We start from the raw sequence: 56227 nt of genomic DNA on the forward strand, positions 1-56227 counted from the left end.
CGTCACGGGTTGTCCTGCTCGGCGCCGGGAGCCCTTCGGCGGCGGCTTTCCGGAGGGTCAGGGCATCGGCGGAGCGCAGGTGCGCACCGACCGGCCTTGGTGGAAGCCGTGGGCTTCCTCGTGCGCGGCAGCGCGTCCAGGACGTGCTCCCGGACCCGCCGCCGAGTTCGGCCAAGCGCGTTTTCGGGCGCTTGATCGACCTGGTCCCGCCGGACTCGGTGGGGATCCAGCGGTAGCTGGTGTGCCGCGGCGCTGGCGTGGACGGTGATCCCAGCCGCGCTTATCGGCGAACTAGGCGGGTTCGCCCGAGGAGCGGTCGAGCCCGGCGCACCTGTCGTACGTCGTCCAGCGCGCGAGCTGCCGTGCGACACCGGCAGGCCGTCCAGCACACGACCTGCCAGCGCCGAACCAACCGCGGGCCAGGCAGGGACGCGGAGGTGAGCCGGTGGAGCGCCACCCCCCCCCGGGAAGCGGCGCGAGACTCGCCTAATCGAGATCGCCGACAAAACGGACAGCCGGCCCGTCTCAGTGACTGAGCGCACCTTGACGGAAAGCGTTGCTTATAGAAACTTTTGCACTATGCAAGCTCTGCCGGACGAAGTAGCCGACCTTGAGCGGCTGACCCGCGTGTTGGTGGCGGTGGCCTGGGACAGCGCGCACGCCGCCCCGCGCGGTGTCACGTTCCCGCAGGTGCGGCTGCTCGTGGTGCTCGACAGCCTGGGTTGCACGCCGTGTTCGCGGCTGGCCGAAGCCATGGGCGTGAACGCGTCGTCGGTCACGAGGCTGGCCGACAAGCTCGAAGCGCACGGATACGTCGCGCGCGGGGTGGACGAGCACCGGCGCACCGTTGTGACGGTGGAGGTGACGCCAGCCGGACGCGAGGTCGTCGCTGGCGTCGTCGACCGTCGGCACCGCGCGCTCGCTGAACTGCTGGCGGAGCTGCCGGCGGAACGTCGGGCGACGGTCTCCACTGCGGTCGGCGACCTGCTCTCAGCCGCCGAAGCAGCACCAGGCGTTCCGACGGCCGGGCCGGGGCGGCTGTGAAGACTCCAGCGCGGGCCACGCATCTTGGCGACTTCTCGATTCATCCGCGGATGCTGCTGATCGCCGCGATCGCACTGCCGGTTGGCGGCGCGGCGGCGCTGGCGGCTTTCGCGCTGCTCAGACTCATCGGCCTGATCACCAATCTCGTCTTCTACCAACGCGTCGCCACGGACCTCGTCGCGCCAGGCGCGCAGCAGCACCCGTGGTGGCTCGTGCTGCTCGCGCCGGTGGCCGGCGGGCTGGTCATCGGCCTGATGGCGCGCTACGGCTCGGAGAAGATCCGCGGCCACGGGATGCCGGAGGCGATCGAAGCGATCTTGACCGGCGGCAGCCGGGTGGCTCCGCGCGTCGCGGTGCTGAAACCGGTGTCCGCGGCGGTCAGCATCGGCACCGGCGGCCCGTTCGGCGCGGAGGGGCCGATCATCATGACCGGCGGCGCGGTCGGGTCGATTCTGGCTCAGCTGCTGAAACTGAGTGCGGACGAACGGAAGACGCTGCTCGTCGCGGGCGCCGCGGGCGGCATGGCAGCGACGTTCAACGCGCCGCTCGCGTCGATCCTGCTGGCGGTTGAGCTGCTGCTGTTCGAGTGGCGGCCGCGCAGTCTCGTCCCGGTCGCCGCCGCGGTCGCGGTGGCGACGATCTGCCGGGGCTTCCTGCTCGGCACCGGGCCGGTTTTCGGCGTTCCGCTGACCGGTGCCGATCCCGGGCCGCTCGCGGACGGTCTCGCGCTCGTCCCCGGTCTTACCGGCGGCCTGCTGGCGATCGGCGCGACCGCGCTGGTCTACTTCGCCGAGGACCTGTTCGGCCGGTTGCCGGTGCATTGGATGTGGTGGCCGGCGATCGGCGGCATCGTGATCGGCATCGGCGGGCTGATCGAGCCGCACGCGCTCGGCGTCGGCTACGACGTGATCGACACGCTGCTCACCGGACGTGCCACCGCGTCGCTGATCGTCGGAATTCTCGTGGTGAAGACGCTGATCTGGGCGCTGTCGCTGGGCTCCGGGACCTCCGGCGGCGTGCTGGCACCGGTGTTCATGATCGGAGCCGCGCTCGGAGCGGCGGAAGGCGGGCTGCTGCCGCACGTGGCGGCTGGGTTCTGGGCGACCTGCGGACTGGCTGCTGTGGTCGGCGGGGTGATGCGGTCGCCGTTCACCGGGATCGTGTTCACTTTGGAGCTGACGCACGCGTGGAGCTATCTGCTGCCGCTCGTCGTCGCGTCCTTCTCGGCGTACGCGCTTTCGGTGTTGCTGCTCAAGCGATCCGTGCTCACAGAGAAGATCGCGCGGCGTCGGCTGCATCTCACCCGGGAGTACACGACTGATCCGCTCGAGACGTTCTTCGTGCACGAGGTCATGACACATCAGCCGGATATTCGCTGCTCCAGCGAGGTAGTCGTGTATGCGGACGACACTCTGCGCGATGTCGCCAACGAACTGGCACTGGGACACACGACGCAAGCGCTCGTGGTGGACCGGCACGACCCTTCGAGCGTGCTCGGCAAAGTCACCTTGGCGCAGCTGCTGCACGCGCGGCGGCGGGATCTGCACGAGGAACATCACCGGGAGCGCGTGCTGGGCCGTTCGGTCAACGCCTGAGTCGCTGTTTGTCCACTTTGCCCACTGGGGTCAGCGGCAGCTCGGCTCGGAACTCCACAGTGGACGGCACGAAATGCTTGCCGCCCAGTCCGGCGCGCACCTGGTCGCGAAGTTCGTCGGCGAGCACCGGTTCGCTGGTGACCACCACCGCGCGCAGAAGGGTCCCGTCGGGTCCGGATTCGGGGACAACGGCGGCGGCCTTCACCTTGGGGTGGCTGAGAAGCGCGTGTTCCACCGTGGTCGACGAGACCTTCGTGCCATGCTCGCCGGTGACGATCACGTCGTCGACGCGATCGTCGAGATAGAGGTAGCCGTCGGCGTCGAACCGGCCGAGATCGCCGGTGCGCAGCCAGCCGTCGCCGATCGGTGGCCGCCCGTGGTATCCGTCCATCATGGACAGCCCGCGCACGAGGACTTCGCCGTTCTCGATCCGGGCTTCCATGCCCGGCACGATGCGGCCGACCGAACCGAGCAGCTCCGGCCGGGCGAGTACCTCGGCGGCGGAAATGCTGGCGATCATCGGTGCTTCGGTGAGTCCGTATCCCTGCCCGACAACCGGTCCGAACACTCGCAGAGCTTCGGCCAGTCGCCGAGGCGGCAGCGGCGCCGCGCCGAGCGACAGCTGTTGCACGCTGGAAACGTCCGTTGTGGACAGTCGCGGATGGTCCAGCAGCGCGGCCAGCCGCGGCGGGGTGAGGGAAAGGGTGGTTACCCGATACCGCTCCAGATCTGCGAGCAGCTCGGCGGCGTTGAACTCCCGGCGCAGCACGACAGTATTGCCGCAGCAGATCGCGCCGAGAACGGCGGCGTTGCCGGTCATGTGCGTGAGTGGTGCGGTGACCAGCGCGGTTTTTGTTCCGTCCGGCTGGAAAATGTGCGCCACGCCGTCGTAGATGCCACTGTGCCGGATCAGTTTGGGCGTCCCGGTAGTGCCGCCACTGGGAAACACCGCGGTCACCCGGCTGGGCAAGGAGTCTGGAATGGACGGACGAGCGGTGGCGAGATCGTCGAGTTCCTTGTCAGTGAACAAGGTCGCTCCGGTCGTGGCGAGTGTCGCCGCCCGCGCCGGATGGCTCGCCGACGCCGCGATCAACACGACTTCCAGCCCGCGTACCTGCGCCGCCAGTTGCGCCAGCACCACTTCCGGCCGGTTCGCTGCGTCGATCGCCACCATGCCGCGCATGTCGCCGAGCCCGCCGGACAACCGCGACAGCGTGTCGAACGCCGCACGGTAGGTCATCGTGGTGCCGTCGTGGTGGAACAGCACGGTGTCGCCGCCGTCACGGAGCGCGGAAAGGACGCGGGACAGGAAAAAGCTCACCGGCACACCGTAGCGGCGTGCTGGCCGAGAACGTCGATCGCGGCTAGGTTCGCGGTATGACCGCTCCTCCCGCGATCGACGCGTCTCCGAAGAGCCTGCGCCGCGCTTTCGCTGATCTGCAGGCCGGAGTACGCGCGAGGGAACTGTGGGCGCTGCTCGCGTGGCAGGACATCAAGCAGCGCTACCGCCGATCCTCGCTGGGTCCGTTGTGGATCACGGTCGGGATGGCGGTCACCGCGCTCGCGCTGGGCGTGGTGAACTCGGCGCTGTTCGGCACGTCCATCTCGACGTTGCTGCCGAGCATCACCACCGGGCTGATCCTCTGGAACTTCATGAACGGCTGCATCGTCGAGGGCTCGGAAACGTTCATCTCGAACGAGGGGATGATCAAGCAGCTGCCGGCCCCGGTGTCGGTGTACGCGCTGCGCACGGTGTGGCGGCAGGCGTTGTACCTCGCGCACAACCTGGTCGTGTACGTGCTGGTGCTGGTGATCTTCTTCGGCAAGCTCTCGCAGCCCTACCACTTGGTGGACCGGCCGGGCGCGTTGCTGCATCCCGGGCTGGGCTGGGGAATGCTGCTCGCGGTGCCCGCGCTGGCGCTGGTGCTGCTGAACGGTGCCTGGGTGGTGCTGTTGTTCGGCGTGGTGTCGACGCGATTCCGGGACATTCCGCCGGTGATCCAGAGCTTCATCACGATGTTGTTCTACGCGACGCCGATCATGTGGTCGATGGACCAGGTGCGCGCGATGAACCAGGGTTCGCGCGAGGGATTCGGTTCGGTCGCGGTGAACCTGCTGCAGCTGAATCCGGTTTACCACTTTGTGGAGATCGTCCGCGCGCCGCTGGTGGGGCAGCAGCAGAGCTGGACGCACTGGCTGGTCGCCGGAGTGGTGACCGTGGTCGGCTGGACGCTGGCGATGCTCGTGCTGCGGAATTACCGGGCGCGCGTCGCTTATTGGGTGTGAGGCGATCCCCGCGGTCCGGTGCCTCTGCCGGCCGCGAGCTGGCGTTGTCCGTGCCGCCGTTTAGCGCTGGGGCGGTCGGGGAACGGAGCTCAGATGAAGCGTCGGAAGACTTGGCTCGCCCTCGTGACAGCGCTGCTGGCGATGACCACGCTCGCTGCCGCACCGGGCGAGCTCACGCCGCGGCAACTGGCCGGACAACGGGTGATCTATTCCTATCCCGGTCTGACCCCGCCCGCTCTGCTGCTGCAACGAATCCGCGCCGGCGAAGCGGCGGGTGTGATCTTCTTCGGCGAGAACATCTCTAGCACGCGGCAGATCGCGGGCGTCATCCGGCAACTGCGGGACGCGAACGCGCGAAGCCCAGTACACCGCCCGCTGCTGCTGATGACCGACCAGGAAGGCGGCAAAGTCCGCCGACTGCCCGGCGAGCCGACTCTCTCGGAGAAACAGGTCGGGCAGGCGGCTGATCCCTCCGCCGCGGCGAAGGCAGCCGGAACCGGGGCTGGCCAGAACCTTGCCGGGGTGGGCATGAACGTGAACCTCTCGCCGGTGCTGGACGTCTATCGCCAGCCTGGAAACTTCATCGACAAGTACGGCCGTTCGTACAGCGACGATCAGCGGACGGCCGGCACCCTGGGCCGCGATTTCGTGGCGGCGCAGCAGGCGACCGGGGTCGCCGCGACGGCCAAACATTTCCCTGGCCTGGGCGCGGCCCCGGCCGGAAGCAACACAGATGTCGGCCCGGTGACGCTGAATGTCCCGTTGGCTGAACTGCGCGATAAAGACGAAGCGCCGTACGACCCGGTTGTCAGCGCGGGAGTAAAGCTCATGATGCTGTCGTGGGCGATATACCCGGCATTGGACGGCGCTCGCCCAGCCGGTCTCTCCCCGGCTGCAGTGCAGGAATTGCGGAACGGCAAGCAGTTCGGCGGGGTGACGGTGACCGACGCGTTGGAAGCGGGCGCGCTGAAGTCCTTCGGCGGGACAGGGAATCGCGCGGTGCTGGCGGCGAAGGCGGGGATGGACCTGATCCTGGCCTCCGCTCGGGACGTCGGCCAGGGCGACGATGCCGCGGCCGCGCTGGCGGCGGGGTGGTCGGACGGGTCGCTGCCGGGTGCGGACTTCGAGGCGGCGGTGGGCCGGGTGGCCGCGTTACGGGACGCGCTTAAGTGAGGGCGGCACTGGCTGTCGGAGCGGTGACGGAAGGGTCGTGAAGGGAACTTTCAGGGCTCAGAGTCCCTCAAAGTTCCCTTCACGACTTTCCTGGGCGCATGGAAGCCCCCCTCGCCGGTCAGCCGGTCGACGGCCCGTCCTCGCTCGGCCACCCGAGTGATCATCTCGCGCACAATCCCCGTTACGGGTGACACCCGGCGGTGTGGACATCGCGCTGACTTCCGCCTGAACGGGCACCCTTGCCTGCGGACACCCCCACGACGGGAGGACGAATGCAAGCCTGGTGGCTCCTGGTCGCCGTCGCCGCGGTGTTCGTGGTGCTGGCTCTGGTGTTCCTGCGCCGTGCTGCCAGGCGTCGCTCGGCCGGCCCCCCGGTGCCTGCCCAGACGACCGCGGGAACGAACCCGGCGCGGCGATTGGTGTCCCCACTGGACGACGTGCCCCGGCGCGCGCGCCACCGGCTGGACGATGCGCATCCGCTGGCGCGGTATCCGGTGGCGCGCCAACGCCCGATGCCGCACCCCCGGCAGTCGGATCGCCAGGATGCCGCTCGGGAGCCGCGGGACTAGCGCGGTTGTGGCAGCAGGTCCTTCACCGGTGTGCTGAGCTGCGCGAAGACCCGCGGTGGACGGTGGTCCCGCCCGCAAGCCGGTCGACCGCGGAGCACCACCGTTGTGAGGGAACGCCGCGGGTCCGGTTTCTGTCGGTGCCCGCTGAGATGCTTCCGGCATGGTTCCCGTGCTGCTCCTGATCGACGTCCAGAACAACATGCTCCTTCCGCCCGCTCCCGTGCCCGATGCGGACCGAGTCGCTACCGCGATCTCTCGCCTCCTGCAGCGGGCGCGTGCCGCAGGCGCCCAGGTGGTGCACGTCCGGAACAACGGCTCGGGCGATGACCCGGACGTGCCCGGAACTCCCGGTTGGGAGCTGGTGCACGAGGTGCGCCCCGATGAGCACGTAGTCGACAAGCGGACTCCCGACTCGTTTGCCGGCACCTCGCTCGGCTCGCTGCTGCCGAAGTCGGCACCGCTCGTGGTGGCCGGGATGCAGAGCGATTTCTGCGTTCGTGCCACCGCATTGGCCGCGCTGGAGCGCGGTCACGAGGTCACCCTCGTTCAAGACGCCCACGCCACCTACGACGATGAGCTCCCTGCCGCGGAGGAGAGCGCGCGGGTGGACGAGGAGTTGGCCAAGGCTGGCGTGAAGCTATGGAAGAGCGAGGAGGTGGTCTTCGCCTGATCACGGACGAGAGGCCCGTCCGGCCGGAACGGCGATTTCGAAGATCGTCGCGGGACACGGCGGAGGTGCGGGCCGGTTGCCCAAAGGTCCGTGAAGGGCCCCTTGAGGGATCGAAGTCTCCTCAAGGAGCCCTTCACGGACGGCTGGGCACCGGAGCGGGGTCAGGCGAGTCCCTCAAGGGACCCTGCACGGACGGGCTGGGCCCCGGGAGCGGGTCAGGCGAGTCCCGCAAGGGCTGTCATGGACGTTGTCGGCGCCGATCGGGTCAGGCGAGCTCCGCCGAGACGACCGACTCCAGCTCGCGCAGCTCGGCCAGCAGCGTTTCCAGCGTCTCGGCGCCGACCAGGACAGTGCAGACCAGACTGCTCTCCCGGACGCCCTCGCGGACGTCGACGGACAGCTCGTGGACCTTCCCGTGCTGGGCGAGCTCGGCGACCAGGCCGGGGATCTGCTCGATACCGCCGACGAAGTAGGTGGCGATCCGGCGACGGATCAGCATCGCGGCGCCCGGGCGGTACGGGGCGGTGGAAAAAGTGCTCAAAGACATCGCGTTTCTCCGGGAAAATCGGGTGGGCCGGCGGGAAAAGGGCCAGGTCCCGAAGGGGAAATCCCCGGATTCGGCGTACGCCGACGTCGCACGCCGGCAGCCTGGATCAGCCGGCGCGCCGGGTTACGAGTCGCTTGGACGTCATCAGGCGCAGCACGGCGACAGGCTAACACGGCTCCGGCCGGAGTCCAACCTGTCCACAATGGACGGGCTGGGTCAGCCGGGCCCGCCCCACGGCAGCCGGTTGCGCAGCAAAGCGGCCGCACGCAGGGCGACTTCCACTTCCAGCCGGTTTTCGGCGAGCGGGCGGCCGCACAGTTCCTCGGCTTTCCGCACCCGGTAGTGAACGGTGTTCTTGTGCAGGTGCAGCCGCGCCGCGGCGTGCGTGTAGCTGCCGTCGGTGTCCAGGAAGACCCGCAGCGTCTCGCGCAGCTGTTCGGTGCCCGGCTCGTCCCCGACGAGGTCGCCGAGCACTCGCGCGATCCAGCGGTACACGTCCTCGGACTGTTCGGTGAGCAGCGCGGCGACCGCGACGTCGTCGAACAGGACGACGTTCTGGCTCTGGTCCCTGTCGGTCTCCGCTACCGCCCGGGCGCGCACGGCCTCGCGCAGCGATCCGCGGAACCCGGCCAGTCCGAGCCCGGGCGCGCCGAGCGCCAGCCGCAGGCCGCCGCCGATTTCCGCCACTCCGGCGCGGAGCCGCCCGACGTCGATCACGTCGCGTTCCGGCCGGACCGTCCAGCTCCACAGCGTGCGGTCGTCGGCCAGCATGGTCAGCGCCGGACCCCTCCCGCAGACCTCCTGCAGCAGCCGGGCCGCGGACTGCAGCTCGCCCGCGCGTTCGGCGGGCAGCCAGGCGACCGCCGCGCAGTGCCATTGCCGCATCGGGAACACGAGCAGCTGCTGTGCGGCCTCCTCGGTGAGCGTGTCCGAATCGAGCACCAGCCGGATCTGTGCGGCGCGGGCGGCGCCGGTGCGGCTGCTCCAGCGGCGCCGTTCGGTTTCGAAGATGTCGATCAGACCCTCGATGACCTGGTCGATGTAGCGGTTGGTGCGGCGGGACAGCTCGGCTACGGCGGCCAGCGCGAGCTGCGTGCTGATGTTCTGCTGCGCTTCGAGCGCGGCGATGGCCCACTGCTCGAACCGATGCTCGCCGAGCCGGTACGCGCGCAGCAGCGCTTCCAGTGACAGCTCGTGCTGTGCGAACCGGCGGGCGTATTCGGCGGCGGCCGGCGGGATGCTGATCCGGTCAAGCGGGATGGAATGCGACAGCATGTCGACGATCGCGACGAGGTTCGCGGACGTGCTGGCGATCATCAGCTTGCGCACGGTCTCGTCGTGCCGGAACTGCGGGATCACCTCGACGAACCAGTCGGTGAGCTCGGTGGTGCGGGCGGCGAGGTCGGCGTCGATGGCGTGCGCCACCTCGGCCACGACGGCGTCGACGGCGTCGGACATGCCGGTCAGGGTAGCGACCGCACCGGCCCGGGGACAGCTGAGCGGCGCGGTTGTGACCCCGGCACAACGACCCGCGTCGGCTTCGGTTCTGCGGCCTATGGCCTGCGTCACTCGGCGTACTTACCGTTTCTCCTCATTGACCAGCGTCCGGGAAAGGACTTCGACGATGCATCTCGCGGCAGTGCCGGAAGAACGGGCGCGGCGGAATCCGCACCAGCCGTGCGTCGCGGACGAGCGCACGGAACTCGGCAACGCTGGGTTCGCGGTCCGGGTCCGCAGCGCGGCTTCGGTGCTGCGGGCGCGCGGCGTCCGGGCTGGCGACGTGGTCGCGGTGCTGCTGCCGAACCGCGTCGAGTTCGTGGTGACGTTGTTCGCCGCGTGGCGGCTCGGCGCGGCGGTCACGCCGGTGAACCCGGAGCTGACCGACGGCGAGGCCGCGTTCCAGATCTCTGACGCCGGGGCGAAAGTCGTGGTGGGGCAGAGTGATTCGCCTCTGGTGACGGTACGAGTCGAGGAACTGGCCACCGCCGCGCCGGACGAGGGCCCGGTGGCCGACGACGAGCACGCGATCGCGTTGCTCATCTACACCAGTGGCACCACGGGCAAGCCGAAGGGCGTAATCCTCGACCACGCCAATGTCCGGGCGATGACGGAGATGATCGTCAGCGGGCTCGAACTCGGCCCCGCCGACCACAGTCTGCTGATCCTGCCTTTGTTCCACGTCAACGGAATCGTGGTGAGCGTGCTGTCGCCGCTGCTCGCCGGCGGCCGGTCGACCATCGCCGGGAGGTTCCGCGCGGGCACCTTCTTCGACCTGGTCGAGCGCGTCCGGCCGACGTATTTCTCCGCGGTCCCAGCGATTTACGCGTTGCTGGCGGGCTTGCCGGAGACGGTGCGGCCGGACACCTCGTCGCTGCGCCTCGTGGTGTGCGGCGCCGCGCCGATGCCCGCCGAGCTGATCCAGCGCGTCGAGGAGCGGTTCGGCGTGGTGGTGGTCGAGGGGTACGGACTGTCCGAGGGCAGTTGTGCCTCGACGCTGAATCCGCTGGCCGGGCCCCGTAAACCGGGGACGGTCGGGCGGCCGCTGCCCGGGCAGGAGGTCAGGTTGATGGACGCGCGGGGCCAGCTGGTCGCCGACGGCCCCGGCGAGGTCGTGGTCCGTGGCCCGAATGTGATGCGCGGCTACCTGAACCGCCCGGATGCCACCGCCGAGACGATCGTCGACGGCTGGCTGCACACCGGCGACGTCGGGCGGTTCGACGAGGACGGTTACCTCGTCCTGGTCGACCGCATCAAGGACATGATCATCCGGGGCGGGGAGAACCTCTACCCCAAGGAGATCGAGAACGTGCTGCACACGCATCCGGCGGTGCTGGAGGCCGCGGTGGTCGGCGCGCCGGATCCGGTGCTCGGCGAACTGCCGGTGGCGACGGTGACGTTGTATCCGTCCGCCCGAGCCAGCGAAGCGGAACTGCTCCAGCACTGCCGGGAGCGGTTGACCCGGGTGAAGGTGCCGGTCCGCGTCGACGTGGTCCCGGCGCTGCCGCGCAATCCGGTCGGCAAGATCGACAAACCCGCACTGCGGCGAGAACTCGCCAGCTGAATCGTCCGAAGCAACCGAGCCCGTATTCGCGGGCCGGTCGACGCTGCCCGAAGAAAGGCGGAGAACAATGGGGTTCAAGACAGGGGACTTTCCCCCGGTCGTTCCGGAAACGTTCCTGCGGAAGCCGTTGTTCGAACGGACCAAGGCGCTCGCGCTGCACTGGGTCCAGTTCGGTTTCGGTTCGCCGAAAATGATCCCGACCGTTTACGTGCTGAAGCTGGTCTTCCTGTACGTGCTGGCGGGAACGGCGATCGCCACCGCGACGTCCGGGGCCGCCCCGTTCTGGCAGGTCGCCGACTGGTGGAACCAGCCGGTGGTCTACCAAAAACTGGTTCTGTGGACGGTGTTCCTGGAAGCGTTCGGCCTCGCCGGTTCGTGGGGGCCGATCGCCGGGAAGTTCAAGCCGATGACCGGCGGCATCCTGTTCTGGGCTCGTCCCGGCACGATCCGGCTGCGGCCGTGGAAGCGGGTGCCGTTCACCGCGGGCGACCGGCGCACCGGTTTCGACGTGCTGCTTTACCTGGCTTTTCTCGCCACTGTGCTGACCGCGATCGTGCTGCCGGGCGTCCCGGACGCGGCGCTGTCGGCGGCCTTGCCCGGCAACACCACGGGTCTCGTCCGGCCGGCGCTGCTGATCGCGCCGATCGCGCTGTACGTGCTGAACGGCCTGCGGGACAAGACGATCTTCCTCGCGGCGCGCGGCGAACAGTACCTGCCCGCGTTGGTGTTCTTCGCGTTCCTGCCGTTCGTGAACATGATCATCGCGGCTAAACTGCTGATTTGCATCGTGTGGATCGGGGCCGGTGTTTCGAAGTTCGGCAAGCACTTCACGAACGTCGTGCCGCCGATGGTGTCGAACAGCCCGTGCATGCCGTTCCAGTGGCTGAAGCGCGCGCATTACCGCGATTTCCCGCGGGACCTCCGTCCGTCGAAGCTCGCGACGTTCATGGCGCACGTCGGCGGGACCACGGTGGAAATCATCACCCCGCTGGTGCTGCTCTTCTCGACCAACCACTGGGTCACCCTCGCCGGCGTCGCGCTGATGGTGGTGTTCCACCTGTTCATCACGTCGACCTTCCCGCTGGCCGTGCCGCTGGAGTGGAACATCCTGTTCGGCTACCTGTCGATCTTCCTGTTCCTCGGCTTCCCGGCGAGCGCCGGTTACGGCGTCGGAAACCTGACGCCGGGCTGGCTGGCCGTCGTGATCGCGGCCGCGCTGCTGTTCTTCCCGATCCTCGGCAACCTGCGGCCGGACCTCGTCTCATTCCTGCCGTCGATGCGGCAGTACGCGGGGAACTGGGCGTCGGCGCTGTGGGCGTTCGCGCCGGGCGCGGAGGAGAAGCTGAACACGCTGCCGCACCGGCCGACCAAGAACCAGGTCGACCAGTTGCAGGCGATGGGGTACCCGGCCGAAGTCGCCGAGATCACCATGCAGCAGACGATTGCCTGGCGGTCGATGCACAGTCAGGGCCGCGGGCTGTTCTCGGTGCTGGCGAAGAACCTGCCCGACCTCGAGACGCGGACCGTGCGGGAGGCCGAGTTCGGCTGCAACTCGATTATCGGCTTCAACTTCGGCGACGGGCACCTGCACGATCTGAGCTTCGTCAACGCGGTGCAGAAGCGGGTCGGGTTCGCGCCCGGCGAGTGGATCGTGGTGTGGGTCGAGTCGCAGGCGATCCATTCGAAGGTGCAGCATTACCAGGTGATTGACGCGGCGGTGGGGGTTATCGAGCGGGGGCACTGGACGGTCTCGGACGCGGTGCGCGAGCAGCCCTGGCTGCCGAACGGGCCGATTCCGCTGACCGTGACCTGGACCGCGAACGCCGCCCAGCCGCAGCCAAGCGAGAAGAGCGTACCGGCATGACTGGCACGGCGGTGGTGGTCGGCAGCGGCCCGAACGGGCTCGCCGCGGCGGCGGTGCTGGCTCGGGCCGGAGTCGACGTGACGGTGCTGGAGGCCGCCGACGAGATCGGCGGCGGCACTCGCACCTACGAGGCGATCGTCCCCGGACTGCGGCACGACCACTGCTCGGCGACGCATCCGATGGCCGTCGGGTCGCCGGTGCTGACCGAACTCGGTCTCGACCGGTACGGCCTGCGCTGGCGGCTGCCCGAGATCGACTGTGTGCACCCGCTCGACGACGGCACCGCCGGCGTCCTGCGCACCTCGGTCGCCGCCACCGCCGCCGGGCTTGGCCCGGACGAACACCGCTGGGCAAGGCTGTTCGCCGGGCCGGCGCAGCAGTACGACGTGCTGAGCGAGGACATCCTCGGTCCGCTGTTGCGGGTGCCGAAACACCCGCTGCGGCTGGCCCGGTTCGGCCTGCCGACCCTCGCCCCGGCCACGCTCCTGGCCCGGTACCTCCGCACCGAACAGGCGCGCGCACTGTGGCTCGGCGTGGCCGCGCACGCCTTCCAGCCGCTGGACCGGCCGTTGTCGTCGGCGATCGGGCTGGGCATCGTCACGGCTGGTCACCGGCACGGCTGGGCGGTGGCCGAAGGCGGGTCGAGTGCGATCAGCTCCGCCCTCGCCGCGCTGATCGCCGACTACGGCGGGAAAATCGAGACCGGCGTGCGGGTGGACTCGGCCACGCAGTTGCCTCGAGCCGACGTGGTGTTGTGGGACGTCGGGCCGCGCACGCTGGCGTCGGCCCTCGGCGACCGGCTGCCGCCGCGAGTCCGGCGGGCCTGCGCCCGGTTCCGTTACGGCCCCGGTGCGTACAAAGTGGACTTCGCGGTGCAGGAAGGGATCCCCTGGCGCAGCCCGGAAGCTCGCGCGGCCGGGACTGTCCACGTGGGAGGGTCGGCGGCCGAGGTCGCCGCCGGGGAACGGGACGTGCACGAGGGCCGGCTGCCGGAGCGGCCGTTCGTGCTGGTCGGACAGCAGTATCTGGCGGATCCGTCGCGGTCGGCCGGGAATGTGCACCCGGTGTGGGCGTACGCGCATGTCCCGCACGGGTACACCGGCGAAGCGACCGAGTTGATCGTGGCGCAGATCGAACGGTTCGCGCCGGGTTTCCGCGAGCGGGTGATCGGTTCGGTGTCGACGTCGCCGGGCGAGTTCGCGGCGGGGAACGCGAACTTCGTCGGCGGGAACATCCTCACCGGCGCGAAGGACATCCGTCAGCTGGTTTTCGGCCCGCGTGCGACGCTGCAGCCTTACGACGTGGGCCTGCCGGGCCATTTCGTGTGCTCGGCCGCGACCCCGCCCGGTCCGGGCGCGCACGGCATGTGCGGCAGCAACGCCGCGGAACGGGCGCTGCGGTTCCTGCGGCGGTGACCGGCGCTACCGGATCAGCACCCCCGGGTTCAGCACGCCGGCCGGGTCCAGTGCGTCCTTCGCCGCGGACAGTGCGGCGGCGAACGGGTCGGGCCGCTGCCGGTCGTACCACGGACGGTGGTCCCGGCCCACTGCGTGGTGATGGGTGATCGTCCCGCCATTCGCCCAGATCGCCTCGGAAACCGCGGCTTTCACCTCGTCCCACTGCGCGAGCGTGCTGCCCCAGCGGCCGGTCGCGTAGATCCCGTAGTACGGCGCGGGTCCGTCCGGGTACACGTGGGTGAACCGGCAGGTCACCACCCCCGCGCCGCAGATTTCGGCGATCGCGGCGGTCGCGGCCGCGGTCACCGCCGCGTGGAAGCCAGGGAACGCGTCCCACGTGCAGGCCGTCTCGAAGGTCTCCACCACCATCGACCGCCGGGCGAGCGCGTCGCGCTGGTACGGCATCCGCAAGAACGCCGACCGCCAAGCGGAGCCGGACTCGCCGCGCCGGGCAGTGACCGTGCCGCCATGATCCGCGGTCAGCTCCACCGCCCGGTCGAGCCAAGCGTCCACCGGATGGTCGGCGGATTCGAACGCGAGCAGCAGCAATCCGTCCGCGGAGACGCCAGCGTTGAGGAAGGCTTCCGCGGCGTCGAGCAGCCGGCAGTTCGACGGGTAGAGCCCGGACTGCGCGATCGCCCGGGTCGCGTTCACCGCGTCGGCGTACTTCGGGAAAGTGACCGAGGCTTTCGCTTGCCAGACCGGCCTTTCCTGCAACCGTATCCACGCTTCGGTGATCACGCCGAGCGTGCCCTCCGAACCGAGGAACATCCGGTCCGGCGACGGCCCGGCCCCTGAACCGGGCAGTCGGCGCGACTCGCTGACGCCGATCGGGGTGACGACGCGGATCGCTTCGGTCAAGTCGTCGATGTGCGTGGCGAGGGTGGCGAAGTGGCCGCCGGCGCGAGTGGCCAGCCAGCCGCCCAGGGTGGAATGGGTGAAGGACTGAGGATAGTGCCGCAGGGTCAGGCCGTGCGGGCGCAGCTGGTCCTCCAGTGCGGGCCCGTAGACCCCGGCTTGGACGCGCGCGGCCCGGCTCGTCCGGTCGATCTCCAGCACTTGGCCGAGCCGTCCCAGGTCGAGCGAAACCGACGGCCCGGCGAACCGGGGCTCCACGCCGCCGACCACCGAACTGCCGCCGCCGTAGGGAATCACCGGCGTTCCGGCGGCGGAGCACCAGTCCAGTACGTCGACGACGTCCTGCTCGGACTCCGGCCGCACGACGAGATCGGGGACTGCCTCGACCTGGCCGGACAGGTTCCGCACGACATCGCGGAACGCCTTGCCGCGCGCGTGCGACAGCCGATCGACCGGGTCTGTCGAACACAGCCGGGCGAGCGCGCCCGGCGGCTCGAGCCTCGGCCTCGGCACCGGCAGGGACGCCGGGGCGGGCGGGGCGTGGTCGGTGAAGTCATGGTCCGGGAGGAACGCGGCCACCCGAGCCGCGAGCGCCGCTGACTCGTCCGGGGCGAGTGCGTCCTCCGTGTCGCCCCATCCCCACCAAGACCGGGTCATCGACGACTCCCTTCTTGATCTGACTCCAAGGTAACTTACTTCAAGGTAATATGCAGTGTGTGCGGTGCGGAGACGGAATAAGTGGGCTGACCGCCACGCCGCTCGTGGTGAACGGACTGCTGCCCCGCGTCGATCGGCGGATCAAGGAGTCCGCGAAGCCGTTCGATCGCCCCGGTCTGGTTTGCCCGCACGCGCACTCGCGGCGGTGGGCATGGACCCATTACGGCATCTTCGTGCCGGAGCTGCCGCAGCCGCACCGCTACCTGAACACGATGACCCTCATCGGCAGTACTGGCACAGTCTGCTTCGACAACGATTACCTCGTCAGTCCGGCGCGCTCCCCGTCACGGTGCACGCTGCCGGACCCCAACGCCCCAATGCCACATTGGGTGCATCCTGCGCACCCAATGTGGCATTGGGGTACTACCGTCCGGCGGGGCTCACGTTCAGCATCATCCCGGCCAGCCTCACTGCCGCGCTTACGATTCCGCCGCCGAATGCAGCTTTTATCCGGACGGCGGCCGGCTGGGATGTGGCGCTGACCTCGTCATCGAGGCTGCGCACCCGGCCTACCAGATGCACGCGCGTTACGACGCGTTCACGGCGGACCTGCTCGTCACCGCGACCCCTCAGGTTTCCTGGTTCGTGCGCAACCCGGCCTACGACCGCTTGAGTCTGCTCGCCACCGCCACCGCCACCGCCACCGCCACCGCCACCGCCACGAGTCCGGCGAGACGGAGATCGGCGGGTTGTGCACGGTCGAGTACGCACGATGCCTTTCCCCGCAATCGCTTCGCCGCACGCCGTTGCCTCCATCGTGCAAGCTGCCGGTCGACTTCTTCACCTACCAGATCATGAACCTGGACGATCGGACGCAACTGTTGCTCACCGATGTCCGGGCGCCTGGCGCGACCGCGTGCCGGCTCGCGTACCTGCGCACCTTGGACGGCGACGCGGTCGTGTTCCAGGATGTGCGGTTGGAGGTGGTCCGTCGCGCCGAGCCGGAGGTCGATCCGCGGGGGCGGGAGATGCGGGTGCCGGACAGGTTCCGCTGGATCGTCCGCGACGGCGCGGAAGAGATCGTCTCGCTGGAGACGACCTTGGACAGTCCGCGTCGCTACGGTCACGGCCGCGGCTATGTCGGCGCGTACACCTACTCCGAGAAGTTCCGGCAGCGTCCAGTGTCTGGCACCGGCTATTTCGAGCGGGCCGACTGCGAGGTCAAGCGCGCAGCGAAGTGAGGATCCGCGCACAGCGCCGGGTGGTGGCTTCGGCGGTTTCGCCGGGATGCTCCAGCCACCATCCGACGGTGGCGTTGACAGTGCCGTACCAGATCCGGGCGAGCAACGAAGCGTCCAGCGGATCTCCGGAACCCGCTGCGGACAAGGCCTCCTTCGTGCCTTCCGCGCCGAGCAGAGACAGCTTCCGCCGGTACGCCCGAGCCGCCTCGGCGACCGCCGAGCCCGGCGGAAGGGTCGGGTCCCACAACACCGCCCAGTCCAGCCGCCGCGGTTCGAGGGTGTGGAAGATCGCGTCCAGGGTGTCCAACGCGCGCGCCAGGCCGGTGCCGGTTTGTGCGGCCGTGACGGCGTCCACGAGCGGTGCCGCGCCGCGGTGCAGGCAGGCGAGATACAGCCCGTCCTTGGATTCGAAATAGCCGTACACCAACGGTTTGGAAATTTCCGCCCGGCGTGCGATCGAGGCAACCGACGCGTGTGCGTAACCTTGGGTGCCGAACTCCGCCACCGCCGCGTCGAGGATCAACCGCTCCCGCTCAGGACGCGGCATCCCTTTGCTGCCTACCGAATTCGCCACCGGGACAGCATAGCTGACCGGGGCCCGGTCCTTCTTGGCGTCCACAATGGACTCCTGGCGCGGATCGCGCCGCCCGGCGTAGGCTGCCCGCACAGTGTTCGCTGGATCCGGGGAGGATTCATGACCACCACCCATCACTTGGCGACCGACGGCGCGGACATCGTCTACGACGTGCGGAACCACCCGCTTTCCGACGGGCTCAGGCCGCTCCTGATGATCGGCCAGCCGATGGACGCCAGCGGGTTCGAGACGCTGGCCGCGCTGTTCCCGGAGCGCACCGTCGTCACCTACGACCCGCGCGGTCTCGGCCGCAGCACCCGCAGCGACGGCCGGACCGACAACCGCCCGGAAACCCAGGCCGCCGACGTGCACGCGGTGATCGAAGCCCTCGGCACCGGCCCGGTGGACCTGTTCGCGAGCAGCGGCGGAGCGGTCACCGCGCTCGCGCTGGTCACGGCCTGGCTGGGAGATGTGGCTACGCTGGTCGCGCACGAACCACCGATCACGTCCGTGCTGCCCGACGCCGAGGCCGCCGCGCGGGCCAGCGACTGGATGGCCGAGCTCTACCAGGCCAAAGGCTGGGGCTACGGCATGGCTGGCTTCCTCGTGATGACGTCCTGGCCGGGCGAGTTCACCGACGAGTTCTTCCAGCAGCCGCCGGTGGACCCGGCGCGGTTCGGAATGCCCGCCGACGACGACGGCAAGCGCGACGACCCGCTGCTGTCCGACCGGTCTCGCCCTATCGTCGACTACCTCCCCGACATCGAGGCGCTGAAGGCGGCTCCGACGCGAGTGGTGATCGCGGTCGGGGAGGAAACCGGTAACACCTACACCGCACGGACCGGTCGCGCGCTGGCCGCGGCGCTGGGCCAGGACGCGACCGTATTCCCGAGCCATCACGGCGGTTTTCTCGGCGGTGAGCATGGCTACGCGGGGAAGCCGGAGGAGTTCGCGGCTCGGCTGCGCGAGGTGCTCGCCTGACCTACGCGCGCGGTCGGTCTGCGGGAGCTTGAGTCTCCGTGAAGGGCCTCGCGCGGTGCTTGAGTGTTCGTGAGGGTCTCGTGTGGGACTTGGGTGTCCGTGAGGGTCTCGTGTGGGACTTGGGTGTCTGTGAAGGGCTCCTTGAGGGAGTTGGATTCCCTCCAGGAGCCCCTCACGGCCTGCTGGCCGTCGATGAGTGGTCAGACCAGCTTCTGCGCCTCCAGCAGTGTGTCGCGCAGGATCTGCTCGATCTCGTCGAACTCGGCCTGCCCGGCGATCAGCGGCGGCGCGAACTGGACCACCACGTCGCCGCGGTCGTCCGGACGGCAGTACAGGCCGCGCTCGAACAGCGCGCCCGGCAGGAAGCCGCGCACCAGACGTTCCCGCTCCTCGGCGTTGAACGTCTCCCGGGAAGCCTTGTCCTTGACCAGTTCGACCGCCCAGAAGTATCCGTCGCCGCGGATGTCGCCGACGATCGGCAAGTCCAGCAGCTTGCTCAGGGTCTCCCTGAACGCGTCCTGGTGGTCCAGCACGCGCTGGTTGAGCCCCTCCCGTTCCATCAGGTCGAGGTTCGCCAGCGCGACCGCGGCGGAAACCGGGTGCCCGCCGAAGGTGTAGCCGTGCGCGAAGCCGACTCCTCCGCCGAGGAACGGCTCCATCACCCGGTCCGACGCGATCAGCGCGGCGATCGGGCTGTAACCGGAGCTGAGGCCCTTGGCACAGGTCAGCAGGTCCGGCTGGAGGCCGAACTTCTCGCTGGCGAAGGTGGTGCCGTGCCTGCCGAACGCGCAGATCACCTCGTCGGCGACCAGCAGCACGTCATGCCGGTCGCAGATCTCCCGCACCCGCTGGAAATACCCGGGCGGCGGAGTGAAGCAGCCGCCGGAGTTCTGCACCGGTTCGAGCACCACCGCGGCGACCGTGTCCGCGCCCTCGAACAGGATCGCTTCCTCGATCCGGTCCGCCGCCCAGCGGCCGAACGCTTCGAGATCGTCGGCGAACTCGGGATGCCGGTACAGGTTCGTGTTCGGCACCCGGAAACCGCCCGGCGCGAGCGGTTCGAAGTCCTTCTTCATCGCCGGCAGGCCGGTGATGGCCAGCGCGCCGTGCGGGGTGCCGTGGTAAGCCACCGCGCGGCTGATCACCTTGTGCTTGGCGGGTTTTCCGACCAGCTTGAAGTACTGCTTCGCGACCTTCCACGCCGATTCGACGGCTTCGCCGCCGCCGGTGGTGAAAAAGACCCGGTTGAGGTCGCCCGGCGCGAGGTGGGCGAGCCGCTCGGCCAGTTCCGCCGCCGGTTTGGTGGCGTAGCCCCAGATCGGGAAGTACGCGAGTTCGCTCGCCTGCTTCGCCGCGACTTCGACGAGCTCCTGGCGGCCGTGTCCGGCCTGCACCACGAACAGCCCGGCAAGACCGTCGAGGATGCGGCGGCCGCGGTCGTCCCACACGTGCACGCCCTCGCCGCGGGTGATCACCGGGACCGGGTTCTCCTGGTAGTTGCCCATCCGGGAGAAGTGCATCCACAGATGCCGGGCTGCTGCCGACTGCGTGTCCATCGCTGATCCCTCTCAGTCGTTCCGCGGGAAACCGAGGTCGAGCCCGCCCTGGCCCGGTCCGGGCCAGCGGGTGGTGACGACCTTGGCGCGGGTGAAGAAGTGCACGCCCTCGCCGCCGTGCGCGTGGGTGTCGCCGAACAGCGAGTTCTTTCGGCCGCCGAACGAGTGGTGGGCCACCGGGACCGGTACCGGCACGTTTACGCCGACCATGCCCGCCTCGACTTCGGCGGAGAACCGGCGGGCCGCGCCGCCGTCGTTGGTGAAGATCGCCGCGCCGTTGCCGTACGGACCGGCGTTGATCAGCTCGATCGCCTCGGCGACGGTTTCCACCCGCACCACCGAAAGCACCGGGCCGAAGATCTCGTCGGTGTAGATCGACATGTCCGGGCGGACGTGGTCGAACACTGTGGGGCCGACGAAGAAGCCGTCGCCGTCCGCGTCGAACTCGCCTTCGCGCCCGTCGAGAACCAGCGTGGCGCCGGCCTCCGCGCCAGCCGCGATGTAGCCGGACACACGGTCCTTCGCGGCGGCGGTGACCAGCGGTCCCATGTCGCAGGCGCGGGTGCCGTCGCCGGTCACGAGCGTCTTCGCGCGATCGGCGATCCGGGGGACCAGCGCGTCGGCGACGTCGCCGACCGCGACCACTACGGAGACCGCCATGCAGCGTTCGCCCGCGGAACCGAAACCCGCGCTGACGGCCTGGTCGGCGACCAGGTCGAGGTCTGCGTCGGGCAACACCACCAGGTGGTTCTTCGCGCCGCCGAGGGCCTGCACGCGCTTGCCGTGCGCGGTGCCGGTTTCGTAGACGTACTGCGCGATCGGGGTCGAGCCGACGAACGAAACCGCCTCGATGTCCGGGCTGTGCAGCAGTGCGTCGACCGCGGTCTTGTTGCCGTGCAAGACGTTGAACACGCCTTCCGGCAGACCGGCTTCGCGCCACAGTTCGGCCAGCCAGTTCGCCGCGGTCGGCACTTTCTCCGACGGCTTCAGCACCACCGTGTTCCCCGCCGCGATGGCGAGCGGGAAGAACCACATCGGGACCATGGCGGGAAAGTTGAACGGCGAGATGATCGCGACTGGGCCGAGCGGTTCGCGCAGCGAGGTGACGTCGACGTCGGTCGAGGCGTTCGCCGTCGCCGCGCCCTTGAGCAGTTGCGGGATGCCGCAGGCGAATTCGACGACCTCCAGGCCGCGCGCGACCTCGGCGGCGGCGTCGGAGAGCACCTTGCCGTGCTCGGAGGTGATGATCTCCGCCAGTTCGGGCGTCCGTGCGTCGAGCAGTTCGCGGAACCGGAACAGCACGCGGCTCCGCTTCGCCAGCGACGTCCTGCGCCACGTGCGGAACGCGGCCTTCGCAGCGGCGATCGCGGCGTTGGCGTCCGCGGCCGAGCCGAGCGGCACGCGCGCGGTGACCTTGCCGGTCGCCGGGTTCGTGACGTCGGCGTAGCCGTCCGGGGCGCCTGCGGCCTCGCTGCCACCGATCCACTGGGACAGCGTCGGCACGGAATCGCTCATCGGGCTCCCTCTCTGCCTGGGTTTGCCTCCTGAGGGTGCCTTCCCGCGCGGTCGCGGGTAACCGACGGAACGGCGAGTCTGCTGTCAATAGCTTTACAGTTCGTCGGGTTATCCTCGACGCTGTGGACCTGACCCTGCGCGACGTGCTCGAGCTGCCGGTGATGGCAGCCGGGGCACCGGTCGTGCGGTCGGCGGCGGACGCGGTCGACGTGCTGGTCCGTTCGGTGCACGTGAGCGAGCTGAGCGACGTCGCCGGCACGCTGACCAGCGGTGTTCTGGTTCTTTCCATCGGGCTCGCGCTGACCGAACCGGGCTTCGACGCGGTCGCCTACGTGCGCTCGCTGCGCGACGCCGGCGCGATCGGGCTGGTCGTGGAGCCGGGACAGCACCTGCGCCGGCTGCCGGACGCGCTGGTCCAGGCGGCCCGAGCGGCCCGGTTCCCGCTGGTGGAGCTGCGCAGCACGGTCCGGTTCATCGAGGTCACCGAGATCGTGCACGCCCGGATCGTCAACGCGCACTACGAGCGGTTGCGGCTGGCCGAGCGCGCGCACGAAGCGTTCAGCACGGTCGGCGCGGCGGTGCGGGCACCGGACGCGGTCGTCGCGCATGCCGCGAAACTGATGGGGCTGCCGGTCGTGCTGGAAGACCGGACGCATCGCGCGCTCGCCTTCGCCGGGTCCGCGGAGACGCTGCTGCGCGACTGGACCGCTCGCTCGCGTCGGGTCCCGTTCTCCGCCGGGACGGAAGTCGGCGGACCGGAAGGCTGGATGTGCACGCCGGTCGGGCCGCCGCGCGAACGGTGGGGACGGTTGTGCGTGCCGGTGCGCTCGGCCGAGCAGCCCGCGGCGTGGATGGTGCTGGAGCGCGCGGCCGAGGCGTTGACCGTCGGGAAACTGCTGGAACGTTCGCCGCTGTCGGTGGAAATCGAGGCGCAGAGCGATCTGCTGCGGGAGGTACTGCACGGCGCGGACGAGGGTTCGGTGCGGGCTCGGGCTCGCGCGCTGGGGCTGGCTTCCGCGCAGTACTACGCGGTGCTGGTGTGCCGTCCGGCGCACGCTGGGCAGGAGCGCGTGTTCCTGGACGCGATGGTGACCAGCGACGGAATCGGCGGTGTGCTGGCCGCAGGTCGCGTGGCGGCGGTGCTCCCGTGTTCGTCGGCGGCCGCCGAGAAAGCGTTGCTGGAGCGGGTCGTCGCCGGTGTCCCGACGGGTCTGGCAGCGGCCTTCGGCGCGGCTGGCCCGGTGCGGCGGCTCGGCGAGCTGCCCGCGGCGTTGCAGGAGGCAGTGCATGTCGCGGACGTCGTCTCGCCGGGTCTGCCCGCACTACGGCGGGCGGGCGACTTGGGCGTGCGCGGGTTGTTGTGGTGGCTGCGAGACCATCCGCGGCTGCACGAGTTCACCGAAACCCAGCTGCGGCCGTTGCTGACCCTGCCGGAACCGCGGAGCAGCAGGATGTTCGCGACCCTGCGGACCTTTGTGGACTCCGGTTACTCGATGACCGCGTTCGCGAAAGCGCTGAACCTGAGCCGTCCGGCGGCGTACTCGCGGCTGGCGACGATCGAACGCTTGCTCGGCGTCGATCTGTCCGATCCGGACACCCGGCTGTCGCTGCACCTGGCCGTGCTGGCGCACCGGTCAGCTCCCGGCACCCCACCGCAGTGAAAGCCGGTCGGCGGCCCGTTCGGTGCTGATGTGCATCATGCTGCCGAGGATGGTCGCGCGGTCGGTGACGACGATCGTGCCGTCCGGGGTGCTCGTGGTGCGTTCGCTGACCAGCACCGGCGTGCCGGCCGGTTCGTCCAGCAGACGGGCGAGCTTGTCGTCCAGGACGTCCGGCCGGATGCTCTCCGTCGCCCGGTCCACCGTGACGTCCAGTTCGGCCAGCGCGGCATACAGCGAGACCTCGGTGAAATCGGTGTCCCGCAACTTTTCCCCGTGCGGCGGCGCGATCCAGGACACCTGGTGGATCGCCCGGCGACCGCCGAACTCCCGGACCCGCTCCAGACGCAGGCCGGAATCGGCGGCCCGGGCCTGCAGTTGCGCCGCGACGCGCGCGGGCAGCCGGCGGACCGCCTGGCCGAGGACCTCGGTGCGCACGACGTAACCCTGATCGCGTAGGTCCTCGGTGAAGCTGCGCAAGGAGCCCAGCTGATACGAGGCTGGACTCGGCGCCACAAAGGTGCCTCGGCCGGGTTGTTGCACGATCAGGGCTTCGTCGCTGAGTTCGCGCAGGGCCTGGCGGAGCGTCATGAGAGTGACGCCGTAGGACGCGCTGAGCTCCCGCTGCGGCGGCAGCGCCTCGCCGGGCGCGTACTCCCCGGCCCGGATCTTCGCGGCGAGATCCGCCGCGATCGCTCGGTATCGGGCCATCCGCGTCCATTCCGGTCCAGGTTCCTGACCAGCGGATCCTACTAGGCGTCGAGCGCGGCCCGCAGCGTCTCGACGTACTCGCCGACCTGCGCCGGCGCCTCCCCGTCCAGCACCCGCCGCATGATCGCCGCGCCGACGATCACGCCATCCGCGACCCGGGCCGCCGCGGCGGCGTGTTCCGGCCGGGAGATGCCGAAGCCGATCAGCACCGGACAGTCGGCCTCGATCCGGTCCGCCAGGTCGAGTGCCGACTGCGGCAGATGGTCCCGCTCGCCGGTGGTGCTCATCGACGAGACGGCGTAGACGAAGCCCCGGCTGCGGGCGGCGATTTCGCGGGCTCGATCCGGTGGAGTGGCGGGGGAGACCAGCAGTGCCAGCTCAATCCCCGCGTCCGCGACTTCCTCTTCGAGTGCGGGCGCTTCGTCCAGCGGAAGGTCCGGCACGATCAGGCCAGTGGCGCCGGCTTCCTTCAGCTGCGCGCAGAACCCCTCGCGGAGTGCCAAGTTCGCGTACGTGCTGACTACTACCGGAACCGTCGCCGCTTTGAGTCCGTCCAGGACGCTTCGTGGAGTGGCCCCGTTGGCGAGGGCCGCGGTGGACGCTTCCTGGATGGTCACGCCGTCCAGCGTCGGATCCGAGAACGGAATGCCGACCTCGATCCAGTCCGCGCCGGCCGCCGCCATCGCCGCCAGATGATCAGTCCATTGTGGAGTGACACCGCCGGTGACATACGGCATCAGGATCTTGCGGTTGTTCATGCGGCGTTCTCCTCCGCGCGAGCGATCAGCGTGGCGATGTCCTTGTCGCCGCGCCCGGACAAAGTGACCAGCACTTTGGAGCCGGTCGGCAGGTCCGGTGTGCCAGCCGCTTCCGCGACCCAGGCCAGCGCGTGCGCCGACTCCAGCGCCGGAATGATGCCCTCGGTACGGGCCAGCTGCGCCGCCGCGGCGACCGCCGCGTCGTCGCCGACCGCGACGTACCGCGCGCGGCCGAGATCCCGCAGGTGCGCGTGTTCCGGCCCGACGCCGGGATAGTCCAGCCCGGCCGCGATCGAATGCGCCTCCCGGATCTGGCCGTGCTCGTCCTGCAGGAACAACGACTTTGCCCCGTGCAGCACGCCGACCTGGCCGTGTGTCGCGCCGGAACCGCCGATCGCTTCCACGCCGACCAGCCGCGCGCTGGTGTCGGCGAACCCGGCGAAGGTGCCCGCCGCGTTGGAGCCGCCGCCGACACAAGCGACGACGTAATCCGGCGTCCCGGCGTATTGCGCACGGGCTTCGTCGCCGATCACCCGCTGGAACTCCCGGACCAGCCAGGGATAGGGATGCGGCCCGACGACCGAACCGAGGCAGTAGTGCGCTTCTTCGGTCGTGCTGACCCAATGCCGCATCGCCTCGCTGGTCGCGTCCTTGAGCGTGCGGCTGCCGCTGCGCACCGGGACGATCTCAGCGCCGAGATAACGCATCCGGAACACGTTGTGCGCCTGGCGTGCCACGTCCTGTTCGCCCATGAACACGGTGACTGGCAGGTCGAACAGCGCGCCCGCGGTGGCGGTCGCGACGCCGTGCATGCCCGCGCCGGTCTCGGCGATCAGGCGTCGCTTGCCCATCCGCCGGGCCAGCAACGCCTGGCCGATCGCGTTGTTGATCTTGTGCGATCCGGTGTGCGTGAGGTCTTCGCGCTTGAGCGTGACGTGTACGCCCAGCTCCGCCGACAGCCGCTCGGCCGGCGTGCTCGGCGTGGGCCGCCCGACGTGCCGGATGAGCATCGCCGCGAACTGCTCGCGGAAGCCGGGGTCGGCCCAGGCGTCCTCGAACGCCTCAGCGACGTCGAGGCAGGCCGGGACCAGGGATTCCGGTACCCAGCGCCCGCCGTACTCCCCGAAACGTCCTTTCCGGGCCGGAGTGCGCATGGTCATCGGGAGCTCCTTAGAGTTCTATAACTGTCCCCACTGTTATAGAACTCTTTGAGGTCGATGGCAAGTGCGGGGAGCGCTGTCGGCGTGGTTCGAGGCTGTGTCCCTGTGCGGTTGTCACAGTGCGGGAGATGTCCGTGACAGGGCTCCTGGAGGGATTGGGGTCCGTGAGGGGGCGCTTCACGGGTGTGCTGGGGTCCGCGAGTGGTCCTTCGCGGGTGTGCTGGGGTCTGTGCGGGGCTCCTTGAGGGAATTGGAGTCTGTGAAGGGCTCCTTGGGGGAATTGGAGTCTGTGAAGGGGCCTTTCATGGAACCCGCCGAGTTCGGGAGCGGTCCCTTGGGGTACGGGGTCCGTGCGGGGCTCCTTGGGGGAATTGGAGTCTGTGAAGGGGCCTTTCATGGAACCCGCCGAGTTCGGGAGCGGTCCCTTGGGGTGCGGGGTCCGTGCGGGGCTCCTTGAGGGAACTAGATTCCGTGAAGGGGCCCTTCACGGAACCCGCCAGAGTCCGCCGGAACCCGCCGGAGTCCGTGATGGGCATGGCCGTCGCTAAGCGGATCGGTTGGCGATCCCGTCGTACATCATCCGCCGCACCGCTTCGCTCAACTGGCGTTGCCGCACCGGATCCGGGTTGCGCAGCGAGGAAATCGCCGACGCGAGGATCATCCCGTTGATCGCCCGCGCGCTGTTCTCGACGTCGAGATCCGCGCGCAGGTATCCGAGTTCCACGCCGTGCGACAGGTATGCCGCGGTCAGCTCCTTGGCCAGCTCGAAGAAGTCCAGCACTCGCGCGGCCATCGCCTTGTCGATCCCGGCCGCCTCGAACAAGAGCAGGCGCGGCACGCGCGGGTCCTCGCCGAAGATCTGCGCCAGCGCGTCGCCGATCCGGGCGGTCTGGTCCCGGTATCCCTCCAAAGTGGACACCGCGTCCGGCGCGTTCTCCGCGGTGAGCGCGGTGACGATGCGCGCGACCAGGTCGTCGATGACGTGGTCGACGATGTCGCGCTTGTTCTCGAAGTAGCGGTAGAAGGTGCCGTGCCCGATGCCGAGGCGCACGGCGATGTCGGAGATGCCGGTGGCGTGGTAGCCGAGGTCGGCGAAGCAGTCGAACGCCGCGTCGATGATCTCGCGGCGCAGTTCCTGCTTTCGGCGCTCGGCCCGGCTCGGGCGGGACTCGGTCGTCACGCAGGGCAGTGTATTGCCAAATCGCCGGGAAGTGACATACCGTTCCGCTACTGACAAGTAGTTCCGCGAGGAAGACGGACGAGAGGTCGGACATGGGTGCGCAGTACGACGCGGTCATCGTCGGCGCGGGGTTCGGCGGCATGGGGGCGGCCATCCAGCTGCGCCGGCTCGGCTACCGTGACCTGCTGATCCTCGAGCGGGAGGACGATCTCGGCGGGACCTGGCACGTGAACCGGTACCCGGGGCTGGCGGTCGACATCCCGTCGTCCACCTACTCGTACTCGTTCGAACCGAATCCGTACTGGTCACGGCTGTTCGCGCCGGGCGCGGAGCTGAAGAAGTACGCCGAACACGTCGCCGACAAGTACGGCCTGCGCCGCTCGATGCGGTTCGGCACCGTGGTCACCGGCGCGACCTGGGACGGCGCGGCCTGGCGGGTCAGCATCAAGGGCGGCGAGACGGTCACCGCGAAGTACCTGCTCACCGCCACCGGATTCTTGTCGCAGCCGAAGATGCCGGACATCGAGGGCATCGGCACCTTCGCCGGCAAGGTCATCCACACCACCGCGTGGGACGACAGCTACGACCTCGCCGGCAAACGTGCCGCGGTGATCGGCACCGGCGCGACCGCGGTTCAGCTGATTCCGGAGATCGCGAAGGTCGCCGCGGAGCTGACGGTCTACCAGCGCACGCCGATCTGGGTCAGCCCGAAGCCGGATTACGCCGTGCCGAAGCCGCTGCAGCAGGCGTTCGCGAGGCTGCCGCTGGTGCAGCGCGCGGTGCGGCTGGCGGGCAGTTCGGTTCTGGAGCTGATGATGATCTCCGGTGTCGTGCAGTACCGGCAGTTCCGCGGTGCCAACCGAATCGCCGAACGCTGGTGCCGCGCGCATCTGTACCGCCAGGTCCGCGACCCCGCATTGCGCCGCAAACTGACGCCGGACTATTCGTTCGGCTGCAAGCGCCCGACGTTCTCCAACGACTACTTCCCGACCTTCACCCGTCCGCACGTCCACCTGGAAACCACCAGCATCGAGCGGATCGACGAGACCGGCATCGTCACCGCGGACGGGAAACGCACCGAGGTCGACGTGCTCGTGCTCGCCACCGGCTTCAACCTGTGGGACACGAACTTCCCGGCGATCGAGATCATCGGCCGGGACGGCAAAGATCTCGGGAAATGGTGGCGGGACAACCGGTTCCAGGCCTATGAGGGCGTCACCGTGCCCGGCTTCCCGAACCTGGTTTCGCTCAACAGCCCGTATTCCTACAGCGGCCTGTCGTACTTCACCACGATCGAATGCCAGATGAAGCACCTCGACCGGCTGTTCACCGCGATGCGCGCCCGCGGGTCGGACACCTTCGAGGTGACCCAGCGCGCGAACGACGAGTTCCTGGACCGGATGAAGCACAAGGTCGGCGGATCGGTGTTCGCGCTGGGCCACTGCGCCACCGCCAACAGCTACTACTTCAACCAGCACGGCGAGGCGACCCTGCTGCGCCCGACCTCGACGATCAACGCCCATCGCGAGGCGGTGCGGTTCCCCGTCGACGACTACGCGTTCGCCTGATTCCGCCTCTCCACCGGCTCCGCCCGCAGACGGAGCCGGTCCTCGGCGTCGAAAAGCCGGTCCGGCGGGACGAGGGTCGCCGCCGGACCGGCCGGCGCGGCTCAGGCCAGTGCCTGAGTTGGTGGCAAACGAGCCGCCCGCATCGCGGGATACGCCCCGGCGATCGCGCCGACCGCGGCGGACACCGCGACCCCGCCGGCCAATGCGACCGGCGGCAGCACCGCGGGCCATCCCTGGCTCAGCGCGTACCCGGCGGTCGCGCCGACGCCGAGCACCACCCCGGCCAGGCCGCCCAGCCCGGACAGCAGCACCGATTCGGCGAGGAACTGCCCCCGGACCTGGCCTCTGGTCGCGCCGAGCGCCCGCCGCAAGCCGATCTCGCGCCGGCGTTCCAGCACCGAGATCACCATCGTGTTCGCCACGCCGACGCCGCCGACCAGCAGCGCCACCCCGCCGAGACCGAGGAAGAGCGCGCCGTAAGTGTTCTTGGTCAGCTGCTGCGCGGCGAGCGCGTCGGACGGCCGGTCGACGGTGACTTCGTTCGGCGCGGCCGGGTTGATCGTCGCGGCCAGTACCGAGCGCACCGCGCCGACCTGCGCTTCCTTCGCGCGCAAGTACACGGTGCTGGGGTGGCCGTCGAAGCCGAAGACTTTCTTCGCGGTGTCCCAGCCGATCAGCACCGACCGCTCTACCTCCGGCGCGAGCGGCATCGGGTTGAGGATGCCGACCACGCTGAACCAGACCGAGCCGATCAGCACCTGCGGCGGACGCGCCGGGTCGATCCGGTCGATGCCCAGCCGGGTGGCCGCTTCCGAACCGAGAACGACGGCCGGGAACTTCTGGTTCGCCGGGTTGAGGAAGGTCCCGGTGCGGACGGTCCCGCCGAGCACCGGCAGCAGGTCCGGGCGGGCGGCGAACACCGAGACGCCGGCGTTTTCGCTCTTCTCCAGCCGGTCGTTGCGGTACACCTTCGCGCTGACCTTGCCGACCTCCACCGCACCCTCGACCGGCGCGATGCGGCGCACCATCGGGACCGCCGAGTCCGGCAGCTTCGCGGAGTTGCCGGAGAAGGTCTGCCCGGCCTCGGCGCGCAGCAGGTTGGTGCCCATCGCGGCGAGCTTGTCCTGCAGCGCCTGGTCCGCCGACGCCGGGATGGCCAGCACCGCGACCATCGCGGCGACGCCGATCGCGATGCCGAGCGCGGACAGCATCGCCCGCATCGGCCGGGTACGCATCCCGTGCGCGCCAAGGGAAAGCAGGTCGCGCGGACCGAGCCGATTCGGGTTCGGCGGGGGCGTCGGGACGGAGGCCGCGGGGGCGGGCGCGCTCATCGCGTCACCCCCGTCCCGGCCATCGCCGCCGCGCCGGTGTCCAGGCGCAGCGCGCCGTCCAGGATCTCGATCCGCCGCGGCAGCCCGGCCGCGATTTCCCGGTCGTGCGTGATGATCACGATGGTCGTGCCGCCGGCGTTCAGTTCGGCCAGCAGCGCGAGCACCGCCGCGCCGTTGCCGGTGTCCAGGTTTCCGGTCGGTTCGTCGGCGAGCAGGATCGGCGGCGCGTTCACGACGGCTCGGGCGATCGCGACCCGCTGCCGCTCGCCGCCGGACATCTCGCCGGGCAGGTGCTCGTGCCGATGGCCGAGGCCGACCCGGTCCAGCGCCTCCAGCGCCTTCGCGCGCCGCTTCCGCTTCGGCACCCCGCTGTAGAGCAGGCCGGTGCACACGTTGTCCACCGCGGTCTCGCCGTCGTTGAGGAAGAACTGCTGGAACACGAACCCGATCCACCGCGAGCGCAGGGCCGAAAGCTTCCGGTCGGACAGCTGCGCGACGTCGTGCCCGCGGATCTCCACCCGGCCCTCGGTGGGCCGGTCCAGCGTGCCCATCAGCTGCAGCAGCGTGGACTTGCCGGACCCGGACGGCCCGACGATCGCCACCATCTCCCCGTCTGACAGCGACAGCGAGACGTTCCGCAGCGCGGGCACGTTCCCGCCATAGGTGCGCGACACCCCATACGCGGCCAGCACTGGGATCATGAGGTGGTCACCACCCGCTGGCCGGCGCGCAGCCCGGCCGCCTTGATCTCCACCATGCCGCCGCTGAACAGCCCGGTCTCGACGCCGACGAGGCGCCGCTTGCCCTGGTCGTCGACCTCGACCGCGTACCCGCCTTCGGCGAGCGTGACCAGCGCGCCGACCGGCACCACCAGCACGTCCTTGTGCACCGCTTTGGTGAACTGGACGGATACCGGCACGTCGATCACGTCGCCGGCGGCGGCCGGGTCGTCCATCTTGATCTGCACGGCGACCTTGGCCTTTCCGTCGCCTTGGCCTTCCTTGTCGGCGGCCGCGGTGGTGCCGACGTCGGTCACCGTGCCGGTGAGCGTGGTCCCGTTCAGCGAGACGGACACCTTCGCGTCCTTCTGCGCGACGCTTTGCTTCGCCGCGTCCAGCTCGGCGGTGACGATCCGCGCGGTGCCGGTGTACTTGAACAACTCGCCCGCGCCCGGCGCGCCGAGCTGCCCGGTCACCGCCGATACCCGGATCTCGCCCGGAGCCAGCACCACGTCGGCCGGGTCGAAGGCGCCAGTCTGGTCCACGCCGAGCGACTTCTGCCACCGCTTGAGCGCGGTCTCGGTGGCCGCGGTGAACTTCTCGTCCGGCGTGCCGAAACCGCCGTAACCCAACGCCCGCAGGTTCTCTTCGAGTTGCTTGACGTCCGGGCCCTTGTCCGCGTCTTTGTTCAGCGGGCGGTAGAACGGCAGCGTGCCGTAGAACAACGGGACCGGCTTGGCGTCCACTGTGTACGCGCTCTTGCCGCGGCTGAGGACGGCGCCTTGCGCGGGCAGCGACGTGATCGTCCCGCTCTTCTTGCCGGCCAGCACCGATTCCTTGCCGTAGCCGAGCTTTCCGGTCGCGTTCTCCTCTTCCTTCAGGTCGGAATTGGCTATTTCCGCGGTCGCGACGGGTTTCGCCGCAGCGGTGGTCTCGCCGCCGGAAGCGACGTGCGTCAGCACGACCGCCGAACTCGTGCCGAGCACCACGACGGTCGCCCCGGCGGCGAGGAACCAGCGCGCGCGGTTGGTTTTGCCGGTCATTTGCCCGTCGCCATTCCCATTCCGCAGGCTTTCAGCGCCGTTTCGAACTTGTCCTCGTCCGGTCCGATCTTGATGCCGCGCTGCTGCATCTGGCCGTTCGGGTCCGGGTCCGGATCCGGCATGTCGATGCCGTGGTCGCGCATGCATTTCGCGTCCTTGCGAGCGGCGTCCAGTTGTTCCGCGGTCATCTTCTTGGGCGCACCGCCGTTGGGCAGCAGCTTGCGGCACGCGTCGAGCGCCGTGTTCTGCCCGGGGTCGCCGGCGTTGAGAGTGATGGACTGCGGAGCGCCGTCGACCGGGTCCGGCATGTCGACGCCGTGCTCGCGCATGCATTTGGCATAGGCCCGCATAGCGTCCTGGTCGGAGGCGGCATTGGCCTTCCCGTCCCCGGAACCGGCCTGCGGGCTCGCCTTCGGGCTGGAGAGGGAGGCCACCTGCGACGCGGAATCGCCGGAGCCGCCGGACGAACACCCGGTGAGCAGGGCGAGCGCGAGCCCGGCGGCCACCACCGCCAGACGTGTTTTCCGCATCGGATTCTCCTTAGCTCGAGCGGGTGGTTCCCGCCGGTGTTCAAGAAGTACCGAGGCAGCGATACAGGCGCGTTAAGCGATCTTGTTTATCCTCTCCTTATCCCCGGGCCGGCCACACTGTCCGCAACGGGAAACGAGGGAGGCCGGCTTGTCCGAGAAAAGCGCCGCGGCGGGCCGACGGTCGCTCCGGCTGTCCGTTCGGACTCGGCTGACCGCGCTGTACGGGGGGCTTTTCCTGCTGGCCGGCCTGGTACTGGTGACAGTCACCTACATCGTGGTCAGCAATGTGCTGCCGGCCCCGGCGCAGTATCTGGAAGGCGTGCGCGCGGTGCGCCTCGGGACGGCTTTCCCGGCCGAACCGGTCCCCGGCGAAGCGACCGCGACGATAGTGCCGGTCCAGGGAGACGGGCAGGTGGCCCAGGCCGCCACCGAGGTGCTCACGGACTATCGCAGCTCGACAATGTCCACCTTGCTTCTCGCGTCGGTGATCGCGCTGGTCGTCACCGCCGGGCTGGCGGTGCTGTTCGGCTGGTTCATGGCCGGGCGCGCATTGCGCCCGCTGCACACGATCACCTCGACCGCGCGCCGACTCGAAGCCGGGAAGCTCGACCAGCGGATCAACCTGGACGGCCCGCGCGACGAACTCAAGGAACTCGCCGACACCTTCGACGGAATGCTGGATCGGCTGGCCGGCTCGTTCGAAAGTCAGAAACGGTTCGTCGCCAACGCTTCGCACGAGCTGCGCACGCCGCTCGCGGTGCAGCGCACGCTGATCGAGGTCGCGCTGGAAAACCCCGACGCCGGGCCGGTGCTGGCCAAGCTCGGCGAACATCTGCTGCAGACGAACGAGCGCAGCGAGCGGCTGATCGAGGGACTGCTAGTGCTCGCCCGCAGCGATCGCGGGCTGAGCGCGCGCAGTCCGATTCGACTGGACAAAGTGGTCCGTTCGGTCGTCAAACTCACCGCTGAGCAGGCGGCGGAGGCAGGGGTGACGGTGGAGACCCGGCTGCGCGCGCGGACCGTGATCGGCGACGCCGTGCTGCTCGAACGGCTGGTGCTGAACCTGGTCAGCAACGCGATCAGCTACAACGTGGCGGCCGGCTGGGTGTCGGTGGTGATCGGCGCGACGCCCGCGCTGACCGTGCGCAACTCCGGGCCCAATGTGGACAGTGCGGAGGTCGCGGGGTTCTTCGAACCGTTCCGGCGCGGCAAGCCCGACCGCACCGGAGCCGGCGAACATTCCGGACTGGGCCTGTCGATCGTGCGTTCGGTCGCCCGGGCACACGACGGCGACGCGACCGCGCGCGCGAATCCGAACGGCGGGCTGACCGTCGAGGTCTGCCTGCCCGCTTGATCCTTATCTGGCCTTTATCGCCCGGACAGGCATGATGATCGAATGCGGGTACTGGTGGTAGAGGACGAGCCGCTGCTGGCGGATTCGATCGCCGAAGGGCTCCGTCGCTATTCGATCGCGGTGGACGTGTGCTACGACGGCGGCGAAGCACTGGAACGCGTCTTCGTGCATTCCTATGACGTCGTCGTCCTGGACCGGGACCTGCCGACCGCGCACGGCGACGAGGTGTGCGCGGCGGTCGTCGACGCCGGCGGAGAAACCCGGGTCCTGATGCTGACGTCGGCGGCGGACGTGACCGACCGCATCGAAGGGCTGAATCTCGGCGCCGACGACTACCTGACCAAGCCGTTCGTCTTCGCCGAACTGGTCGCCCGGGTGCACGCACTGGCCCGCCGGGCGCGCCCGGCACTGCCGCCGGTGCTCTCGGCGGGCGGGCTGGTGCTGGATCTGCCCCGGCACCAGGCGTCCCGGGACGGGCGGTTCCTGCCGTTGTCGCCCAAGGAGTTCGCCGTGCTGGAAGTGCTGATGCGGGCGGACGGGACGGTGGTCAGCGCCGAACAGCTGCTGGAGAAGGCGTGGGACGAGCACGCCGACCCGTTCACCAACACGGTCCGGGTGACGGTGATGACGCTGCGCCGGAAGCTGGGCGCGCCCCCGGTGATCGAGACGGTCGCCGGTGCCGGGTACCGCCTGACCTCTCCCTGAGCCCGTCCCGGCCGGCCGCGCCCTGGCCCGCTCCAGCCCCGGCGTTCCGCGAAGGGCTCCTTGCTGGACTCAGATTCCCCCAAGGGACCCTTCACGGACATTCAGCGGCCGATCCGCCAAATGGACTAAATGTCCGATTCTCGACTATGGACGGTTGTTGGCCGGTCACGAACTGCTCATGCTGAACAGCTATTCGGCAAGAGCAGGGGAAGCCAATGCAGCAGCAGAGCATGGCGGTCCGGTGGCCGACCGGAACCGTCCGGTCCGGGTCGTTCCACCGGGCCCTTTCCGAGGCCGTGTACCGGCGCGGGCTGTCCCTTTCCCGGCTGCGCGCGCACCTCGCCGCGCACGGGGTGTCGGTCGCCGAGTCCACGCTGAGCTACTGGCAGCGGGGCCTGCGCAGCCCGTCGGCGCCGCGCTCGCTGGAAGTCGTGCGCGCGTTGGAGGCGGTGCTGGGCCTGCCGGCTGACAGCCTGGTGGTGCTGATCGGCCCGCACCGCTCGACCGACTCCGAGCGGCGGCCGTCGCTGGCGGAACTGCAGCAGAGCTGGGCCGAGACGTGCGCACTGCGCGAAGAACTCAGCGGATCCCCCAGCGGGCAGGAGAACGCGGACCTGGACGTCGCCACCGTCGTCGACGAGGTGACCCTCGGCCAGGACAGCCGGACGGTGAAGATCTCCTCGACGATGGTCGTCCGCGCTCGCCGGTCGGGCCCGGACAGCTTCCTGGTGACCCACCAGGACGAGGAAGGCAGCGACGTGACCGGCACGGCGATCGTCGCGGTCGACGGCTGCCGGGCCGGCCGGGTGCGGCGGAGCCCGCGGTCCGCGGGCATGGTGTTCGAGCTGCTCTTCGACCGGGGCCTGGCCGAAGGGGAGACGCACACATTCGGGTTCACGCTGCACCCAGCGTCGTCGGTCCGGCCGCAGAGCTTCCACCGGATCGTGCGGTCGCGGATGTCGGCCTACCTGCTGCGACTGCACTTCGATCCGGGCGCGCTGCCCGCCCGGTGCCTGCGCACGATCCGGCCGAGGGAGGACCTGGACCCGCTGGTCAGCGAGCCGTTGTTCTGCGCGCCGGGCAGCACGGTGAGCGCGTACTTCGAGGAGCTGGGCGTGGGGATCGCGGGGGTGGACCTGATCTGGGATTAGCACGGCTTCTCCGTCTCCGCCCGCTCCTTCACCCGGTGGCGCACCACAAACCCCACGCCCAGGAGCAACGCGGCCCCCAGCACGACCAGCCCGATCGGCACCGGTCCGGCGGACCCGCCTTTCGGTCGCTGGACGTTCTGGGTGAACCCGATCCCACCGCCTCGCTGGTACTTCGAGCCGGGCAATTTGTCCGCGTACCGGTCGTGCACCTGCCGCTGGTAGTCGGCGAGCGGCACGAACTGGCCGACCGATGTCTGCGGCAGACTGGCCTGCAGCAGCACCACCCCGGCCGGGCTGAGGTCGTACCAGCCGTTGATCTGGGGTTCGTTCAGCAGCACCGAACCCGGCCGCAGCCGTGCGCTGAGCGCCTCCTCGTCGTTGCCGGACAACACGTTCCCGACCACCCAACCGCCCGGTGCGGCCTGCTTCGGGGCGGCGCGCAGGGTGGCTTTCGCCCCGCTCGCCGAGGTGGCCGTCACCGCGATCGAGCGGAGCACCCCGGCCGGCGCGTCCGGCTTGCCGGTGACGAAGTCGGCGTTGAGCGTGTAGACCGGGATTCCGTTGCCGGCCACCGTGATGCGGCCGGGATCGGAATGGTCGACCTGCCGGAAGTTCGACTTGGCGAAGCTGAGCGCGCGGTCCGTGCCCGCGGCGCGCACCGCGGCCGCGATGTCCTGGGGCGAGGGCGTCGCCACCCAGGAGGCCCCGGCGGCCTCGGCGGGTCCGGCGGACAGGAACGCGACGACAGCCGCCACCGCGCCGGCGGCGAACTTCCGGCAGGTCTGGCTCATGGCCGCGGTCAGCCCTTCCGGATGTTGACGACGGTGTCGTTCCAGCGGAACTGGGAATTGCTCTGGTACTGGTCGTAGTCCCAGGTCTGGTAGCGCTGGTAGGTCGGCCACGGGTCGCCGACCATGATCGAGTTGTTCGAGCTGTCGTAGCCGTAGATGACTTCGGCGTGCCCGCCGCCGGACGTCCAGTAGATGCCGGTCAGGTTGAGGATCCCGGAGTCGACCTGGTTCTGGATCGACGCGTAGCTGATCGGGCCGTTCGCGTCCTGCGCGGAGAATCCGGTGCCCTGGAAGCCCTGGACGATTTCGGAGATCTGGGCGGCCTCGTTCGGGCAAGAACCGGACGCGGTGCCCTTGCCCGCCGCGCAGAAGTCTTCCTGCGAAGCGCTGCCGCCCTGGGACTGCTCGATGCTGGAGCCGTCCGCGGCCCAGCACCACTCGTCGTTCTGCTGCACCTGCTGGCTGTAGTCGAGCTGCTTGGACGCGGGCAGCGCGCGAGCCGCGCGGTTCCCGAGCGGCCGGATCTCGCGGACCTGCGTATGAGTCGCGGACATCGCCAGGCCGTTCGGCCGGTTCGCGTCGCCGTTCGACTGCGCGAACGCAGCGCCCGGCAACAACGCCACGGCGAGCGCGGCTGCCCCGGTCGCGACCGTGATCCGGACGGTGCGCCGGCTGGGTCGGTAATCCATCGAATCTCCTTGTGCCAGACGGGGAAGGGAGCGCGCCGGGGAGCCCCGGACGCGCCTCACTGTGGGCCGCCCGCGCGGCGGTGAGCAACGGCGCAAACGCGCGCTGTGAGCGTTCACAAGGGATTCCCGGGGAGAAGGGCTGGCTCCGGTGCAGGGCCGGCGCCGGGGTTCGCAATATTCACAGAGCGTTCACAGGGCATGAAGCACGCGAGGACGGGATCCAGCGCAGCGATCCGACCGGCATCGCGGTCGGCGGGCAAGCCCTGCGCGTCTCGCGAGGTGATGCGACCGCCGTCACGACGCGTACCGACAACTCGCGGACATCCGGCTGCCGTCGACTACATTCGACGGTATGCCGGACACGCAGTACGAAGATCTGCTTCAGCAGGTGCTCGACACGGGAGCCCGCAAGGAGGACCGGACCGGTACGGGCACCCGGTCGATCTTCGGGCACCAGTTGCGCTACCGGCTTGCCGACGGTTTTCCCCTGGTCACCACGAAAAAGGTGCACTTCCGCTCGATCGCCTTCGAACTGCTGTGGTTCCTGCGCGGCGACTCGAACGTCACCTGGCTGCAGGACAACGGCGTGACGATCTGGGACGAATGGGCTTCCCCGGAGGGTGACCTCGGCCCGGTGTACGGCGTGCAGTGGCGCTCCTGGCCGACCCCGGACGGCGGGCACATCGACCAGATCAGCGAGGTGCTCCGCACGCTGCGCGAGAACCCGGACTCGCGGCGCATCATCGTGTCGGCCTGGAACGTCGCGGAGATCCCGCGGATGGCGCTGCCGCCCTGTCACGCGTTCTTCCAGTTCTACGTGGCCGACGGCGAGCTGTCCTGCCAGCTGTATCAGCGGAGCGCGGATCTGTTCCTCGGCGTCCCGTTCAACATCGCCAGCTACGCGCTGCTCACCCACATGATCGCCGACCAGGTGGGGCTGCGGGTCGGCGATTTCGTGTGGACCGGCGGCGACTGCCACATCTACGACAACCACGTCGAGCAGGTGCGGAAGCAGCTGTCGCGGGACGCGCGGCCGTTCCCGACCTTGAGCCTCAAGCCGGCGGACAGCCTGTTCGACTACCGCTACGAGCACATCGAGCTCGAGGGCTACGACCCGCACCCGGGCATCAAAGCCCCGGTCGCGGTCTGACCGGGGGAGCGGCATGATCGGGTTGATCTGGGCACAGTCGGCCAACGGCGTCATCGGCCGCGACAACAAGCTGCCCTGGCACCTGCCGGAGGACATGAAGCACTTCCGCGCGGTGACCGCCGGTGCGACGGTGCTCATGGGCCGGCGTACCTGGGAATCGCTGCCGGACCGGTTCCGGCCGCTGCCCGGGCGGCGGAATCTCGTGCTCTCGCGGACGCCGCAGGAGGGCGCGGAGACTTTCCCCGACCTGGAGCAAGCGTTTGCGGCGGCGTCCGGTGACGTGTGGGTGATGGGCGGGGCGCGGGTCTACCGGGAAGCGCTCCCGTACGCCGACCGGATCGAAGTGACCGAGCTGCGCGACCACTTCGACGGCGACACCCTCGCGCCGGAGATCGGCCGGGAACCGGATTCGGTCGGGGAGTGGACGGAGTCGTCCAGCGGTCTCACCTACCGGTTCCTGAGCTGGGGTTCCTGACCGACGGCCCCGCCCGGCGCGGACGCCCGGTCGCGACAGGCGTAGCTGAGGCCGTCGCTCGACCCGTCCGGCCAGGAAGCCAGCTGTTGAGGGCAGCCGTGCCGACTTTGGCGACGCGGCTTTCCAGCGTGCGCACGGAATCTACCCGGAGTTGGAGCCGATGGCCGGGCCGCGGGCGGGAGGACTACCTGGGTCACCCGGGTGATTGGGCCGGAGGGATGCGCCGCGGGCCTTTGCAGCTTGTCTCACCTGGTGCGCGCCGAACGGTCCGCTGGCCTATCCGTGAAGGGCCCCTTGAGGGAATCCAAGTCCCTGAAGGGCCCCTTGAGGGAATCCAAGTCCCTGAAGGGCCCCTCGAGGGAATCCAAGTCCCTGAAGGGGCCCTTCACGGACAGACCGGCACACTGGCCGCCCAGGCATCACGACAGCACCACGTGAGGCAAGCAGTTACGGTGAATCTGCCGACTGGCCGAGAAATGGGGGAAACCTCCTCCCACTCTCAACGTATAACGCACTGGGGGACTTGCCGCAAGACCCGGGTGCGGGCGCAGAATCGTCGGCCGATGCCGCGAAACGCAGAAACGAGGGGCCCGACAAGCATGTATGTGGTGGATCTTCCCGAAGCCGGCGACACCGCGGCGGTCGGCGGCAAAGGTGCGCACCTCGGCGAGCTGTCGCGAATCGGCGGCGTGCGCGTCCCGGGCGGCTTTTGCCTGACGACGGATGCGTTTCGCCAGGTCGTCGCTCCCGAGGTCGGCGCGTTGCTGGCCAAGCTGTCCGAGATCGGCCCAGACGACCGCGAGGCCATCCGGACACTCAGCGCGCAGCTTCGCCAGACCGTCGAGGAGACCCCGCTCCCGGCTGATCTCGCTGCGGAGATCACCGCTCGGATCGACGGCGAGACCGCGTACGCGGTCCGGTCCAGCGCGACGGCCGAAGACCTGCCGACGGCGTCCTTCGCCGGCCAGCAGGACACCTACCTGAACATCCGGACGCCCGCAGCGGTGCTGCGGCACGTGAGCCGCTGCTGGGCGTCGTTGTTCACCGAGCGCGCGGTGACTTACCGGCAGCGCAACGGTATCGACCACCGGACTGTCTCCATGGCCGTCGTGGTGCAGCAGATGGTTTTCCCGCGGACGTCCGGCATCCTGTTCACCGCCGACCCGGTCACCGGCGATCGGACAGTGGCCACTGTGGACGCCAGCTTCGGTCTCGGCGAGGCGCTGGTGTCCGGGCTGGTGAACCCGGACGTCTTCAAAGTGCGCGACGGCACGGTGATCGCCAAGACCATAGCCGCGAAGGAGCGCGCCATTCTCGCGAAGCCGGAGGGCGGGACGGAGGAAACGGTCCTCGACGCGGCGCGCCAGTCGCTGCCGGCGTTGACCGACGCGCAGGTCATCCGGCTTGTGGAGCTGGGACGGCGGATCGAAGCGGAGTTCGGCTGCCCGCAGGACATCGAGTGGTGCCTGGCCGACGACGAGTTCCAGATCGTGCAGAGCCGGCCGATCACCACGCTGTTCCCGATCCCGGAAGCGGCGGACGACGGGAAGCACGTCTACGTCTCGGTCGGGCACGGGCAGATGATGACCGACCCGATGAAACCGCTTGGCATCTCGGTCTGGCAGCACACCGCGATGGTGCCGATGCGGGAGGCGGCCGGACGGCTGTTCGTCGACGTCACCCCGCGGCTGGCCGCGCCGGGCAGCCGGACCGTGCTGCTGGAGACCATGGGCCGCGGCGATCCGCTGATGCGGGACGCGCTGGAGACCGTCGCCGACTTCGTCCCGGCCGCTCCGGACCGGGCACCCGCCGGACCACCGCCGGGCAGTGCGCCGGCACCGATCGAAAACGATCCGGCGATCGTCGCCGAGCTGATCGAGAGCAGCGAGGCGTCGCTCGCCGAGTTGCGCCGCGACATCGCGACGAAGACCGGACCGGAGCTGTTCGACTTCCTGACCGAGGCGTTCGCAGAGCACAAGCGAGTGCTCGGCGACCGGGTCAGCTTCCAGGCGATCATGGCCGGGATGGAAGCCACCTGGTGGCTCAACGACAACCTGCAGGAGTGGCTCGGCGAGAAGAACGCGGCCGACACGCTCACCCTGTCCGCTCCGGGCAACGTCACCTCGGAGATGGGGCTGGCGCTGCTCGACGTCGCCGACGTGATCCGTCCGCTGCCCGAAGTGGTGGCGTTCCTGCGCGACGTCGAGACTGAGGACTTCCTGGACCAGCTGCCGAAGCTTCCCGGCGGAATCGAGGCACGCGACGCCATCCAGGCGTACCTGGACCGGTACGGGATGCGCTGCGTGGGCGAAATCGACCTCACGCGGCCGCGATGGAGCGAACAGCCGGCCACGATCGTGCCGGTCATTCTCGACAACGTGCGGAACTTCGAGCCGGGAGCCGCGAAGCGCCGGTTCGAAGAGGGGCGGCAGAAGGCGCTGGCGAAGGAACACGAGGTGCTGGCGCGGCTGCGCGAGCTGCCGGACGGGGACCGGAAAGCCGACGAGACCAAGCGGATGATCGACCGGGTCCGCACCTTCATCGGGTACCGCGAGTACCCGAAATACGGGTTGATCAGCCGGTATTTCGTCTACAAGCAGGCGTTGCTGCGGGAGGCTGAGCGGCTGGTCGCGGACGGCGTGCTGGCCGACGCTGAGGACGTGTTCTACCTGACGCTGGAGGAATTCGCTGACGTCTCGCGGTCCGGACAGGCGGACGCCGGGCTGATTCGGGAGCGCAAGGAAGCGTTCCGTTCCTACGGTGCGCTCACGCCGCCGCGAGTGCTGATGTCGGACGGCGAAGCCGTCAACGGCGCATACCGGCGGGACGATGTCCCGGAAGGCGCGCTGGCCGGATTGCCGGTGTCCGCCGGGACGATCGAGGGCCGGGCGCGGGTGGTACTCGACATGGCGGACGCGGACCTGGAAGCGGGCGACATCCTGGTCACCGCGTTCACCGACCCGAGCTGGTCGCCGCTGTTCGTCGGTATCGCCGGCTTGGTCACCGAGGTCGGCGGGCAGATGACGCACGGCGCGGTCATCGCCCGCGAGTACGGCCTGCCCGCGGTCGTGGGCGTCCGCGACGCGACCCGGCTGATTCAAGACGGGCAGCGGATCCGGGTGCACGGGACGGACGGGTTCATCGAGATCCTCTCCTGACCGCCGGGCTTTCCGAGCACGCCAGCAGTAACGGCCACTGCCTGACCGCTACTGCTGGCAGCCTCGCGTCCGTCGCCGGAACCGGTCCGGTGTGGAACGAGGAGAGATCATGGCAGTGAACACCGTCGCGCACCTGAACTTCCGGGGCGAAGCCCGGGCTGCGCTGGAGTTCTACCGGGAGGTGTTCGGCGGGGCGCTGACCATCGCCACGTACGCCGATTTCGGGATGCCCACGGACCTGCCGGGCGCGGGGAAGGTCGTGTTCGGCCAGGTCGTCGCGGAGAACGGGTTCCGGGTGATGGCCTACGACGTTCCCGGCGACCTCCCGGGCGGCGACGTCGCTCCCGCCGGTGCGACAACTCGGGACAACGGCCTGACCATCACCACCGAGAAGTTCTTCCTGTCCGTCGGCGGCGATTCCGTGGACGAGGTCGGCGAATTCTGGAAGAAGCTCGCCGACGACGCGACGATCGTCGAACCGTACGGTCCGGCCCAGTGGGCGCCGGCGTTCGGAATGCTGCGAGACCGGTTCGGCGTCACCTGGATCCTGCAGGTGGCGGCGTAGGCTGCCGGTTTTCAGCGGCCTGGGGTGCCAGCGCGCCCGGTCCGCGGTCCAGCTGGGTCCGGTCGATTAACCGGTAGACCGCCCGGCCGGGCGCGAGTCAGGATGCGGAGATGCCCCTTGAGGAGAGCGTCTTCCTGGAGACAAGCCGCCTGCGACTGCGTCGTTTCACCGAGGCCGACGCCGACGAACTGGTCCGGCTCGACAGCGACCCCCGGGTGATGCGCTACCTCACCGGCAAACCGACCCCGCGCACCGAGATCGAGCAGACCGTCCTCCCCGCGATCCTGCGCGACTACGCCCGCGGGCCGGCCGGGCGCTGGGCCGCGATCGAAAGGGCATCCGGCGAGTTCATCGGCTGGATTTCCCTGCAGCCGCCCGAAGACGGCAGCACGACTGAACTCGAACTCGGCTACCGGCTGACGGCGAAGGTCTGGGGCCGGGGCTACGCGACCGAAGGCGCCCGCGCGGTGCTCCACAAAGGATTCGCCGAGCTCGGCGCCGAGCGGGTCTGGGCGCAGACGATGGCGGTCAACGGCGGGTCCCGCCGGGTGCTGGAGAAGGCAGGGCTGCGCTACGTCCGCACGTTCCACGTCCGCTTCGCCGACCCGCTGCCGGGCACCGAGCAGGGCGAGGTCGAGTACGAGCTGACCCGCGCGGAGTGGCGGCGCACCGGGCTCGCTGCCGGAACTCCGTGATGGGCCCCTTGACGGAATCAGATTCCCTCAAGGAGCCCATCACGAACGCGGGACGCGGGACGCGGGGCGCGGGGCGCGGGGCGCGGGGCGCGGGGCGCGGGTGCCGGACGGGGGTGCCGGAGGTGGCGTGCCGGACGGCTCGAGGGGAAGTCCTCGCTCGACAGGCGGGTGCCGGGCGGGCCGTCGCGGCTGACCCGTCGGGGACGGCCGGTGCGCTGACCGGGTCGGACATTCACCGGATTGAGTGCACCAAGTGTCCGACATCGGAATTTTCGGGCAGCATGGGGGCGCGTAAGGGGCATGGGCGCGCCGGAACTCTTGGCAGGGTCAGAATCGGCGCTTCTATGATCCCACAACGGCACTGCGGCTTGTACCTCTTTGGGCTTAAGACGAGATGAACACCTGTCGCGATAGGTTTCCGTCGACGGCTCATCCGTTGGCGAGCCTTTCTGGTGCCCCATCCGGAGCGAGGGCAAAGGCGGCTCATGCAACCCAATTTCGACGCTGGCGAGGATTTCACCCTCCTCTTGGAACGGGAAGCCAGGAAGCTCCAGGAGAAGGCCGCGGCGTTGACCGCCGCGTTCAGCGCGTCCGGGGCGAGCGCGCAGTCGCCGGACGGGTCGGTGACGGTGAAGATCGAGGCCAACGGCTCGCTGAGCGGGATCGAGTTCGGCTCCCGGGCGTGCGCGCTCGGACCGGCCAAGCTGTCCTCGCTGGTGATGGAGACCGTGCGGGCCGCGCAGCGCAAGGCCGCGGAGCGGGTCACCGAGTCCTACGTCGAAATCAACGGCAATGACGACGCGGCGGAGTTCATTCGCAGCTTCCTGCCGGAGCCCGAAGAACCCGAGGAGTCCGCACCGGACAACCCGCAGCAGGACAAGTGGGCGCCGGAAGCGCACGACGAGGAACCGAGGCCGGGGCGGCAGACCCCGCCGCCCGCCGGATATCCGGGCCAGCCGGGCGGGCGCTCGCCGCAGCCCGGGTATGCGCCGCCACCGCCGGGCTTCGCGCCGCCGCCCGGGTATGCGCCGCCGCGGTCCGGTCCGCCGACGCCGCCGATGAGCCCGCCGGCCCCGCCGAGCCCGCCGAATCCGCGGCCCCGCCGCGGGAACCCCGCCGACGAGGACGACGAAATGAGCCCGTGGTGACCGGTTTCGGAGTGACGACGGATGCGATGGGCACGTTCGCCACGCATCTGGACCAGTTGGAAGAATCGTTGCAGAGCAGCGGTGACCTGGTCGGCAGCTGCGTGGCCGACCCGGGGATCTTCGGCATTTTCGGCGGCCAGATTTTCGGGGCGGGTGCGAGCATGCACTGCGCGAAGGCCCGCGACCACCTGCACGACTACTCCGGCAACCTGAAGAAGTTCTCCGACGCCGTGCACGACGCCGCGAAGAAGTACGCGGAAGGCGACCAGGCCGCGGAATCGGCGATCACGGACGCCGGCAAGGGCATTGAGGACGTGAAAGCCTGATGGCCGACGAATACCAGCGCAATGATTTCGGCAACGGCACCGGAGTCCACGCCGACGATTTCAAGGACGACAAGAACCCGGGCGGCGGCGATTCGGCGGGCGCCGGTTTCTTCGACACCGCGTTCGGCCTGAAGAAAGCCGTCGACGAGGGCGACAAGCTCAGCATCGGCATGGCGTCGGTCGGGATGGCGATCGACATCCTCGGCATGGTGCTCGACCCGATCGGGTCGCTGCTCACCGCCGGGATCGGCTGGCTGATCGAGCACCTGGTGATCTTCCGCTGGCCGCTCGACTTCCTGATGGGCGACCCGAAGGGCATCGACGCGGCGAAGGAGGCGATCAACGCCGAGGCGGCGAAGGTCAAGCAGTGGTCGGAAGACCACGCGAAGGCCACCAAGGACCTGATGAGCAGCTGGACCGGCCCGGCCGCGGACAAGTTCCGGGCCGACATGGAGGGCGTCGCCGCGCAGATCGACGCGCTCTCGGACTACGTCAAGTTCGCCGGCAAGCAGATGTCGATCGCGGGCGCCCTGATCGGCACCGTGCGCGGCATCGTCCGCGACATCATCGCGATGACCCTGGCCGCCATCGTCAAGGCGGCGATCATCGCGGTGGCGCTGGCCCCGGTCACCTTCGGCGCGTCGATCGTCGCCGCGATCGCCTCGACGATCGCCGAGGTGGGCGTCGCGATCGCCAAGATCGGCAAGAAGATCGCCGACGCCGCGAAGACGCTGGCCGAGCTGCTGAAGCTGCTGGCGAAGACCCGCGGCGCGGCCGACGACGTCGTCAAGCTGAGCCTGGGCGACCTCGGCAAGATCAACCTGCCCGGCGGCGGGCCGAAGAAGCCGTTCACGCCGAAGCCGCCGAACGGCCCGCCGAAGGCGATCGAGGACGTCCCGACCGGCGGCGGGACGAAGCCGCCGGAGAACCCGCTGGCCACGCCGAAGCCGCAGAAGCTCGGCGACATCGCGACTTGGGTGGTGCGGGACAAACTGGCGAAGATGCCGGACGCCACCCCGGAACTGATGAAGAAGTTCGACTACTGGTGCAGCATGCCGATGCCGGAACTGGTCAAGCGGTTCGGCAAGAGCGCGGAGTACCTGGAGAAGGCCGTCAAGCTGATGAGCGACCCGACCTATGGCGCCTCCGGCGTCGCCGGGAAGACCATCATCGACCTGATGAAGAACGTTCCGCCGGCGGCGGAAGACCAGTAGTCGCGGTCGAATTCGGAGGCGGGCCCGGGGGAGGGGTCCGCCTCCGAACGCGTCCGGCTACCGGGCAAGACCTCGGATGTCCACTAGGGACGAACTGGCTCGGAGCACGTTCAGCCAAGGTCAGAACAGCGACCCGACCCCGACCGCCGCGCAGATCGAGACGAACAGCCCGCCCACCGCGAATCCCAGCGGCTTCTGCCGCCACGCCGTGTGCCGGTCCAGCGCGTACCAGCCAGGTCCGGTGAGCAGCAGTGCGAACGCCATCACGGTGAGCGCGAGTTCCAGCTCGAAACCAGGAACGGTGCTGCCGAACAGCCCGCCGCCCCACTTCACCCGGATCGCGCTGATGCCCACGCCCAGCAGCCCGGCCGCCGCCAGCGGGGTGAGCAGGCCGACCGCGAGCAGCACCGCTCCGCCGACTTCGGTGATCCCGGTGAGCCAGGTGAGGAACTCGATGTTGTGACTGAACCCGTAGGAGCGCAGCAGCGCTCCGAAGTGGTCCATGCCGGGGCCGCCGAACAGGCCGAACACCTGGATCAGCCCGTGCGCTCCCATCGCGACCGCCAGCATCAGCCGCAGCGCCAGCAGCCCGAAATCCAAGCCGCCATTCTCATCCGACCAACGGGACATGTTCGTCACGCCGACACCCTAGTCACTCGGTCGCGCGAGCCGGGCGGCACGCGCCGGAGACGCCGGATTTCCTCGTTCCGGCACAAGAGAACGCGGTCGCCACCTGCTTGGGGTGGCGACCGCGTTCAGTGCGGAGGAGCGAAGGTCAGAGGCCCATGCTCTTGCCGAGGCTGTCCAGCGCCTTGTCGACCATGGCCTGGGTCTTGTCGTTCAGGTTGGAGTTGGTGCCGTTCACGACCCAGTCCGAGCCGGAGAAGATGACGACGGTCACGCCGTTGTCGACGCCGCCGTCCGTGCCGCTGCTGTTGATGCCGAGCAGCGACGCCGCCTTCACCGACGCTTCGCCCAGTTCGCGCGAGTCGTTGTCCGAGGTGGGCTGGTCGTTCGCGGTCTGGGTGTCGCCGAAGATCGCGCCGATCACCTTGCCCTTGTAGAACATCAGCGCGAACTGCCGTCCGCTGATGCCGTGCTCCTTGTAGAAGAAGTGCGGGCACGGCTTCTTCTTGTCGTAGCAGTCGTCGCCGAGCACGTAGAACGGCACGTGGTGGGCGCCGAGCGACTTGCCGTTGGTGTCCTTGAAGGTCGTGGTGCCCTGGTGGTCGGGATCTGGGTCGGGGTCGCTGCCGTCGGTGTCGACCGCGAGGCCGGAGCCGTAGGCGTAGACGCCCTTCGCCACCTGGTACACGTTCACGTTCTTGGCCCGCGTCATCGTGTTGATGTGCGGGAGGGTGTTCACCTTGTTCGCGCTGGTGCTGTTCTTCTGGACTCCGGCCAGCACCTGGGCGGGCGTGTACGACTTGGCAGTGGCGGCGGGGGCAGCGGTGTTCGTCGTGGCGGCGTCGGCGGCCTTGACGGCGAGCGGCGCGGCGAGCGCCAGGGCAGCGCCTACCACCGCGAAGCGCCTACGGGGGGATGACATGGCTACGCGACCTCCAGCATTCATTAGGAAAACTTCCTAACATATTGAAACACCCGGGAGTGACCGCTGTCACGAGATCAACTTGAGAAAGACTTAACGCGGTCGCGGCCGGACCGGACCGCGGTGGCGGCCCGGAAAGCGGACCGGTCGCGCCGGTTCGACCCCTGACCTGCCGAACCGTCCGCGCCGGGAAGCTCGGCCAAGCGCCCGCTGGCGGGGTGACGAGCCGGTGGCGGTTCGTCATCGGCTTCCCCCTGAGCGGGAACGTTTTTCCCGCTGGCGGGTCCGGTGTCGACGGCTCGCCGGGCTCTCCTCCCGAGGCCCCCGGTTCCGTGCTGCTGAGGTCCGTGAGGGGCCCCTGGAGGGAATCTGATTCCCTCCAGGGGTCCTTCGCGGACATCGACGGAAGCGGAGAAATCCGGAGATCCGCCTTGATCGGTGTCCACCTGATGGATATGACCGTTTTCGGTAGTTAAGCCGATATGCGTGATCGTGCCGGTGCTGACCTGCGCCGGTGCGGCGAGGTGGCCACCTGCCGTCTCAACGGATGGTGGAGAAACCCCGGCGGATAAGCATTCCGTCGCCGCCGACAATCGATCGAAACACCGAAGAATTCATTCTTTTTGGCTGGCAGACTCGCTGGTGGCGCTTGAGGAAACCGCTTCGGGCCGCCACTTACTGTCCGAACAGAATCGAATTGGGTGTGATTGTCATGGAGCAGAACGCTCCCGCTGTCGAAGACCTGTCCATCGAGGAGCTCAACGACGTGGCCGCCGCCGACTGTGCCGGCACCGCCTCGACCGCGAGCACGCCGGTCAGCACCGCCGCCTGCGTCGGCTGCGCCAGCGTCTGACCGCGCTTTTCCCGTCATTCAACCATTGTCGATGAAGCACAATTCTGAGGGGAACGACATGACTCCGGAAACGCAGCACGCGACCGATCTGCCGATCGACGACCTGACGGTGGAGGAGCTCTCCGAGGTCGGCGGCGCCGCCTCGGCGAGCACCGCGGGCACCATCAGCACCCCGGCCACGGTCGGCACCGCGGCCTGCCTGGGCGGCTGAACTCGACGGTTTTCGCACCGCGAAAAGTGAGGCAGCTGCCGGGGTGTGCCGGCGCCCCCGGCAGCTGCCCGAGCTCAGGGGAGTGGACATGGACGAGCTGACCAGGGCGGCGCTTCGGTTCCTCGGCGATCCGAAGTCGCAGCCGGTGGGGGACAACGAGCTGTTCGCGCGGCTGGCCGGAGAAAAGCCGGTGATCCGCGCGGGTCGCGTGTGGATCGTTTCGCGGCACGACCTGGTGAGCCGGATCGCCCGGCATCCCGCGGGCGCACTGCGGATGCCCGACGAATGGTCCGCGACGCGGCATCTGGACGAGGCGACCAGCCGGGTCCTCAACGGACTGCTGCCGATCCAGCCGCCCGCCGATCACCAGCGGCTGCGGCGGCTGGTGGCCGGGCAGTTCAGCGCCAAATCGGTGGCCGGGATGCGGGACGCGGTCCAGTCGATCGTCGCCGAGCTGCTGGCGGAACCGTTGCGCGGCGGCGAATGCGAGTTCGTCGGCGACGTGTGCGGGCCGCTGCCGGTGTACACCACGGCCGCGTTGCTGGGCTTGCCGCGGGCCGACCGGCCCCAGGTGCTCGGCTGGGCGAGCGCGATCAACAGCGCGGTGGTGAACGAGGTGACCGGCCGGCTGGGCGGCCGCTACGGCGCGTCGGGCTCGGCGGCCGCGACCGGCGTCGCCGAGGTGGTGGCCTACATCAACGACCTCGCGGCGCACGCAGACGGCACCGGGTTGATCTCCCGGCTCGCGCGCGCCTCGTCCGAACAGGACGGACGGCTCTCGCGCGACGAGCTGGTCTCGATGGTCCTCATGCTTTTCATGACCGGCATCGACACCGTCGGCAGCGCGCTCGCGAACGTCGTGCTGGCGCTGCGGAAGCACCCGGACGCCTGGCAGCGTGTCGTCGCCGATCCCACCCTGGCCGCGGCCGCGTACGTGGAGGGCATCCGCCTGTACCCGCCGTTGCCGCTGATGAGCCGGATCGCGGAGGAAGACATCGACCTCGACGGCGTGACCATTCCGCAGGGCAGCACGGTGCTGCTGATGTACGGTGCCGCCAATCTCGACCCGGCCGTTTTCACCCGCCCGCTGGAGTTCGACCTGGACCGGACCGAGTCCCGGCACCTGTCCTTCGGCCACGGCCCGCATTACTGCCTGGGCGCCAGCCTCGCTGTGCTGCAGGGCGAAGCGGTGCTGGCCGCCCTCGCCGCTCACTCGCCGGACTTCCAGCTGGCCGATCCCGAAATCCGCCGTCGCGACGAGATGGCCTTCCACAGTCCGGCGGCGCTGCGGCTCCGGTTGCCCGCGCCCGCTCAGCGCGCCGAGCCGCTGGTCAGCGCGGCTACGGCTGGCTCGTGTCCGTTCGCGGCCGGGGTTCGGCCGTGAAGTCGGCCACGCCGGTCATCGGACAGGTGGAGGAAGCCGACTGCGGCCCCGCCTGTCTGGGCATCCTGCTCGCGCACCGGGGCACGCCGGTCCCGGCCGCGCAGTTGCGCGCGGAGTGCGGCGTCTCGCGCGACGGCACCACGGCGGCTGACTTGCTTCGCGTCGGTGCCGCTCACGGACTCGCTGGACGCGGGCTGCGCATCCGGGCGGAAGACCCGTTGCCCGCACTGCGGGAGCTTGCGTTGCCCGCCGTTGTTCTGTTGCGGGGCAACCACTTCGCTGTTCTCGAAGCGGTGGAGGCCGAGGCGGCGGTGGTCAACGATCCTGCCCGCGGCCGGGATCGCCGCACCAGTGTCCAATTTCGCGCCGAGTTCAGCGGGATCGTCCTGACCTTCTCTCCCGCGCCTACAGTGTCGACACGTCGACCGCGGCGATCGACCGTGCGGACGTGTGCGCGCTGGCTCGTCGAGGTCCGGGGCCACGTCGTCGCGGCCGCCGCGGCCGGGCTCGGCCTTGGCGCGGTGACCGCAGCCGCGGCATTGTTCGTTGCGAGCCAACTGAATCGCGGCGTCACGGTGGCCGCGCTGCTAGCCGCGGCACTTGCGGCCGCCGCGTTGGCCTATGCCCTGCGGTGGCTGGCCGGCGAAGTGCACGCCGTGGTCGCCGGACGGCGGAAGCGGGTGGTGCTGGACAAGCTGCTGACGGTGCCCGCATCGTTTCTCGACCGCCGCTCGAACGCGGCACTCGGCGCACAGGTGCGATTCGCCGAGACGTCGGCGATCCTGCTCGCGCACCGAGTGGTGCCGCTGCTGGCGAGCGCCGGGTTCCTGGTGCCGGTGTCGGCGGTGCTCGGCTGGCTTTCCTGGCCCGCGCTGCTGGTCGGACTCGGCGCGGCGGCACTGGCTGCGGCTCTGCGGACGACCGGACGGCGCCGTTCGGCGGTGGCGCGGCGGTTGTTCGTCGGAGAGCTGACCCGGCGCAGTAGCCTCGCGCGCGCCGCCTTCGAGCGGCTCGACGCGGTTCATGCCGAGCAGTCGGACCCGGATGTGTTCTCGGAATTCGCCGAGATCCAGGGCGAAGAACTGGTCGCCCGCCGTCGTGCCGCGGACCGCGCCCGGTTCTGGACCGCGGCAGCGCTGGGCGTGGAGCTGTCCGCGGTCGCCGCCGCGGCCTGGCAGGCGGCGGCGCTGGTCGCGCTCGTGCCCTTCCTCCTGCACGCCCGTTCGGTGCTGGAGCACCTCGGCGAACTGCCCGAGCTGGTCGGCCGGACGAACGTGCTGGACGACCTTGCCGAAGCTGTCCCGCATCCGCGCTTCGTCCGCGACGCCGAGCCCGTGACGTCCACATTGGACGGGCGGATCGAGTTGGCCGGGGTCAGCTTCGCCTACTCTCCTCGGCGGCCAGTGCTGTCCGGGGTGACCGCGTGCGTTCCGGCAGGCGGACGCCTGGTGGTGACCGGCAGCGGAAAGTCGACGCTGCTGCGGCTGCTGGCGGGCGCGTTGGAACCCACGGAGGGGGAGATCCGCCTCGGCGGCCGCACTCACCGCGAGATCCCGCGAGCCGTGCTGCGCGACGGGGTCGGTTACCTGCCGCAGACCCCGTGGCTGTTTCCCGGCACCGTGCACGAAAACCTCACGCTCGCCGACGCCGACGTCTCCGACGACCAGGTTGCCCGCGCCCTCGAAGACGCCGGCCTCGCTGACCTGATCGCGGGCCGGGGTGGCGCCCGCAGCGCGTGGATCGATCCTGGCGGCCGGAACTTCAGCGGCGGTGAGCGTCGCCGGCTCGCGCTGGCCCGGGCGCTGGTCCGCGACCCGGCGATCCTGCTGCTCGACGAGCCGGATTTCCTCGGCGACTCGCACCTTGAGCGCGCACTGGTTCGCCGTGGCGTCACCGCGGTGCGCACGACCGGGTCCCCGGCTGGGCAGTGCCTCGTCCTCGAACCTGGGCCGGTGGCGTGATGACCTCCGTCGAAGACTTCTGGCCCGCCTGCCGCGCGGCACTGCAGCCGCTGCTCGGCGACCTGCCCGAAGCGGCGGCCGGCACCGATCCGGTAGCAGCGGCGGCCGAAGCACACGGCTGGCGGGCCGTACGGGTGTCTCCTGGCACCGCGATCACCGGCACCTCGCTGGTCCTCGACGCCGCCGGCCGGGCCGCTGTCCTGCGAAACGGCGCGGAGCCGGCGGACGCCCGCGCGATCTGGCACCTGTACACAACGAGCGTCGCCCGCCCCCGGGTCCCGGTCGGAGTGGTGGTCACCGGGCTGCTGGCCGCCGCTACCGCCTGCGCTTCGTCGTTGCTGACAGTCCGGTACGGCTGGCTGGTAGCCGTCGTGGCCGCGTTGCCGCTCATCCTGCTGCTGAGCCTGCGCGACCGGCTCGCCACCGACGCCGAGCACCAGCTGCAAGCCACGCTGGAACCCGCGCTCTGGGACCGGCTGCTCGACCCGGGCCAGGCCGAATTGTGTACCACCGAGCCAGAATTGCGCGCGGCCGCGACGACCGTGGTGTCCAGGCTGCGCACCTTGGCGGCCACTGCGGCACTCGACGCACTGCTGGCATTGGCCATGGTGCTCGCGGCCTTCTTCGCATTGCTGACCATCGGCACCGGACTGGCTTGCGCGGTGCTCGCGGTCTCTGCGGTCGGGCTCGTGCTGCTGGCCCGCTCCGCGCACGGCCGGTCCGAAAGCCCCTCGGGCGGCGGGCTCGACCAGTTGCTGACCGGGGTCGACGAGATCCACCTCTACGCCGCCGAACGCCGGATGCTCGCCCGGCTCCTGCCGGACCGCACCCGGGCGCGGACCGAACCGCGGTCAGCCGCGCTGGCCGCCGCGCTCCCGCTGCTGCTGTTCGCCACCGTTCTCGGGACCGCGCACGCGGATGACCTGCTTCCCGCGTGCGCGGTCCTGGCCCAGCTCGGGCTGGTGCTGGGCCGCCCGGACGACACGGCTCGTTCGGTGTTCGCCGTCGGCGCCGAAGCCGTCCGCAGCGTCCGGACGTTGCTGACCACCGCGAAGACGACCGTCCCGGCGCCCGGGCTGGACCTGCTGCCGGGCGAATTCGTAGTCGTCACCGGCCCGTCCGGGTCCGGCAAAAGCAGGCTGCTCGACCGGCTCAGCACCTCGGACCGCGCGCGGACCGGTTACGTCCGGCAGGACGCCGACCTTCCGCGCGGCACCGTCCGCACGGTTGTCCTGGGCCGTTCCCCAGCCTCGGATGACGAAGCCTGGTCCGCCCTCGGCTCCGCAGGTCTGGCCGACGAGATCCGCGCCCTGCCGATGGGACTGTCCACTGTGGTCAGCGGCGGTGCCGGCGGGTTCTCCGCGAGCCAGCTCAAACTCCTTCAGCTCGCCCGGGCCTTCGCGCGCCGGCCGAGCCTGCTCCTGCTGGACGAGCCGCCGGAATCGGCCGCCGGGGCCGTGCGCGGCCGCGAAGGCACGACCCGGGTCGTCGTCAGCGAATCGCCGCGTTATCACGCGGTCGCCGACCGGGTCGTCGTGCTCGGTCCCCACGTCCCGACGAACACCGAAACCCGCTGGGGGAAGCCATGAGGAAAGTCATCCGGTTCAAGCGGTACCTGCGCGCCGAGATCGTCGAGGGCGACGGGGTGTACCTGGTCGCGGAGCGGTTCGGGCACGTGCGGCTGGCGGGCGGGCTGATCGAGCGGGCGACTCCGTTGCTCGCCGGCAAGCACACCCGGGCCGAGGTGGTCGACGCGCTGTCCGCCGAGTTCCCGCCCGCCCGGATCGAAGCGGTGCTGGACAAGCTCATCGCCGCCGGGCACGTCGCCGAGACGGACGCGGACGCCGACCAGCGTGCGGGCGGGTTCTGGGAGATGCACTCGCTCGACGGCGACGCCGCGCTGAACCGGGTCGCCGCGACGCCGATCGACGTCGTGCGGTTCGGCGACGTCTCCGACGAGGGCTTCGCCGAAGCCGCCGAGCAGGCCGGGCTCTCCCTCGGCACCGGTCCGTCCGCGCTCACCGTCGTGCTCGTCGACGACTACCTCAACCCCGGCGTCGCGGACTTCAACCTCGACCGGCTCGCCGACGGCCGTCCGTGGCTGCTCGCCAAGCCCACCGGCGGCCTGCTGTGGACCGGCCCGGTGTTCGAACCGGACGTCACGGCCTGCTGGTGGTGCCTGGCCGCGCGGCTGTCCTCGAACCAGATGGTGATGAACTACCTGAAGCAGCGCAACGGACTCATCGCTCCGCCGGTGACTTCGCTCGCCGATCTCGCCGCGACGCGTCAGCTCGGCCTGCGGCTCACCGCGCTGCAGGCGGCGACCTGGATCGCCACCCGGCCGGAGGAGACCGAGGTGGTCACCTTCGACACGGTGACCCTGGAGAGCCGGCACCATCGGCTCACCCGCCGTCCGCAGTGCGCCGCCTGCGGCGATCGCGACCTGCAGAGCCGGCGGCACCAGCTGCCGGTCGAGCTGACCAGCCGGCCCAAGGCGAAAGTCACCGACGGCGGGCACCGCGCGAAGTCGCCGGAGAAGCTGCTCGCCGAGTTCGAGCCGCTGGTCAGCCCGATTACCGGCCCGGTGAAGCAGCTCGTGAAGCTGCCGACCACGGTGGACGGCCTGCACACCTACCAGGCCGGCCAGAACTTCGCGGTGCCGATGGGGCACGTGTCGGACCTGCGGGCCGGCCTGCGCAGCGCCGCGTCCGGCAAGGGCATGACCGACGTGCAGGCCCGCGCCTCGGCGATCGGCGAGGCGGTCGAGCGCTACAGCGGCCTCTACCGCGGCGACGAGGGCCGGATTTCCGCCACGTACCAGGAGCTCGGGCCGGAGCGGGCGTTCCAGCCGAACGAGCTGCACCTGTTCAGCGAGGCGCAGTTCCGCGACCGGGCCGAGTGGAACGCGCGCGGCTCGCACTTCCAGCGGGTGTGCGATCCGTTCGACCCGACGGAGAAGATCGACTGGACGCCGGTGTGGTCGCTGACCCACCAGCGCACCAAGTACTTCCCGACCGCCAGCCTGTTCTTCGGCTACCCGCTGCTGCCGGGCAACCGCTACAGCGGCGCGGACTCCAACGGCAACGCCGCCGGGACCTGCCTCGAAGACGCGATCGTGCAGGGCTTCATGGAACTGGTGGAACGCGACAGCGTCGCGCTCTGGTGGTACAACATGCTCCGCCGCCCGGCGATCGACCTGGCCAGCTTCGGCGACCCGTACTTCGACACCTGGCAGCGCAGCTACCGCGCGGCGAACCGCGAGGCGTGGGCGCTGGACCTCACCAGCGATCTCGGCATTCCCACCGTGGTCACGGTTTCCCGCCGGATCGACAAGCCGGTGGAGGACCTGCTCATCGCCTTCGGCGCGCACTTCGACGTCAAGATCGCCATTTCCCGGGCGATGACCGAGATGAACCAGTTCCTGCCCGCGGTGATCGACGCGCGGGAAGGGGCCGAGGAGTACGCCTTCCCGGACCCGGAGCAGCACCGCTGGTGGCGCACCGCGACGGTGGCGAACCAGCCGTACCTGCGTCCGCTCGACGGGCCGGCGCGCACCGCCGCCGACTACACCGACCAGAGCACCGACGACCTGGCCGAGGACGTCCGCCTCGCGCAGCGGATCGTCGAGCGGGCCGGGCTGGAGATGCTGGTGCTCGACCAGACCCGGCCGGACATCGGGCTGCCGGTGGCGAAGGTGCTGGTGCCCGGGCTGCGGCACTTCTGGACCCGGTACGCGCCCGGGCGGCTTTACGACGTGCCGGTGCGGATGGGCTGGCTGGCCGAGCCCACCGCCGAATCCGCTCTGAACCCGACCGCGATGTTCCTGTGAGGACGGCTGCCATGACCACCATCGACCACCCTCGCCCGGCCACCCGGCTCGGCCTGCGCTCGGACGTCCGGATCGACGAGCGCGACGGTGTCCTGCGGCTGCTCAGCCGGGTCGGCTCGTTCGCGCTGCGCGGGGCCGCTCCCGAGCTGACCCAGGCGCTGCGCGAGCTGACCGTCACTCCGCGCGCCGACCTGGAACCCCGCCAGCTGCGGCAGATCGTGGAGCGCGCGAACCAGCTCTTCGTCCGCTTCCTCGAATCCGACGGCCGGGTCCTCGCCCGGATCGAGGCGACCAGCCGCACCGGCGGCTACGAGCCTGTCCCGGTCCCGGCGGACGCCCGGCTCCGGCTGTCGAAGTTCGCCCTGCTGCGCACTCTCGACAACGAGCTGGTGCTGGAGTCGCCGCTGGTCAAGCACCGGGTGACGCTGGTGGACCCGGCGGTGACCGCGGTCGTCGCGCGGCTCGGCGGCGAGGGCACGGTCGCGGACCTCGCCGGCTTGCTTCCGGCGGACGCGATGACCGAGCTGCTCGGCCACCTGGTCGGCGCGGGTTTCGTCGAGCAGGGCACGCCGGAGGGATTCCCGTCCGACACCGAGGAAGTGCTGCGCCAGTGGGACTTCCACGATCTGCTCAGCCATTCCCGGGCCCGCAGCGGCCGGTTCGATCAGCCGTTCGGCGGGATTTTCCCGTACCTGGGCGAGATCGAGCCGCGT

51 protein-coding genes (1 of these 51 only partly in view) are annotated in these 56227 nt (G+C 69.8%); 32 read left to right on the forward strand and 19 right to left on the reverse strand.

What is annotated here, in order from left to right:
• The first annotated feature begins 579 nt into the window (after nucleotides 1–579).
• Entirely contained in the window at nucleotides 580–1044 is a 465-nt protein-coding gene (locus AMYBE_RS43165) for a MarR family winged helix-turn-helix transcriptional regulator (protein WP_020665107.1), read from the forward strand.
• On the forward strand, nucleotides 1041–2639 hold the full coding sequence (locus AMYBE_RS0140400; RefSeq protein ID WP_027928538.1) for a chloride channel protein: 1599 nt from the start codon (nucleotides 1041–1043) through the stop codon (nucleotides 2637–2639). Before AMYBE_RS43165 ends, AMYBE_RS0140400 begins: the two co-directional genes overlap by 4 nt.
• On the opposite strand, the gene AMYBE_RS0140405 is transcribed toward AMYBE_RS0140400, so the two are convergent.
• Nucleotides 2629–3960 carry a class I adenylate-forming enzyme family protein gene (locus AMYBE_RS0140405; protein ID WP_020665109.1) on the reverse strand — a complete coding sequence of 444 codons (1332 nt, stop codon included), beginning with the start codon at nucleotides 3958–3960 and terminating at the stop codon, nucleotides 2629–2631. The two genes, AMYBE_RS0140400 and AMYBE_RS0140405, sit on opposite strands and share 11 nt — an antisense overlap.
• Nucleotides 3961–4016: 56 nt before the next feature.
• Between AMYBE_RS0140405 and wzm the strand changes: the two genes are divergently transcribed.
• The 4 genes from wzm to AMYBE_RS0140425 all read left to right on the forward strand — a co-directional run bounded on the left by wzm (nucleotide 4017) and on the right by AMYBE_RS0140425 (nucleotide 7337).
• Entirely contained in the window at nucleotides 4017–4925 is a 909-nt protein-coding gene (gene wzm, locus AMYBE_RS0140410; RefSeq protein WP_020665110.1) for a galactan export ABC transporter permease subunit Wzm/RfbD, read from the forward strand.
• A gap of 93 nt (nucleotides 4926–5018) precedes the next feature.
• Nucleotides 5019–6098, forward strand: coding sequence for a glycoside hydrolase family 3 N-terminal domain-containing protein (locus AMYBE_RS0140415; RefSeq protein ID WP_020665111.1), 1080 nt, complete (start codon nucleotides 5019–5021; stop codon nucleotides 6096–6098).
• Between the two features lie 272 nt (nucleotides 6099–6370).
• The gene (locus AMYBE_RS0140420; RefSeq protein ID WP_020665112.1) at nucleotides 6371–6667 is read left to right on the forward strand and encodes a hypothetical protein; all 297 of its coding nucleotides are present in this window, start codon (nucleotides 6371–6373) and stop codon (nucleotides 6665–6667) included.
• 160 nt (nucleotides 6668–6827) lie between these two features.
• Nucleotides 6828–7337 carry an isochorismatase family protein gene (locus AMYBE_RS0140425; RefSeq protein ID WP_020665113.1) on the forward strand — a complete coding sequence of 170 codons (510 nt, stop codon included), beginning with the start codon at nucleotides 6828–6830 and terminating at the stop codon, nucleotides 7335–7337.
• 265 nt (nucleotides 7338–7602) lie between these two features.
• Here the strand turns inward: AMYBE_RS0140425 and AMYBE_RS0140430 are convergent, their stop codons facing one another.
• Nucleotides 7603–7884, reverse strand: coding sequence for a hypothetical protein (locus AMYBE_RS0140430; protein ID WP_020665114.1), 282 nt, complete (start codon nucleotides 7882–7884; stop codon nucleotides 7603–7605).
• Between the two features lie 216 nt (nucleotides 7885–8100).
• On the reverse strand, nucleotides 8101–9342 hold the full coding sequence (locus AMYBE_RS0140435) for a PucR family transcriptional regulator (RefSeq protein WP_020665115.1): 1242 nt from the start codon (nucleotides 9340–9342) through the stop codon (nucleotides 8101–8103).
• A 166-nt stretch (nucleotides 9343–9508) separates the two neighbouring features.
• Here AMYBE_RS0140435 and AMYBE_RS0140440 point away from each other — a divergent pair, with 166 nt between their 5' ends.
• The 3 genes from AMYBE_RS0140440 to AMYBE_RS0140450 all read left to right on the forward strand — a co-directional run bounded on the left by AMYBE_RS0140440 (nucleotide 9509) and on the right by AMYBE_RS0140450 (nucleotide 14224).
• Nucleotides 9509–10945: a class I adenylate-forming enzyme family protein gene (locus AMYBE_RS0140440; RefSeq protein WP_020665116.1), complete on the forward strand. Its 1437-nt coding sequence runs from the start codon at nucleotides 9509–9511 to the stop codon at nucleotides 10943–10945.
• A 67-nt stretch (nucleotides 10946–11012) separates the two neighbouring features.
• Nucleotides 11013–12809: a DUF3556 domain-containing protein gene (locus tag AMYBE_RS0140445; protein ID WP_020665117.1), complete on the forward strand. Its 1797-nt coding sequence runs from the start codon at nucleotides 11013–11015 to the stop codon at nucleotides 12807–12809.
• The gene (locus AMYBE_RS0140450) at nucleotides 12806–14224 is read left to right on the forward strand and encodes a phytoene desaturase family protein (protein ID WP_020665118.1); all 1419 of its coding nucleotides are present in this window, start codon (nucleotides 12806–12808) and stop codon (nucleotides 14222–14224) included. Before AMYBE_RS0140445 ends, AMYBE_RS0140450 begins: the two co-directional genes overlap by 4 nt.
• 6 nt (nucleotides 14225–14230) lie before the next feature.
• Here AMYBE_RS0140450 and AMYBE_RS0140455 read toward each other — a convergent pair whose 3' ends face one another.
• Complete coding sequence (locus AMYBE_RS0140455) at nucleotides 14231–15781, reverse strand: FAD-binding oxidoreductase (RefSeq protein WP_020665119.1); 1551 nt, start codon at nucleotides 15779–15781, stop codon at nucleotides 14231–14233.
• A 525-nt stretch (nucleotides 15782–16306) separates the two neighbouring features.
• Between AMYBE_RS0140455 and AMYBE_RS46990 the strand changes: the two genes are divergently transcribed.
• A complete protein-coding gene (locus AMYBE_RS46990; RefSeq protein WP_425386977.1) occupies nucleotides 16307–16639 on the forward strand; it encodes a DUF6670 family protein in 333 nt (110 codons plus the stop codon).
• Nucleotides 16531–17022: a DUF6670 family protein gene (locus tag AMYBE_RS45960; protein ID WP_342663929.1), complete on the forward strand. Its 492-nt coding sequence runs from the start codon at nucleotides 16531–16533 to the stop codon at nucleotides 17020–17022. The genes AMYBE_RS46990 and AMYBE_RS45960 overlap by 109 nt, the downstream gene beginning before the upstream one ends.
• On the opposite strand, the gene AMYBE_RS0140465 is transcribed toward AMYBE_RS45960, so the two are convergent.
• Nucleotides 17003–17689, reverse strand: a complete 687-nt coding sequence (locus tag AMYBE_RS0140465) for a TetR/AcrR family transcriptional regulator (protein ID WP_245573341.1) — start codon at nucleotides 17687–17689, stop codon at nucleotides 17003–17005. The genes AMYBE_RS45960 and AMYBE_RS0140465 overlap by 20 nt on opposite strands.
• Nucleotides 17690–17716: 27 nt before the next feature.
• Here AMYBE_RS0140465 and AMYBE_RS0140470 point away from each other — a divergent pair, with 27 nt between their 5' ends.
• Nucleotides 17717–18577 carry an alpha/beta fold hydrolase gene (locus tag AMYBE_RS0140470; protein WP_020665122.1) on the forward strand — a complete coding sequence of 287 codons (861 nt, stop codon included), beginning with the start codon at nucleotides 17717–17719 and terminating at the stop codon, nucleotides 18575–18577.
• A 200-nt stretch (nucleotides 18578–18777) separates the two neighbouring features.
• On the opposite strand, the gene AMYBE_RS0140475 is transcribed toward AMYBE_RS0140470, so the two are convergent.
• Entirely contained in the window at nucleotides 18778–20133 is a 1356-nt protein-coding gene (locus tag AMYBE_RS0140475; RefSeq protein WP_020665123.1) for an aspartate aminotransferase family protein, read from the reverse strand.
• A 12-nt stretch (nucleotides 20134–20145) separates the two neighbouring features.
• Nucleotides 20146–21648: a CoA-acylating methylmalonate-semialdehyde dehydrogenase gene (locus AMYBE_RS0140480; protein WP_020665124.1), complete on the reverse strand. Its 1503-nt coding sequence runs from the start codon at nucleotides 21646–21648 to the stop codon at nucleotides 20146–20148.
• A gap of 122 nt (nucleotides 21649–21770) precedes the next feature.
• Here AMYBE_RS0140480 and AMYBE_RS0140485 point away from each other — a divergent pair, with 122 nt between their 5' ends.
• On the forward strand, nucleotides 21771–23309 hold the full coding sequence (locus tag AMYBE_RS0140485; protein ID WP_020665125.1) for a PucR family transcriptional regulator: 1539 nt from the start codon (nucleotides 21771–21773) through the stop codon (nucleotides 23307–23309).
• On the opposite strand, the gene AMYBE_RS0140490 is transcribed toward AMYBE_RS0140485, so the two are convergent.
• The 4 genes from AMYBE_RS0140490 to AMYBE_RS0140505 all read right to left on the reverse strand — a co-directional run bounded on the left by AMYBE_RS0140490 (nucleotide 23283) and on the right by AMYBE_RS0140505 (nucleotide 27115).
• Nucleotides 23283–24017, reverse strand: a complete 735-nt coding sequence (locus AMYBE_RS0140490; protein ID WP_020665126.1) for a GntR family transcriptional regulator — start codon at nucleotides 24015–24017, stop codon at nucleotides 23283–23285. The two genes, AMYBE_RS0140485 and AMYBE_RS0140490, sit on opposite strands and share 27 nt — an antisense overlap.
• Before the next feature lie 41 nt (nucleotides 24018–24058).
• Nucleotides 24059–24775: a tryptophan synthase subunit alpha gene (gene trpA / locus AMYBE_RS0140495; protein WP_020665127.1), complete on the reverse strand. Its 717-nt coding sequence runs from the start codon at nucleotides 24773–24775 to the stop codon at nucleotides 24059–24061.
• Entirely contained in the window at nucleotides 24772–25935 is a 1164-nt protein-coding gene (gene trpB, locus AMYBE_RS0140500) for a tryptophan synthase subunit beta (RefSeq protein ID WP_020665128.1), read from the reverse strand. The genes trpA and trpB overlap by 4 nt, the downstream gene beginning before the upstream one ends.
• Nucleotides 25936–26479: 544 nt before the next feature.
• Nucleotides 26480–27115, reverse strand: a complete 636-nt coding sequence (locus tag AMYBE_RS0140505) for a TetR/AcrR family transcriptional regulator (RefSeq protein WP_020665129.1) — start codon at nucleotides 27113–27115, stop codon at nucleotides 26480–26482.
• A gap of 92 nt (nucleotides 27116–27207) precedes the next feature.
• Between AMYBE_RS0140505 and AMYBE_RS0140510 the strand changes: the two genes are divergently transcribed.
• Nucleotides 27208–28683: a flavin-containing monooxygenase gene (locus tag AMYBE_RS0140510; RefSeq protein WP_020665130.1), complete on the forward strand. Its 1476-nt coding sequence runs from the start codon at nucleotides 27208–27210 to the stop codon at nucleotides 28681–28683.
• Nucleotides 28684–28784: 101 nt separating this feature from the next.
• Here the strand turns inward: AMYBE_RS0140510 and AMYBE_RS0140515 are convergent, their stop codons facing one another.
• The 4 genes from AMYBE_RS0140515 to AMYBE_RS0140530 are packed head-to-tail and all read right to left on the reverse strand — an operon-like array spanning nucleotide 28785 to nucleotide 32306.
• Nucleotides 28785–30014, reverse strand: a complete 1230-nt coding sequence (locus AMYBE_RS0140515) for an ABC transporter permease (protein ID WP_027928541.1) — start codon at nucleotides 30012–30014, stop codon at nucleotides 28785–28787.
• Nucleotides 30011–30715: an ABC transporter ATP-binding protein gene (locus AMYBE_RS0140520; RefSeq protein ID WP_027928542.1), complete on the reverse strand. Its 705-nt coding sequence runs from the start codon at nucleotides 30713–30715 to the stop codon at nucleotides 30011–30013. Before AMYBE_RS0140520 ends, AMYBE_RS0140515 begins: the two co-directional genes overlap by 4 nt.
• A complete protein-coding gene (locus AMYBE_RS0140525) occupies nucleotides 30712–31776 on the reverse strand; it encodes a peptidoglycan-binding domain-containing protein (protein ID WP_020665133.1) in 1065 nt (354 codons plus the stop codon). Before AMYBE_RS0140525 ends, AMYBE_RS0140520 begins: the two co-directional genes overlap by 4 nt.
• Nucleotides 31773–32306, reverse strand: coding sequence for a hypothetical protein (locus AMYBE_RS0140530; RefSeq protein ID WP_020665134.1), 534 nt, complete (start codon nucleotides 32304–32306; stop codon nucleotides 31773–31775). The genes AMYBE_RS0140525 and AMYBE_RS0140530 overlap by 4 nt, the downstream gene beginning before the upstream one ends.
• Nucleotides 32307–32454: 148 nt before the next feature.
• Between AMYBE_RS0140530 and AMYBE_RS0140535 the strand changes: the two genes are divergently transcribed.
• The 3 genes from AMYBE_RS0140535 (at nucleotide 32455) to AMYBE_RS0140545 (ending at nucleotide 35516) form a co-directional block, all read left to right on the forward strand.
• The gene (locus AMYBE_RS0140535; RefSeq protein WP_020665135.1) at nucleotides 32455–33660 is read left to right on the forward strand and encodes a sensor histidine kinase; all 1206 of its coding nucleotides are present in this window, start codon (nucleotides 32455–32457) and stop codon (nucleotides 33658–33660) included.
• A gap of 42 nt (nucleotides 33661–33702) precedes the next feature.
• Nucleotides 33703–34365, forward strand: a complete 663-nt coding sequence (locus AMYBE_RS0140540; protein ID WP_020665136.1) for a response regulator transcription factor — start codon at nucleotides 33703–33705, stop codon at nucleotides 34363–34365.
• Nucleotides 34366–34580: 215 nt separating this feature from the next.
• Nucleotides 34581–35516 (forward strand): helix-turn-helix domain-containing protein, encoded by a 936-nt coding sequence (locus AMYBE_RS0140545; RefSeq protein WP_020665137.1) that lies wholly within the window; start codon nucleotides 34581–34583, stop codon nucleotides 35514–35516.
• Here AMYBE_RS0140545 and AMYBE_RS0140550 read toward each other — a convergent pair.
• Together AMYBE_RS0140550 and AMYBE_RS0140555 are read right to left on the reverse strand one after the other, a co-directional pair.
• Nucleotides 35513–36307: a hypothetical protein gene (locus AMYBE_RS0140550; protein WP_027928546.1), complete on the reverse strand. Its 795-nt coding sequence runs from the start codon at nucleotides 36305–36307 to the stop codon at nucleotides 35513–35515. The two genes, AMYBE_RS0140545 and AMYBE_RS0140550, sit on opposite strands and share 4 nt — an antisense overlap.
• Before the next feature lie 8 nt (nucleotides 36308–36315).
• The gene (locus AMYBE_RS0140555) at nucleotides 36316–36996 is read right to left on the reverse strand and encodes a papain-like cysteine protease family protein (RefSeq protein ID WP_020665138.1); all 681 of its coding nucleotides are present in this window, start codon (nucleotides 36994–36996) and stop codon (nucleotides 36316–36318) included.
• A gap of 352 nt (nucleotides 36997–37348) precedes the next feature.
• On the opposite strand from AMYBE_RS0140555, the gene AMYBE_RS0140560 reads away from it, so the two are divergent.
• From AMYBE_RS0140560 to AMYBE_RS0140600, 8 genes are all read left to right on the forward strand, one after another.
• Nucleotides 37349–38146 (forward strand): thymidylate synthase, encoded by a 798-nt coding sequence (locus AMYBE_RS0140560; RefSeq protein ID WP_020665139.1) that lies wholly within the window; start codon nucleotides 37349–37351, stop codon nucleotides 38144–38146.
• A 13-nt stretch (nucleotides 38147–38159) separates the two neighbouring features.
• Nucleotides 38160–38621, forward strand: coding sequence for a dihydrofolate reductase (locus tag AMYBE_RS0140565; protein WP_020665140.1), 462 nt, complete (start codon nucleotides 38160–38162; stop codon nucleotides 38619–38621).
• A 599-nt stretch (nucleotides 38622–39220) separates the two neighbouring features.
• Nucleotides 39221–41779 carry a rifamycin-inactivating phosphotransferase gene (gene rph / locus AMYBE_RS0140575; RefSeq protein WP_020665142.1) on the forward strand — a complete coding sequence of 853 codons (2559 nt, stop codon included), beginning with the start codon at nucleotides 39221–39223 and terminating at the stop codon, nucleotides 41777–41779.
• A gap of 109 nt (nucleotides 41780–41888) precedes the next feature.
• Nucleotides 41889–42344 carry a VOC family protein gene (locus AMYBE_RS0140580; RefSeq protein WP_020665143.1) on the forward strand — a complete coding sequence of 152 codons (456 nt, stop codon included), beginning with the start codon at nucleotides 41889–41891 and terminating at the stop codon, nucleotides 42342–42344.
• A gap of 110 nt (nucleotides 42345–42454) precedes the next feature.
• Entirely contained in the window at nucleotides 42455–43039 is a 585-nt protein-coding gene (locus tag AMYBE_RS0140585) for a GNAT family N-acetyltransferase (RefSeq protein ID WP_020665144.1), read from the forward strand.
• A gap of 485 nt (nucleotides 43040–43524) precedes the next feature.
• Nucleotides 43525–44187 (forward strand): YbaB/EbfC family nucleoid-associated protein, encoded by a 663-nt coding sequence (locus tag AMYBE_RS0140590; protein WP_020665145.1) that lies wholly within the window; start codon nucleotides 43525–43527, stop codon nucleotides 44185–44187.
• Entirely contained in the window at nucleotides 44184–44513 is a 330-nt protein-coding gene (locus tag AMYBE_RS0140595) for a type VII secretion target (RefSeq protein WP_245573347.1), read from the forward strand. The genes AMYBE_RS0140590 and AMYBE_RS0140595 overlap by 4 nt, the downstream gene beginning before the upstream one ends.
• Complete coding sequence (locus AMYBE_RS0140600; protein WP_027928548.1) at nucleotides 44513–45727, forward strand: WXG100 family type VII secretion target; 1215 nt, start codon at nucleotides 44513–44515, stop codon at nucleotides 45725–45727. Before AMYBE_RS0140595 ends, AMYBE_RS0140600 begins: the two co-directional genes overlap by 1 nt.
• A 120-nt stretch (nucleotides 45728–45847) precedes the next feature.
• Here the strand turns inward: AMYBE_RS0140600 and AMYBE_RS0140605 are convergent, their stop codons facing one another.
• Together AMYBE_RS0140605 and AMYBE_RS0140610 are read right to left on the reverse strand one after the other, a co-directional pair.
• Entirely contained in the window at nucleotides 45848–46357 is a 510-nt protein-coding gene (locus tag AMYBE_RS0140605) for a DoxX family protein (protein ID WP_027928549.1), read from the reverse strand.
• Nucleotides 46358–46502: 145 nt separating this feature from the next.
• On the reverse strand, nucleotides 46503–47249 hold the full coding sequence (locus AMYBE_RS0140610) for a glycoside hydrolase family 75 protein (protein WP_020665148.1): 747 nt from the start codon (nucleotides 47247–47249) through the stop codon (nucleotides 46503–46505).
• Nucleotides 47250–47823: 574 nt separating this feature from the next.
• Between AMYBE_RS0140610 and AMYBE_RS45965 the strand changes: the two genes are divergently transcribed.
• The 7 genes from AMYBE_RS45965 to AMYBE_RS43180 all read left to right on the forward strand — a co-directional run.
• Entirely contained in the window at nucleotides 47824–48129 is a 306-nt protein-coding gene (locus AMYBE_RS45965) for a thiocillin family RiPP (protein ID WP_211226902.1), read from the forward strand.
• Nucleotides 48130–48187: 58 nt separating this feature from the next.
• On the forward strand, nucleotides 48188–48340 hold the full coding sequence (locus AMYBE_RS45345; RefSeq protein WP_020665151.1) for a thiocillin family RiPP: 153 nt from the start codon (nucleotides 48188–48190) through the stop codon (nucleotides 48338–48340).
• Nucleotides 48341–48428: 88 nt separating this feature from the next.
• Complete coding sequence (locus AMYBE_RS43175; protein ID WP_020665152.1) at nucleotides 48429–49724, forward strand: cytochrome P450; 1296 nt, start codon at nucleotides 48429–48431, stop codon at nucleotides 49722–49724.
• Nucleotides 49721–51685: an ATP-binding cassette domain-containing protein gene (locus tag AMYBE_RS45585; protein WP_169515308.1), complete on the forward strand. Its 1965-nt coding sequence runs from the start codon at nucleotides 49721–49723 to the stop codon at nucleotides 51683–51685. The genes AMYBE_RS43175 and AMYBE_RS45585 overlap by 4 nt, the downstream gene beginning before the upstream one ends.
• Nucleotides 51685–53274, forward strand: coding sequence for an ATP-binding cassette domain-containing protein (locus AMYBE_RS0140640; RefSeq protein WP_020665154.1), 1590 nt, complete (start codon nucleotides 51685–51687; stop codon nucleotides 53272–53274). Before AMYBE_RS45585 ends, AMYBE_RS0140640 begins: the two co-directional genes overlap by 1 nt.
• A complete protein-coding gene (locus tag AMYBE_RS0140645) occupies nucleotides 53271–55514 on the forward strand; it encodes a TOMM precursor leader peptide-binding protein (RefSeq protein WP_020665155.1) in 2244 nt (747 codons plus the stop codon). The genes AMYBE_RS0140640 and AMYBE_RS0140645 overlap by 4 nt, the downstream gene beginning before the upstream one ends.
• 11 nt (nucleotides 55515–55525) lie before the next feature.
• On the forward strand, nucleotides 55526–56227 hold the start of the coding sequence (locus AMYBE_RS43180) for a SagB/ThcOx family dehydrogenase (RefSeq protein ID WP_020665156.1). 792 nt of this gene lie beyond the right edge of the window; the window shows 702 of its 1494 coding nt (coding positions 1–702); its start codon is at nucleotides 55526–55528; its stop codon lies off the right edge, out of view.

The sequence above is a fragment of the Amycolatopsis benzoatilytica AK 16/65 genome (assembly GCF_000383915.1).
Lineage (GTDB): Bacteria > Actinomycetota > Actinomycetes > Mycobacteriales > Pseudonocardiaceae > Amycolatopsis > Amycolatopsis benzoatilytica.

Coding starts and splice junctions, on each gene's coding strand:
- AMYBE_RS43165 (WP_020665107.1), top strand. CDS start 580: ATGCAAGCTCTGCCGGACGAAGTAGCCGACCTTGAGCGGCTGACCCGC.
- wzm (WP_020665110.1), top strand. CDS start 4,017: ATGACCGCTCCTCCCGCGATCGACGCGTCTCCGAAGAGCCTGCGCCGC.
- AMYBE_RS0140415 (WP_020665111.1), top strand. CDS start 5,019: ATGAAGCGTCGGAAGACTTGGCTCGCCCTCGTGACAGCGCTGCTGGCG.
- AMYBE_RS0140420 (WP_020665112.1), top strand. CDS start 6,371: ATGCAAGCCTGGTGGCTCCTGGTCGCCGTCGCCGCGGTGTTCGTGGTG.
- AMYBE_RS0140425 (WP_020665113.1), top strand. CDS start 6,828: ATGGTTCCCGTGCTGCTCCTGATCGACGTCCAGAACAACATGCTCCTT.
- AMYBE_RS0140430 (WP_020665114.1), bottom strand. CDS start 7,884: ATGTCTTTGAGCACTTTTTCCACCGCCCCGTACCGCCCGGGCGCCGCG.
- AMYBE_RS0140435 (WP_020665115.1), bottom strand. CDS start 9,342: ATGTCCGACGCCGTCGACGCCGTCGTGGCCGAGGTGGCGCACGCCATC.
- AMYBE_RS0140440 (WP_020665116.1), top strand. CDS start 9,509: ATGCATCTCGCGGCAGTGCCGGAAGAACGGGCGCGGCGGAATCCGCAC.
- AMYBE_RS0140445 (WP_020665117.1), top strand. CDS start 11,013: ATGGGGTTCAAGACAGGGGACTTTCCCCCGGTCGTTCCGGAAACGTTC.
- AMYBE_RS0140450 (WP_020665118.1), top strand. CDS start 12,806: ATGACTGGCACGGCGGTGGTGGTCGGCAGCGGCCCGAACGGGCTCGCC.
- AMYBE_RS0140455 (WP_020665119.1), bottom strand. CDS start 15,781: ATGACCCGGTCTTGGTGGGGATGGGGCGACACGGAGGACGCACTCGCC.
- AMYBE_RS0140470 (WP_020665122.1), top strand. CDS start 17,717: ATGACCACCACCCATCACTTGGCGACCGACGGCGCGGACATCGTCTAC.
- AMYBE_RS0140475 (WP_020665123.1), bottom strand. CDS start 20,133: ATGGACACGCAGTCGGCAGCAGCCCGGCATCTGTGGATGCACTTCTCC.
- AMYBE_RS0140480 (WP_020665124.1), bottom strand. CDS start 21,648: ATGAGCGATTCCGTGCCGACGCTGTCCCAGTGGATCGGTGGCAGCGAG.
- AMYBE_RS0140490 (WP_020665126.1), bottom strand. CDS start 24,017: ATGGCCCGATACCGAGCGATCGCGGCGGATCTCGCCGCGAAGATCCGG.
- trpA (WP_020665127.1), bottom strand. CDS start 24,775: ATGAACAACCGCAAGATCCTGATGCCGTATGTCACCGGCGGTGTCACT.
- trpB (WP_020665128.1), bottom strand. CDS start 25,935: ATGACCATGCGCACTCCGGCCCGGAAAGGACGTTTCGGGGAGTACGGC.
- AMYBE_RS0140510 (WP_020665130.1), top strand. CDS start 27,208: ATGGGTGCGCAGTACGACGCGGTCATCGTCGGCGCGGGGTTCGGCGGC.
- AMYBE_RS0140515 (WP_027928541.1), bottom strand. CDS start 30,014: ATGAGCGCGCCCGCCCCCGCGGCCTCCGTCCCGACGCCCCCGCCGAAC.
- AMYBE_RS0140520 (WP_027928542.1), bottom strand. CDS start 30,715: ATGATCCCAGTGCTGGCCGCGTATGGGGTGTCGCGCACCTATGGCGGG.
- AMYBE_RS0140525 (WP_020665133.1), bottom strand. CDS start 31,776: ATGACCGGCAAAACCAACCGCGCGCGCTGGTTCCTCGCCGCCGGGGCG.
- AMYBE_RS0140530 (WP_020665134.1), bottom strand. CDS start 32,306: ATGCGGAAAACACGTCTGGCGGTGGTGGCCGCCGGGCTCGCGCTCGCC.
- AMYBE_RS0140540 (WP_020665136.1), top strand. CDS start 33,703: ATGCGGGTACTGGTGGTAGAGGACGAGCCGCTGCTGGCGGATTCGATC.
- AMYBE_RS0140545 (WP_020665137.1), top strand. CDS start 34,581: ATGCAGCAGCAGAGCATGGCGGTCCGGTGGCCGACCGGAACCGTCCGG.
- AMYBE_RS0140550 (WP_027928546.1), bottom strand. CDS start 36,307: ATGAGCCAGACCTGCCGGAAGTTCGCCGCCGGCGCGGTGGCGGCTGTC.
- AMYBE_RS0140555 (WP_020665138.1), bottom strand. CDS start 36,996: ATGGATTACCGACCCAGCCGGCGCACCGTCCGGATCACGGTCGCGACC.
- AMYBE_RS0140560 (WP_020665139.1), top strand. CDS start 37,349: ATGCCGGACACGCAGTACGAAGATCTGCTTCAGCAGGTGCTCGACACG.
- AMYBE_RS0140565 (WP_020665140.1), top strand. CDS start 38,160: ATGATCGGGTTGATCTGGGCACAGTCGGCCAACGGCGTCATCGGCCGC.
- rph (WP_020665142.1), top strand. CDS start 39,221: ATGTATGTGGTGGATCTTCCCGAAGCCGGCGACACCGCGGCGGTCGGC.
- AMYBE_RS0140580 (WP_020665143.1), top strand. CDS start 41,889: ATGGCAGTGAACACCGTCGCGCACCTGAACTTCCGGGGCGAAGCCCGG.
- AMYBE_RS0140585 (WP_020665144.1), top strand. CDS start 42,455: ATGCCCCTTGAGGAGAGCGTCTTCCTGGAGACAAGCCGCCTGCGACTG.
- AMYBE_RS0140590 (WP_020665145.1), top strand. CDS start 43,525: ATGCAACCCAATTTCGACGCTGGCGAGGATTTCACCCTCCTCTTGGAA.
- AMYBE_RS0140600 (WP_027928548.1), top strand. CDS start 44,513: ATGGCCGACGAATACCAGCGCAATGATTTCGGCAACGGCACCGGAGTC.
- AMYBE_RS0140605 (WP_027928549.1), bottom strand. CDS start 46,357: ATGTCCCGTTGGTCGGATGAGAATGGCGGCTTGGATTTCGGGCTGCTG.
- AMYBE_RS45965 (WP_211226902.1), top strand. CDS start 47,824: ATGGTGGAGAAACCCCGGCGGATAAGCATTCCGTCGCCGCCGACAATC.
- AMYBE_RS45345 (WP_020665151.1), top strand. CDS start 48,188: ATGACTCCGGAAACGCAGCACGCGACCGATCTGCCGATCGACGACCTG.
- AMYBE_RS43175 (WP_020665152.1), top strand. CDS start 48,429: ATGGACGAGCTGACCAGGGCGGCGCTTCGGTTCCTCGGCGATCCGAAG.
- AMYBE_RS0140640 (WP_020665154.1), top strand. CDS start 51,685: ATGACCTCCGTCGAAGACTTCTGGCCCGCCTGCCGCGCGGCACTGCAG.
- AMYBE_RS0140645 (WP_020665155.1), top strand. CDS start 53,271: ATGAGGAAAGTCATCCGGTTCAAGCGGTACCTGCGCGCCGAGATCGTC.